Raw genomic sequence first — 57671 nt, 5'->3', positions numbered from 1 at the left:
TTAAGAATGAGCACTCTAACAAAATAAAAACTCAACAAAAGAAACCTAGTCCATTCCGAACTAGGTTTCTTTTAAAGTAAAAACATAATTGTTTTTTCATCTATGTATTTTAAACATTAACAGAGTTTTGAAATCTTGCACCTTTTTTTAATAATAAAGGAGTGATTATAAAACCAATAATCATACCTGCCAAGTGACCAGTTAAACTTGTCGACGGGATAATTAATGAAGATAGTAAACCAATCCCTAAAAATGTTATGACAAACTTCCGATCATCTGAAAAAAGCATCTTTTTTCTAAATAAGGTAATAAATAAATACATTCCTAAAAAAGCATAGCCTACACCGGATGCCCCTGTCTCGACTGTATTAGGCGTATAGTTAAAATTAATAATAAGTCCTGTAAGGATAACCGATACTAAATAAAATAATAAAAATTTAACTGAACCTAATGCTCTTTCTAATGGTCTACCTAAAATAATCATAAAGGTCATATTCATAAAAAAATGAGCGTAGCTTCCATGCATAAATGCATAAGTAAAAAGTCTCCATATTTCACCTTGTTTTACTAATTCGTGCTCATAACCACCTAAAATGATGATATTTTCAATCGTATACCCACCTAAAAATGTCGTAATGATCGCTAATATAGTACATAAACCAACCATAATTGTTGTGATTGGATATTTCCTAATAAACGTTTTGAAGTCTTCTGTCACCAAAAACATCAATCTTCATCCCTTCTTGGAGCTATTATCAAGTTGTTATTTATATTTACTTATTACTTAATTCGACATTTTTCAAGTAAATTCCTATTCTCAAATAAAAAAATCATACAAAATTTAGAAGCAAATAGAAATTACTGTTTAAAGGGTATTTTAAAAGGATTAAATGAAAAAGTAGCCGTCATTTTGGATAATGAATTCTTAGACTAAGTATCCACCTTTCCTCTCTTTTTTGGCTCTATTCATTTGTTAATATAAAAGGATAATATTTTTGAATGATTTTTAATGGGGTAAAAGTATTGATATATTTTGCACTTGTAAAAATAGCTACGAATTGATTTTTTGGTGAAATAATGATGAATTGACCTCCATAACCCATGGCAAAATAAATCGATGAATCAAGATCCTTTAATAGATTATTTTCAAGCACCCACCAATGATAGGCATATGAGCCAACATGTGGATATGTATGATACTTCGCTTTTGTTGATTTTTCAATCCACTCACTTGAAATAATTTGTTTATGATTCCATTTTCCTTTTTGCATCATTAAAATCCCAAGCTTTAGTAGATCCTCTGTTGTTAAACTTAAACCAAATCCACCGATATTAATTCCTTTTGAATCTTCATGCCAAATAAACTCATTTATGCCTAACGGATCAAATAACATTCGTTTTGCAAAAGTAGATAGTTTTTCATTCGTTACCATCTGAATAATTGCACTTAATACTTGAGATGCTCCCGAATCATAAATCATTTTTTCACCTGGCTTATTAACCATTTCTTTTTCTAGTACATATTCGATCCAGTCTTTACTATTAATCATCGGGAATGGCCGCCCACCCCATTCTCCCCACTCTTGCCAATCATATCCAGGTGTCATTGTGAGCAAATTTTCGATCGTAATGTCTCGTTTTTTCGTTTCAATATTTGGAAAAAATTTAGAAATTGGTACATTAACACTTTCTATAAATCCTTTATCAATTACAATCCCTATTAACATCGATAAAACACTTTTCGTAACTGAATTAATTTTGAATAGTTTTGTTTCGCTTTTTAAATTTTTATAAAAATTATATTTAATTTCTCCATTTTGATAAATTAGACACGTAGAAATGCGTTCTTTTTTTAATTCATTTTCGAATGTGACATAGTTCATTAAATTTGTTTTCAAATCATTTCTCCTTTCAATGCCCCTTTAAAACAAAATCGAGCTGCGATAGCAACTCTAAAATGTTTTATTTAACATTATATCTATTTTTAAAATGAACTTTAATCAAAACAAACTTCTTTATTAGGATTTTGATAATATTCAAACATTAATTCCAATTGAGAAGTAGTATTTCGATTAAGAGAAAGTTCTGGTAAATGTTCTTTATCAAAGAAATCAATATCACTTGTTTCTGTTCCAATTGATGGATTACCACCAACAATTTCACATTGTATAAATAATTTGTAGTAGTGATATGAATGAGGTGGATGGTCGTGCTTTGTCATGTCTAAAACTGCAAGTAGTTTCTTCACTTCAACTTTGTAGCCTGATTCTTCAAAAACTTCTTTTATTACATTTTCTGAAGCTGACAATCCAACGTCACAAAAACCACCCGGTAAAGACCATTTATTTTCTAGCTTTTCTTTTACTAATAATATCTTTCCATTTTTAAAAACAACACCTCTAACATCAAGCTTTGGTGTGGGATACCCCCGTTCATTACGAAACAATCCCTCGATTTCTTCAATTTGTAATTCTGAATAATGATTTAAAATATCAGCACTTATGTGTCTTAGTTCTTCATATCTTTCTTTATCAAAAACATCTTTCGTAAAGGTCAATCCTGCTTGAGAAATTGCTTGGATCCTCTGTGCCCATTCTAACCATTTCATACTCATAGGAATCCACATCCTTTTCTACTTTTAGGTAGGTTTACAAAACAATTATATAATTTGTCCTAACTTTAGTTTACGCACAATTACTTCAAGTTGACTTACTAAATGCCTATATAAAAAAAGAAAGCTCTAAAACCTTAGAGCTTTCGGACTGCCCGCCAAACGCTTGCAATCAGTCTGAAATTCAAATCTTTGTGTCTATTTTTAAATAATCGAGTCTTCTAATGTTAAAACAACGGGACAATGATCACTTCCCATTATGTGAGAGTGTATTTCTGAATTTATTAGTTCGTTTTGAAGTCTATTTGAAATAATAAAATAATCAATACGCCATCCAATATTTCGTTCACGGACTTTTGCCATATAAGACCACCAACTATATGAACCTTCTTTAGTTGGATTTAAAAATCGGAAGCTGTCAGTAAAGCCACTTTCTAATAATGCTGTCATTTTACCACGTTCTTCTTCCGTAAAGCCAGAATTCGTACGATTTGATTTTGGATTTGCTAAATCGATCTCATTATGTGCGACATTTAAGTCCCCACATAAGATGACTGGTTTATGTTCATCGAGCTTATTTAAATAGTTTTTAAAATCATCTTCCCATTTTAATCTTATTGGTAATCTAGCTAAATCTCGCTGAGAATTGGGCGTATAAACATTTACCATATAAAATTTCTCAAATTCTAATGTTAATACTCTTCCTTCTTGATCCTCTTCTTTACCGTTAAATCCAAAGCTTACATTTAATGGTTTATGTTTCGTAAAAATTGCAGTACCTGAATAGCCCTTTCTTACTGCAGAATGCCAATATTGATAATAACCGTCTAATTCCAACGTTATTTGATCTTCTTGGCACTTCGTTTCTTGTATACAAAATAGATCCGCTTTTTGTTCATGAAAATAATCTAAAAATCCTTTTTGCACACATGCTCTAATTCCGTTTACATTCCAAGAAATTAATTTCATATTTTTTTCTCCAATTTACGTTTAGGTTTCGGTTTTACTAACGATGAACGTAAAAAAAGCAACATCATATGAATGTAAATCATTTTCAAGTTTACTGCGTTCATCTTCAAGTTGTTCAATTTTCCTTGAGAAGCCTTCTTAACCTGTTCTGACTATTCTATAAGCTGTTGGAAGAATTCACATTCGTCTTTATCTCCGTTATACGAGTTCGTAAAGCCTTTTTATTTACATCTATACGATTTAACTTGTCCTCTAGTAGACTAATAGAGTAACCAATCATTTTAATTAAATCGTTTTTCCTATTGTTATGTATTTTATGTAACTCACTTTCACAAAACGGTTTAACAAAAGATTCTAATATCCTTAATTTTCCTTGAACCTTGTTCTTTGGTTACGTCTCCCTTACTAGACATTAGTAGAAAAGCGTTACCAGTATATTTAATTTGACACAACATATCTATAATACCATTAGCCACCAGCGTTTCCCACTTATATTAGGTATCAATTCATTATTTAATGTATTAGCTATCCATGATTTACGTATAAATCGAATACTCTCTTTACCACATTGATTCAGATTGAACTATAGTTATTTCCTTAGTTTCAGTAGAAAATGAATAACCGTATAATCTATTTGATAAGTGTAATTTACCCTCTGCTGCTTTGACACGCAGCCCAAATTTAATCTTATTACTTCTGTCTAAAGATTCATTTTCAAAAAAAGTTGAGTAACATCTGTAACATCATTCTATTGTACCTTAAGTATTAAGACCCACATTCTGATAGTAGATAAAAACCTCTTTATCCCTCAGTGAATCAATTACATCAATAACCCTGGTACTAAGGGTGAAATTGCATGATCATGTTAGTTCCACTCATCTCATCGACATACATTTCGACTAAGTTATAACCTACCAATTACATTCGTTGATTTATATAGACCCGTAGTCAAGGATTACCAATAAAGGAATATAAAGTTTTCACATTTTCTCTACAGTTATAGAATTAAAATTTCAATATAATTAGAGAGTATTTAAGAAATTTTACTACACGACTAGGATGAGATGTTGAGTTTTCATTAGTTAATCCGATGAATTCAGACCTTAAATTATTGATTGTTAAAAACGGTAACGTATTCTATAACTTAGCTAAAAGAGGAGGAATGTTGATGAAAAATAAGGTATTAGACTACTTAGATACAATGCATGTTGTTGAAATGTCGGGTTGGATTTGTATGGCACTAATGGTTTTAGTAGGTATTATAGCTTGGTTAAAGAGCGAACATTAGATTTAAAGGAGAGATAAAACATCTTCACTTAATATCAATATTAATAAATAGCGGTTGGCTTTACTGTGGTCTTGGTAGTGTATCACCTGTAGGGTATTGAGTAGCAAAGATCAATCTATAGCCTACTGCACGACCTAAGCAATGAGCGCCTTTCGTATTAAACGTGGTTACTTCATCACTTCAGCTGGTTTACAAAAGATGTCCTCGCATACACAAATATTACTTTAATTGATGGAAATAAATTGATTAGACAACAAATGCACTCATTAAGAGCTCACTTCAGTGGGCTATTTTTATTTTAGAAGTAATAAATTTTTAAATTAAATAGTTAAAATTCTACTTCAACTCGTAGATGAATAATTTTAATAGACAATCTATTTATTCAAATGAAGAGGTGGGATTCTTTGGTACAAGCAAAAATCTCGATGGATCAGATGGTAAGTATAATACAAAATGGATTAACTAAAACGAATTCTCCAAAACGAGTATTAATTATTGGTGGAGGAATATCAGGGCTATTAAGTGGCTCACTATTAAAAGAAGCTGGACACCAAGTTACAATTATTGAGGCAAATAGAAGAATTGGTGGACGAATTTACACAAGAAGAGAACCTTTTCTTGATTACGATTATGTTGACTTAGGTGCTATGCGTATCCCTTCAATTCATCAGTTGACATTTGCACTAATAAATAAATTTCATTTACAAGTAAATGAATTTATTAATAGTACTCCCAATGATCTAATTTATCTTAATAATGTACTAACAAATCAAAAAACGTATGAATCAAATCCAGATATCTTGAACTATTCTGTTCTCCCACATGAAAAAGGAAAAACGGCAGTAGAGCTACTGTTATCTGCAATAGGCCCAGTGATTGATTTTATAAATCAAGATCCAGATAAAAACTGGGATATCATTATTGACAAATATGATCAATATTCAATGGAAAATTTTTTGAAATACAATCCCGTAGGAAATTCTTTATCAACCGGTGCAATCGATATGATTAAAGCAATTGTTGGTTTGGAAGGTTTTCCAGAACTTGGATTTACAGCTATATTACGAGAAGTTATAATACTTTTAACTCCGAATCTAAAGCTTTATGAAATTACAGGAGGAACTGATCACCTCGTAAGAGCTTTTTTACCACAATTGAGGGACAACATTATATTGAATGAAAGGGTAACCAAAATTATACAAGGAGATTTCAATGTAACAATCCACACAGAAAATGAAATACTGACTAGACAGAATCAGTATGAATGTGACTATGTTATCTCTACAATCCCTTATTCTTTATTAAACTTTGTTGATATTTTCCCATACGAGTCTATATCTGATATAAAATGGAAAATTATAAGAGAATTGCATTATGCAGATTCAACTAAAATTGCTATTCAGTTCAGAACAAAATTTTGGGAAAGGTTTGGCTTGTATGGTGGAAAACTAACAACCGATTTACCTATCAAATTTTCCTATTTTCCTAGCCATGATATGGGTTATAAAACGGGAATTATGTTAGCAAGCTACACCTGGGAAGATGATGCTGCAATTTGGGATCATATGAAAAATAATAAGCGTATTGATAAAGCATTAGCTAATCTGTCAATGATTTTTGGTGATGTAGTTTATAAAGAATTTTTGGCAGGTTATTCTCAAAGTTGGACGCAATTTTCATTTGCAGGTGGAGCATTTGTGATGTATAAACCAAACCAACAAAGAGAACTTGGCCCTTTTATTAGCACACCCGAAGGTAGAATACATTTTGGAGGATCTCATGCCTCCTCTACTCCTGGATGGATACAAGGGGCAATCGAATCAGCAATCCGAACCGCTAATGAAATTAATAATTTATAATTTAAATTCATAACGTACTTTTGAATGGCTTAGACATAGTTAAACATTAAACACTAACTACTTAAGTAGTCAGTGTTTATTTTTTAACTTGTTTTGTTTCGGTATGTCTAAAAAGTCAATAAGTAGTTAATTGGTCAAATGTATTTTAGAAGATAGAAGAAGGTATTTTCTAAGGCAATTAAAAAAATTTCTATTTTACTTTTAATATTTTGTGAATAATTAAATTTATTAATTTTGTATGTGGTTATTCAGAAATAAATCACAAGCAGAACTTCATAACCATTGCTATTTTTAAAGCAAAATAAAAACTAGACTTATAATTAACATAAAAAAAGTTCCTTTTTATGAAAAGGAACTTTTTATTATTATCCAATTATCGTATTTCAAAACTATATTGAGATTGTTTCTAAGAATGTAAAAGTGACTTTAGGTAATCTACATGTTCACGGTCCTTATTAAGAATGTTATGAACCAGTTTTAGACTTTCTTCATCTAATTTATCACGTACCAGGTCCTCGGTCATTTTTATCCCGTATTGATTTTCACCTTTAATCGCATGTTTAATAATGTCCTCATCTGTATTGTAATTATTAATTAAATTTCCGATCACACCTTCAACTTTTCCAACCAATCCCTCACTCGTTACAGGTGTTCCACCTAGATTCTGAATTCTCTCTGAAATAATGTTTGCATGATTTTTTTGATCTTTCTGAATTGAAATAACCGAGTCTTTTAATGGGGATTGTTGCAACTTTTTTATAAAGTGTTCATATGCATGAATGCCCATATATTGACCCTGCAAGAATTTGTTGAGTGTCTTAATTGTTTGTTGTTTTTCCAATTGTACCACCTCTTAAGTATAATCTTATTATGCCACTTATAATAAAAATTATTGGTATTTCAACTAGTCGAGTAGAAAGGAGTCTTTTTACTTTACGGGTAAATTGAACTCCATCCCAAAACGTGCTTGCGCTATTAACGCACACGGCTCCTCCAAATTATCTTTCACAGAACTCAGCTGATCTCAATTAGAAATTGCACTAAAAAAGACAGAAAAGGAATTAATCCTAATCTGCCTTTACCCTAGTCCTTTTATTGCTTTTCTTCGGTTTTACTAAAGATGAACGATAATCAAACTGATGAATTTGCCCATGGTAAATTGAAGTTTTCTCATATAACTCTTCAAATGATGAGATTTCATATTCCTTCGTTAAATGCAGAAATATTTTCGCGCAAGCCTCCGCATCCGCTAATGCATGGTGATGATGATCTAATAAAATACTAAATTGCCTTGATAAAGTATCTAATGAATAACGAGATTGTTTTGGTAATACCTTCTTAGCAAGTTGCAATGAACATAGCAAATTATTTGAAACTGAAGGTACACCATATCTTGATAAATTATCTTTTAGTGCATATCCATCAAATGGTAGATTATGTGCAACTAATGTTTTCCCCTCAATTTTATCTTTAATCGTTTCATAAAATTCTGGGAACAGAGGTGCATCTTGTACATCTCTTGGCCTAATTCCGTGCACAGAAATATTCATCGAATAAAATTCTTCTTCAGGATTAATTAGTGAGTAAACTTGGTCAACAATTACTCCTTCTTCAACAAATACAAAACCGGCAGCACAAATGCTATGTCGACTGTAATTTGCCGTTTCAAAATCGAACGCTACAAATGATTTCATATTCTATTACTTCCTCTATTTATATGATAAATCTATTATAATCTTTTTTATAAAAAGATGCATTTTTATAATCTCTAAAAAAGTTCACATTTTCGCCATATTTTATTGTACAATAATAAGATTAATAGTTTATTAGTTAGTAAGAATCAAAGGATGTTGAAAATGAATTTTGTAAAATTAATTGTTCAAATAAGCTTTCTTTACTTATTATTTTTTATTGGAAATATCATTCAGCAGCAATTTCATCTAATTATACCGGGAAGTATTATTGGTATGTTGTTATTATTTTGTTTACTATTTATACCATTCTTTAACGAAAAATGGATTCGATATGGTAGTAATTTTTTAAGTAAGCACTTAACGCTTTTGTTTATTCCAGCTACTGTTGGAATAATGAATTATTCTTCAATTTTAAATTTTCACGGTTTAATTTCGATTATAATAGTATTAGTTAGTACAGCAGTTGTATTTACTATTACTGCAGGCATTAGTTCGTATCTTACTTCAAGAGCCCATAAAAAACAAACAAATGATTTATTAATTGGGAGTGATACGAATGAAGGACTTTAAAAGTTTACTATTTATCCTCTTAACCATTTTGTGTTATATTCTTGCTAAAAAAATGTACGCTAAATTCACATACTCGCTATTGATTCCGATTGTTACCTCTACTTCAGTTATTATCATAATTCTTGTAAATCTTCACATTACGTATGACTCGTATATGCTTGGAGGAAAATGGATTAATTTACTTTTAGGTCCTGCAGTTGTTTCTTTTGCCTATCCATTATACGAGCATCGAGCAACATTAAAGAAACATTGCATTTCGATAATAGTTAGTGTAATGGCTGGTACAATTGTCGGTCTACTTTCAGGTGTATACTTGTCACTATGGCTCGGATTAAAAAAAATCATCCTACTTTCTTTAGCAGCAAAATCAGTTACAACCCCTTTAGCTATGGGCATCACTTCAATGATTGGTGGTATTCCATCTTTAACAGTTGTATATGTAATGATTGCTGGTATTTCAGGATCAATGTTTGGTCCTGCTATTCTATCAAAACTTAAAATCGACCACCCTGTTGCGATTGGCGCTTCGTATGGTATCTCATCACATGGAGTAGGTACAGCAAAAGCAGCAGAATATGGAAAAATTGAACAAGCAATTAGTTCAATTGCAATGACGCTTAGTGCGATATTGGCCTCTATTCTTATTCCATTTTTCATAAAATTAATCTTGAAATAAAACTTCCCACAAGGTATATATTTTCCTTGTGGGATATTTTTTGAATTAAGATGATTTTCACTGATCAGTATTTTTCCAAACATAAAAAGGTGTCTCAAAAGTACAATGACCTATGAGACACCATATTCAATATTTTTTTAATTTACCAAGGTCTTCCCCAACCCCATGGACGGCCCCAGCCCCATGGACGATAAAATCCCCAAGGTCTTCCCCAGCCCCATGGACGGCCCCAACCCCATGGTCTTCCCCAGCCCCATGGACCAAATGCCGCTGCACCAAATAAAAACGGAAAGAAGAATGGGAAAAATCTTTCGTCCTCTTGTTGCGGTATTCCTGAATATGGATAATATGGTTGCTCAATTTGTTGACGATAATCATACATTATAAATCACCTCCATACTATCTAATGTACGGAGAATTGCTCATTTAGGAGCAAGGCCATGCATATAGGCAAAAGTACAAATTCTTATGCTAAGAATACTGTCACCCTTACCTTCTTATCTTAAATCATTTTGTACATTTCGTATTGAGCTATTTTTTCTTTCTTAAATTCTAGTTTCTGAAGGAAACCTTCAAGGCTATTGTTATTTGGGATTGAGATTGAGAAAGATTTTAAATTTAGTTCACTTGCCGCAAATTGTAATAAGGTAGTTGCTATTTTTCGATTACGGTAAACTTTATCAATTATTAGGACGCTAATTCTACCATTTTCATTAACTGCTAAAGCACCAACATTTTCATCATTAACTCTAGCAAGAAAGTAACTAAAATTAGTTAGTTTTTCTAAATAATCAATGTCATTTTGCCAGTTTATATGATAGTCCCATTTTGAAATTGTTTCTTTGAATGGTTTAAATTCAACTTTATTTATTTCTGTACTAGAATCCAATTGTATTTGTTTTAAAATTGTTAAATCTGATTTAGAAAAATAAGAAAGGTCATAAATCTTTTCATATCCGAGTTTCTTATAAAAATTAATTGCACGATCATTCCCGACAATTACTTCTAGGAATAATTGTTTACATCCGTTTTTCTCTGCTTCTTCTTTGTGCAGTTCAAATAATTTTTGGCTAACACCTAACCCCCTATAATCTGGACTAATAGCTAAAGTTCCACATCGCATTGTTTTAATCGTTTCATACATTTTTATACCGCCTAAAATCACACCTACCGCTTCATTTTCATAAATTGCTACGAAAGAATGCTCAGGTTTGTTACCTTCTGGACCGAAAAACAAATTGACAAACTGTTCCTTAGTATGATTGAATTTAACGATATAATCTGAAAAACCTATTGAAAATGCTTGATATGCTAATTCAACGTCTACTTCACTACATCTAACATAATTTATTTTTTCTAGATCGATATTCTTCTTCAAATTTGTTTCCATCTAAACACGTCCTTTTTTATTTAGAAATGATGAGTTCATTTTCATTTTGTTGAATTTGCTCATAGTTAAAAACAATTTTTTTCTTAAATAGTAAGTAACTAGTTACGCATAAAATCATAATAATTAGACTACCATGAAACAACCAAACTAGATGTTGCATTGATAAAAATGATAATAATGGTGATGCAGCTACAAAACCGATCGTAAAACCAACTCTATTTAACAAATTTGCGACTCCGAAGATTCTACCTCTTATGGAATTATCGGTTTTTTGAATCATCGTTGAAAAATAAGTACCTGCTGCATTATCAAAAAAGCCTGTAAAAAATGCGAAGAAAAATACAACCCATAAAATTTGATTCGATAAAAATAAAATGAATCCGATTGATGTTAAAACTGAAGTTCCGTAATACATAAATAGATAATGTTTTTTTAACCAAGAGACCTTTGGAATTAACCAAGTCGAAAGGATTCCTCCAATACCCCAAGTTCCCCAAATAAGTCCTTGGTAAAAGGTTGCATGTTCTGTGCTAATTTTTTCTGCTAATATTGGTACTCCGACATTATGAGAGCTGGCTGAGAATGTTTGAAATAGAAATACAATGAATACAAATACTAATAGTGGTTTGATTAGCACATATGTTTTTACTTCTTTCAAATCAATAAATAGTTGTTTCCAATGATTGTTTACACCTTTTTTAACCGTATTTTCCCATTTATAAAAGATTAGAACAAATGCGGATAAGAAATAGGAAAGAGCATCTATTCCAATGATTACACGATAATCTACAACCGTTGATAAGAATGCTGATCCTAAAAATCCAATAACCATACTAATTGCACCAAGGCGTGAAATAAAAGCATTTATTTTTAAAATATTTTCTTCACCAAATATTTGAGGTAAATCTGCACTAAAACTAACTGAAAAAAAGCTTCCTAATGCACCAATGATAAATGCTACAATTGCAAACATGAAAGGTGAAGGGAAAATACATAAGATAAGAATACCTATTCCTCTAGTAATATCGCTAAATATCATTAGCTTTCTTCGATTATATCGATCCGCAATTACACCAGAAAATAAACTTGTTAATATCCCACCACAAACACGAAGAGCTAAAACCGCAGCCAGCCATGATGTGCTTTTCGTCATCGAGAAGATCACTGCATTCATTATGACCAATTCCATCATACTGCCTATATCCGAGAACGCTTTTGTATATAAAAAATAGACTTTCTTTCCCATTATAATCCCTTCATTCTACCAAAATTAAAAAATCACACCTTTATTAATAAATAGATATACAAATAATTCTAATTTGGACTGAATTCATTGTAATTCCTCCCCCCCTAATTAAAACTGACTATTAAGTTTATTTTATTCTATGAACAGTGTATGTTGTTTGCTTTATTTTTAACATAAAAAATTTTCTGAATTTAAATTTTAGGTAGGAAAGTATTCTCCTTCTCTACCCAAAATTTCATTTTTAAATGACGATATGAGACATAATCATTTCTTCCGCAGCTTTAAATTGTGCTTTGTAAATTTCATCTTCTTCTACAACTGAATAATGTAAGCAAATGCCATCGATATTAGCCCAAAACAAACTAGAAATAATATCAGGATCGATTGTTTTCTTAAATTCACCAGATGCTATTCCTTGTTTAATAATATCACTTAAAAATAAACGATATTGATCTTTGTACCTTTCAATCATAATGGCTTGTAGATTTTCATGCCTAGCTGAATTAATCCAAAACTCCATGTGAACTCTAATCATATTTCGCCATTTTTCTGTTAAAGAAATTTCACTATACATTTGAAATAACTCTATTAACTTATCTTTTGATGAACTAATATTTTGAAATCGTTGATTAATTTTTTCAAATGTTTGGACTGTTCTTTCTTGCATTAAAGTTAAATATAACTCTTCCTTGCTTTTAAAATAATTATAAATTAGACCTTTACTCGTTTTGGAATATGCAACAATATCATCCATTGTTGTCGTATGATATCCTTTTTCTCCAAAACATTTTAAAGCACTTTCAAGAAGACTCTCTCTTTTGCGTTCTTTGTAATCATCTGAGACTTTTGGCATTGAACACTTTCCTTTACTCATTAAATATATTTAAACTGACTGATTAGTTTAGTTTATCAACTAAATTTTGGAATTTCAAGAGAATATTCTAAATAATCACGCGATTATTATCAAATCACAAAAAAAAGTGACGATAAGTCGTTAAACCTATCAAGTCACTTTATCAAGTTAAAATTAGTTTTGTTCAAGTTTTGCTTGAACAGAAGCTAACTTACCTTCCATTGTGCTCTTCTTATCGCGACGATCATCAATTCGAATAGTCGTTGCTACTCTTGAAATTCCATTTTCAAATGGTACCTCATGCATTTCTTGTACAACTTTTAATAATAACGGTAAGTCGCCTTCAATAATTGTATTCATCGGTGTAAGCTGGAATTTTACTTCGCCATTATACTTTTCTAAAACTTTATGTATATTTGCTACATACGCACTTACACTAGGTGTTTCTGTGCCAATTGGTACGATTGAAACGTCAATAATTGCCATTTTTTGTATTCTCCTTTTTTATCAACTTGTTACTTGTCTATCCTAACATGTTTACGATAATAATGAAAACTCGACGATTGGCGAGCTTTAAGGCGAGGAAAAAGACGTAGTTGCACTTATACTAAATTCCTTAAATTTGGAACTCCGTCGAGTCCCCTTCTTAGCTGCAAATTTATAAGGTCTTGATGTGAAATGAAAAATTTAACTCTTACTCTCCTGACAAATACTTAGGGAAATAATACCAATTCTACATCATAAAATTAATATCCCTTTTCGATTTTCACTACATTTCTTAGTTTCTCGTTATTTTCTAATGTTGAAAGTGTATTAACAAAACACTTAACACCATCATTTGGTAAAGTAACTGCCGAAATATGTGGAGTTATTTTTACATTAGGCATTTGCCATAATTCAGAATCTGCTGGAAGTGGTTCAACAGCAAAAACATCTAAAATAGCTTTTCTAATATTTCCATTATTCAAAGCTTCCTTTAAAGAGTCCTCGCATACAGTTGCTCCTCTACCAACATTGATAAACCCTACATTATTTAACAGTTTAAATGTATTCTTATCTAATATATTTTTAGTTTCATTCGTAGACGGAAGAACACTAATAATCCAATCTGTATGATCTAAAATCGTAGATGCTTCTTGGAATGGAACTATTTTTTCAAAATATTGTTTTTTATTACCGCTCATAGAGACTCCATATACTTTCATTCCTAAGCTTGATAAAACCTTACCAATATGTCCACCAATTTCTCCTGTGCCATAAATGACAACTTTTTGGTCTTCTAAAGATTTTGGGATATGAAATTCCCACTTATTTTCATTTTGTAAATTTGAGAATTGTTCATGTAATTGTGTATCTTGGAGAATGTAACTTAAACAATATTGACTCATTTTTGGACCAAAAACATCAATCGTTCGCGTTAAAAGTACATCATTCTTCCAGTTAATTTTCATGAAACTATCTACGCCCGCTGCTAATGAATGGACCCACTTTATGTTTCCAAATTCAAAATTTGGTGTTGGACGAAAACCAACAAATGTATCAGCCCACTCATAATCTTCTTTTGTTACTTCATCTTCTGGTAAAAAACGAAACTGTTTTGATAGATTATGAGATTCAATTAGATCTTTAAGCTTATGATGAATTCGGCTAGTCACTAAAATTCTTTGAATTTCCACTGTCCTACACTCCTTTTTTTGTACCTAAATAAATTTTAGCATAATATTCCGAAAAGAATGAAAAGAAAACACTTCGAGTAATAAAATAGGATTCGAGACCTTTTCAACCCAATCTATTGGGAGGTATCTCTACAAAACTTTTCATTTTAGACGATCTATTGGACCTTTCAATTCATAATGAACAGTTTTTTATCAACATATTAGGCGGAATTAGGGTATATTTGCTAGATTTCTATATAAAATAATCTACTTTTGTTCAGTAACAAGCGCATAATACCCTAACTGGTATGGGTAAATTTCAATCTTATTTGCGATTCTTAAGGATTTAATTGCTGTTTTGCTGATTTTAATTGCTGTTTTGACATTTTTAATTGTTGTTCTGCCATTTTTATTTGCGATTCTCAAAATTTAATTGCATTTAGTTCTTATTTTGCAACTTTTCATCTTTTACTAGCACAGTTGTACTCCTTATTTGCGATTTCCGAAGAATGACTGAATACCAAATCTACTTTTACATAAAAAAAAGAGGTTCCCTTAAAAAGTCAGGAAAACCTCATCTGTTTAATATCTATCTTATAAAACTTTACTTAAGAAACTTTTCGTGCGCTCATGTTTTGGGAAATCAAATATTTGTACTGGACTGTTTTCTTCTACTATGAAGCCTTGATCCATAAAAATTACGCGATCACCAACTTCACGAGCAAAGCCCATTTCGTGTGTAACAATGACCATTGTCATTCCTTCTTTAGCAAGTTGCTTCATAACCTCTAAAACTTCTCCGACCATTTCGGGATCTAGAGCGGATGTAGGTTCGTCGAATAACATAATTTTTGGTTCCATTGCAAGTGCTCTTGCGATTGCAACACGTTGTTTTTGTCCTCCAGATAGTGAGTCAGGATATACATTTGCTTTATCTGAAAGCCCAACTTTTTTTAATAGTTCAAGTGCTTTCGTTTTAGCAGAATCATTCGCTCGGTTTCTTACTTTTTTAGGCGCTAGAGTAATATTTTCTAAAACTGTTAAATGTGGAAATAGATTAAAATGTTGGAATACCATGCCTACTTCTGTACGAATTTTATTTATATTTGTTTTTTTATCTGTCAGATCGACGTCTTCGATAAAAACTTTACCCGCTGTTATTGTTTCTAACATATTTAAACAACGAAGGAAGGTTGATTTACCAGAACCAGAAGGACCGATTACAACGCATACTTCACGTGGTTGAATTGTAATATTGATATCTTTTAATACTTCTAGCGAACCAAATGATTTTTTTAATTTTTCTACTTTAATCATCCTGTAGTCAACCTTCTTTCAATGCGATTTAAAACAAAGCTTAACGTTAATGTTAGGACTAAATAGATTACTGCTGCAGATATGTACGGCTCCCATACTTTATAATATTGCCCCTGCATTGCTCTACTCCAATACATAAGTTCAGGTGCAGCAATAATAGCTGCAATTGAAGATTCCTTAATTAAGACAATAAATTCATTTCCAAGTGGAGGGATCATACGTTTTATAGCTTGAGGTAAAATAACATGTTTCATAGCTTGTACATGCGTCATTCCTAATGAACGAGAAGCCTCCATTTGCCCTTTATCAATTGATTGAATCCCAGCACGAAAGATTTCAGCAATATATGCTGCTGCATTTAATGATAGTGCAATGATTGCGGCCGCTATTGCGTTTGTCTCTCCTATAAAATACGGTACTACCCCAAAGTGTATTAATAAGATTTGTACAAATAACGGTGTTCCTCTAAAGAAATTTATATACCAAACAAAAGGTAGTGCTAACCATTTATTTGATTGCATTTTACCTAATCCAATAAATAATCCGATGATCGTACCTAAGAATATTCCTGCAAAAGATAAGCCAATTGTTAATCCAGTTCCTTTAAGGAAAAACGGTATGTATTCTTTTATAATGCCAAAATCAAATCCCATTTCTTTTCCCCCATTTAGATAAAATTGCGTAACACAAATACCTGTTACGCAATTTTTAATTTCCTATTTATTTTCTTCTGCTTTTAATGTTTCAAGATCTGGCTCTGATCCAAAATGCTCTTTATAAATTTTTTCATAAGTACCATTGTTTACTACTTCTTTAATTGCTTTATCAAGTTTTCCTTTTAATTTACTTCCATCTTGAAGTAATAGGCCATAGTATTCAGGTTCAAAGCTATTTTTATCATCAATAACAACTAACTTTTTATCTGGATTATTTTTTGCATACGCTTCGAGAACTCCATTATCCGCAACTACTGCATCAGCTCCTCCACTAAGAAGCTCTAAAATTGCTAAATTGTTATTTTCGAATTTTTTTAGATTTTTATTGTTTTTACCAAACATTTTTTCAACAGCTTCTTGACCTGTTGTACCATTTTGCACTGCTACAACTTTCCCCTTCAAATCTGCGGCTGATTTAATACTACTACCTTCTGGAACTAGAATTTTATTAATCGACAGAAAATAAGGTGTAGTAAAATCATATGTTTTCTCACGATCTGCATTGATCGAAATAGAAGACATACCAATATCAGCAGTTTTGCCACCAATTTCAGCAAATAATGGGTCCCATCCAGTATTCACAATTTTAATCTTTACCCCAGCTTCTTTCGCAACTGCATTTGTAAAATCAACATCAAATCCTACTATTTTACCATTATCAAGATACTCAAATGGTGCATAAGCAGCATCAGTAACAACTCGTAATGGTTTGTCTGCTGTTCCGCTTGTTTTCGCATCTTTACCACAACCCGATAAAATTAGAGCTGTCGTCACAGCAAATGCAAACGATAGTTTTTTAACCTTTTTCATTTTAATACCCCCAATTATTTTTGATTTATGTAAGTAAATATCTGAGTAGAATAAATATATTGAATATTTTATATATTTAGATTTTTAATTATTATATCTATTCTTGTTTAAATATGCAATACTATGTCATTTTTTGCCAATTCCCTCCATTAAACAGATTAATTGAAAGGATTATTAAAATAAGGTTTTATATTATTAATGTATTTATAGATAAATATATTTCATTCAAAAAATTCTAGTCGAAATCTTTTTAGTAAAAATAAAAAACCGGAAACATTCGCTTAGTTTCCGGCTCTCTTATCTCTTTATTTAATTAAAATTGATAACTCTGAATATCCTTTGTTCGTTTTATGAACTTCAATTACTGCAGGCATTGCATCCTTTACATCTTGCACATGAGAAATAACCCCTATTAAACGGCCAGATTTTTGAAGTTGAATAAGTGTATCAATTGCTTTTGATAATAATTCATCATCTAGCGATCCAAATCCCTCATCTATGAACAACGTATCAATTGATACGCCACCCTTATGTGCTTGAATAATATCTGCCATACCTAATGCTAAACAAAGTGATGCATTAAACTGCTCTCCACCAGATAAAGTTTTTACATCCCTAGCCAGACCTGTATAGGAATCATATACTTCCAATCCTAAGCCACTTTGTTTCCTTCCTTTTTCAACTGCATCTTTTCGTTGCAATTGAAATTGGCCATTTGATAAATGATCAAGTCGGATATTTGCCGATTCAATAATTTGTTCAAAGTAATCCAATAAGACATATCGCTCAAACGATATCATTTTATCATTATCGCCTTTTGTAACTTTATATAAATCAGTTAAACCTGCTAATTTTTGTTCAGTTTTTACAAAATCCTCTTGATAGATTTGCAGGTCAATTTTCAATTGACTTAAACGCTTATTTAATTCTTGAATACGAATCATCTCATTTACGATAGCGTCTAAATGCTGAGTAATTTCTTGTACCTTCATTTTAAGTTCACTTACATCAATTTTTTCCATCGATTGGACTTGTTTTTCAAGCAGCTCTTTTTCAGTACTTAATCTTTGACGATTCTCTTCGAACATAGATAAATCATTTCGATATTGCTCTATCATTTGTATATAATCAATTGCACTTATAAACTCAGATTCTCCATTAAACTCGTACTCAGCTATTTTTTCATGATAAAGAATTGTTGTTGTTCGAATTTCTTCATTTAAATTTAAAACTTCTTTCTCAAGATGAGTGCGCGTAGTCTCTTTTACCGTCTTCTGTTCAGTTAGGTTCCTATATTCTTCTTCAATCTTTGAAATTTTAGCTTTTAATATTGCTATATTTTTTTCAATTTCATTTTTTTCCAATTGCCATTTCTCAAGAGTTCTTAAAGATTCAGGTAATTTTGATTCAATTTGTACGATCAGAATTTTTAATTCATTTAATTCAATCGTAAACTTATTCATTGCCTCAGTCTTCTCAGTAACTTTTACGGTTAAATCCTTAACTAATTGTTCTTTTGTTTTTATTACATGATTAATCTTTTCGAAAACAGCTTTTTTCTCAGTCAGATTTTTTAAGTTTGATTCATTTTCATTAAACTCATTAGCAAGAGCTTTAAGACCTTCATTTGTAAAATCAAATTGACCATGCTCTTCAAAAAATGATTGTTCATCAATTTTTAATGAGTTTTCTTTACTTTTAATTTCCCCCTGAATTGTTGCTAGTTCAGTCTGGAATTGATTTACTTGCATTTTCAATTTTTCTGCTTCTTCTTCATTAACAGTCCCATTAAATTTAGCAAGTGATGGGTGATGAGTGCTTCCACAAACTGGACATTGCTGTTGATCTTTTAAATCTTTCGCTAAAAAAGCGGCTTTTTGCTGATGCATTTCATTTTCGATTCTGTCCAATTCTTCTTTTAGCTTAAAATGATCTAAATTTTTTGTTTGATATTCATTTCGTTTTTGCTCTAATTCTTTTTTGGCAAAAAAGATTCGTTTAGCAAACCCACCTTTTAATGAGATTTCCTTGTTTAATAAGGAGAGTTTCGCCCATTGATCATGAACACCATCTAAATCATTTAGTTGCTGTTTTAATTGATTTAATTCTTCGTTCTCTCTCTTTAAACCATCTTGTAATGTTTTTTCTTCATTTTCGATTAATAGAATCTGTTTAGACTTAGTATGAAACGCTACTTTATGATTTTGAAATTGTTCTACATCTTCTTTTAACGCAAATAAATTACTCAATTGGTTTTCTAAGCTACCTAATTTTTTTTGCTCTTCAGGTAATGTAGCGACTTCTGCAGATATTTTTTCAATTTTAATGAGTGTTTCTTTTAAACTTTCTATTTCGATTAATATTTTATCGTTCGTTACTTGCAGTGAATTTTTTAATTTCTCAAGTTCAGTTTTTATAGGCAATACTTTTTCAGCATTTGTAGCCAATTTTATTTTTACTTTTTTATCTTCTATTTCTAACTCTTGACCTTTTAACATTGTTAATAATTCAATTACTTCATGTAATCGATCAATATTTTTATTATGAGCTTCAGCTGAAAAAAGCTTTTGCTGACTAACTTCTAATTGTGATTTTTGTATTTTCTCATTTTCTTCAAGTCTTTTTAAATCCTCAATTATACTTACGATATGTTCAGTCAAAATCTCATTAACAATATGAAGATTAATTTGAGAATCGTCGGCAATTTCAATTCCTTTTTCACTTAGCAATTTTTCAATTACTTCTAATTTAATAACGATTTTCTGCTTTAAATTAGTAAATTTACTTTCGATGTTTTTTCGAGCTAAATTGAGAGTTTCAGTTACTTTTTCAAATAGTTCAGTTCTGAAAATTTTTCGTAAAATTTCTTCCTTTTCTTTAGTATCTGAAACTAATAATTTTCTAAATTCACCTTGAGGAAGTAATACGATTTGTTTGAATTGATCTGCATTAATCCCTAATAATTCTTCTACTTTCTTATTAACGATTGAAGTTTTATTAAATTCCTGACAATAAGGTACTTTTTCCTCATCCTCAATTTTATAAAACTCGATTTTATCGCCAGTAATTCCTTTATTTTGTTTCTTTTGATGGCCTTTTTGTCTAAAAATATTATAATGATTTCCTTTTAATTCAAATGTCAATTCAACACTAGTATATAGATCATCATCAGCAAAATGACTTCGAAGCAATGTTTGGTCATTCCTATTTTCACCGCTCGCTTCTCCAAAAAGAGCAAAACAAATTCCATCAAATATTGTTGTTTTACCTGCACCGGTTGGACCAGTTATTGCAAATAGTCCTTTTTCGTTTAGTCGACTAAAGTCAACATGCACCTTATCCTTGTAAGGTCCAAATGCATGAAGTACTACTTTTAATGGCTTCAAATCTATTCCTCCCTTACAAAGATTTCTTGAATAATCTCTTTTATAAATTGTTCATCTTCAATTTTCAAATCTTCATTTTTCATTTCTTTATAAAAAGATTGGAACAACTCAAGTTGATTTTTTGATTGTTTTTCCACTAAACTCAGTTGATTTGTTTTATCTGTTTGTAATGTCGTTCGCTTTCGACTAACATGCATTGCATTTGGATAAACTGTTCTAATTTGCTCCATCGGATGTACAACCATATGCTCATCAGTTAATTTTACAAATACATAATCATGATTTACAGAATGCTGTCTAATTTCCTCAATCGTTCCTTCGATCGATCTTAAATCTCGTTTTGGATGAAAATCTTTCTTAACGACTGATAGCTCACCGTTAGCTTTTAAATCAACAATTAAGCAGCCTTTTTTATGGTTTTCTTCAGAAAGTGAGTACTTTAAAGGTGACCCTGAATATCGAATTGATTGATTTCCTACAAAATGTGCCCGATGTAAATGTCCTAGGGCCGTATAATTAAAATGTTTAAAATTATGATGTGAAACGTATTCAGCTCCTCCAATAGAGAGTGTCCGTTCACCCTCTGTCTCTTCATCTGAAGGCTCCCCATTATTTGTTACGAATGCATGTCCAACAAATACATTTCGTACTGATGAGTCTAATTCTTCATCTCTTATTTTATTTATGATTGCTTTCATCGCGTCATCATGTGAATGAATATCTTCGTTTTGTAAAATATAACGTACAATACTTGGTTCTGCATACGGAATTAAATAAAAATGAACTTCACCTTCATCATCATTTAAAATAACTCTCTTAAATGGGGTTTGAAATTTCCCTACTAAATATAAGCCTTCTTTTTCCATAAAACGGCTACCAAATTCAATTCGTTCAGCGCTATCATGATTTCCAGAAATCGCAAGAATGGGGGTATTACATTCAATGACAATTTTATGGAATACTTCATTTAATAGTTCAATCGCCTCAGTTGGAGATATACTTTTATCATATAAATCGCCTGCTATAACAACAGCATCTGGCTTTTCTTCTTTAATTATTGAAATGAATTCATCTAATATAAATCGTTGGTCTTCAGTCATATGTACACCATGTACAATTTTACCAAGGTGCCAATCTGCTGTATGAATAAACTTCATTAAATACACCTCATCATTTTATTTACTTTCATTGTTACTAAATTTATAGAACAACTTTTCTATCTTATATTTTACATCAACATACGAACGTTTGTATGCTTTTTAATCACATTAATTTTAAAAATGAATTATTAAGTTAAAATAATTGAAATACTAATTAATATGATTCAAAATAAACCTATCATAGCTTTAGGAGGCAATTATGGAAAAAATAGAAGATGTAAAAAAATACGAGGAAATAATTAGAAGTGAAAAGCCAATCGTGGTGAAGTTTTATGCAACTTGGTGTCCTGATTGTACACGTTTAGATGCTTTTATCGGAGACGTAATTGAAGAGCACCCATCATTTACTTGGTACACAATGGATCGCGACGAATTTCCAGAAATCGCTAGTGAACAACAAGTAATGGGAATTCCAAGTTTGCTTGTATTTAAAGAAGGCGAAAAAATTGGACATTTACATAGCGCAAATGCAAAAACGCCAGAATCAGTTGAAGAATTTTTATCAACTTTTGAATAACATCAAGTAAGTTAATCAGACTGGGATTATCCCTAATATCTAAATAAAATAAATTAAACCACAAGGTGATTGAACCTTGTGGTTTTTCGTATGCATTATTACCCTTTTATGCTGTTCTTTTTTCCTGGCCATTTATTGGCAATTTGGACTTGATTTATAATTTCATTGAAGATGTTGTTCAATTTTCTTAAGTCACAAATCAGAAACAAAAAGAAACACCTATATCATTTCAATTATAGGTGTAATTTTTTCATATTCAATTAAAGCTGTTTTCTTTCATGTAAATTAATAAATACATTTTTACAAATACTATACCATGCATATCCTACTAACCAGCCAGCAATAATATCAGAGAAATGATGCACATGTAGGTAAATTCTGCTCATTGATATTAAAAATATCATTAAAAGGACAATAAATTGAATCATTTTTTTGTGTTTCATCATTTCAGGTTGAATGACAATTAAAATAAATCCTAATGTTAAAAAGAAGGATGTTGCCATAACTGCATGACCACTTGGGAAACTAAATCCACTTTCCACATAGTACATTGAACTTGGTCGTGGTCTTTCATATAGGTCTTTTAAAAATGAAACAACCACTCTAGCTGTCAATAATGTAATAATTAACGATAAACCAGTCCAAATGCGCTTACGTATAATTGAATAAACTAAAACAATAACTGCAAATGTTAAATACATTTTTGAAGAACCAAAATCTCTTAAAAAATAACAAAATGAATCTAGTGCGTCTGTTCGAATAAATTCAAAGAATTTAAACGCTGAATTGTCCAAACTCCGAATCATTTTTGAATCATAGATTAGTCCTAAAATAACAAATAGAAAAATAGAAGTAAAAATTAGTATCCAATTATTTTTTTTCATAAATTCCTCCAAAATAAAATCCAGTTATTGCATCTTAATTGCTTGTACTTTGGATACACAAAAGAAAAACGACGAGAGCTCCCGTCGCCACTTTCATGACTATTCTTCTTCTTCATCAATTTCATCAATCATACATTTTTCCAGTAAGTATTCAAAAGTAATATCCGCTAGTTCCTCAATTTCTTCTTCCTCAGGAACATAACCCCGCTGAATGAGCTGTTGATAGAAAAATTCTGCTATTTCTTCCGTATCAATAACTACCTCAATTTCTTTCACTAGCATCACCCCTTACTAGTTAATATGTGAAAAATGAGAAAATATGAAAAAAACCTTACCAAGCACAAAAAAATATTAATATGTAACCTTTAGCATAATACAACATTGACAAGCATATATTCAATTAAAACATGTTAAAGGAGCGAGATTCCAATGATAAAAATGGACAAGCTAGCTAATTTAAAAGAAATTATGGTTAATGATGAACTGTTTGAAGAAGCTGTTGAAAAACTGACGACAATTGCATTTTTTATTTTAATAGGGATAGGCATACCTTTTATGATTCATATAATTCTACAATTATTGTAGAATATCCTCTCTCTCAATTTGTTTTCTTCTCTGAGAATTTATTTAAATTTTTAAGCACTAGATCCATCACAATTTTATATTCTTCGTCTTGGAAGATTGAATATAAAACTGCGTAATCATTATATATATCTAATAATCCATCAATTATTTCTTGTTTTGTTGTTTTATTTCTGTTTTTATTAAAATCATTCATTGAGCGAAGTTTTTCTAAGTCTAATTTTGTAATGCCATTTTTATCATTTCTTAGTTTTTTTAGAATTGCATTTGCAGTTTGTGCTGATGCAATTAAGGTTAAATCTGTTTCATCGGCTTCTAACCATTCTCCATCAGTAATACGCGCTAATTCGTAAATTGTATCTTCCCATGCGTCATTTTTATATCGCCAAACCTCTGTACGGTACCCCACAATTCGAAATATTTCTTTTTCATAGCCATTGACTTGAACTAGATCTCCGAAAGAAAATGAATAATTTACTTCTATCCATTCTTTTTCAAGTTTTTTCCCATCATATTCGTTGAGAAGCTGAAGAGTATTCTCAACATAAAGTCCGTCATGATTATTGACTTCATAAACAAAAACGCCGTCCATCAGTTTAATATTTATTAACTTTCTATTTTTATTGGCTATTGAGACAAAAAAAGACCACTCAAGTTTAAGTGAGTGGCTTATTAGGTGTTTTTATTTTTATATCCTCGTTTTTTATTTTTAAAGTTAATTTTAGTAATGCTTCTGCAGCAAGTTTTGCATTTAACGTTCCAATTTCTTCATATTTAAACTGACCCATGAAGAAACACCCCTCTATAGACTATTCAAAGGTCTAGTCTATAGTTCACTAAAGTAGGTATTGTAGTCGGATATAAGAAAAATAGATAAGGCATAAAAAAAACAACCCTCCTAAATTAAATGAGTTGTTTCAGCGTGAAAACAAAAGGCAAAAAACTTGATTTTCAGCCTTTTTATGATTAGCTAATTTCAGTTTTACTTATTTATTAACAGATGTAAACATATTAAAGCTATCCTCAATACGATGGTTAAAGTTTGTATGTACTGCTCTTAAAGATTGCAAGTAATGTTCATTTAATGATGACCATACTAGATCTCTTTCCTTTAAACTCTCTATGTAGTATTTTCCAGTTTGTTCATATTGCTCTTCTACCCTTTCAATTAACTCAACTGAAGCTTTGAACGGAGTAGATAAAAACTCACCAAATTTATTTACCGTTTCTTCAAATAGATTAACACTTGATTGAACTGATTCATCAGTTTTTGCAAATTTAATTCTTGATGTATTTTCTTTTATATGATTATTAAAGTACTTTATTTCATCAAATAAACCATTAACTGCATTACGATATTCCTCATTAAATTTCCTTGTTTCTTTTAACACTTTTATAAACGAATCTAACCTTTGTACTCTACTGTCTCTTATGTATGTCAAACTACTTTCGTATTGATCCCAGAGCGTATTAAAAAAAGGATCCATAAAATATTTTTCTACTTTCTCGTCTTTAATTTTTTGACCTTCTGCCTTTGGTTTTGAAGCTTTCTGTGTCGTCAAACTTCTTCCTCCTCTTTTGGATTCGAATTTTTCTCTATTTTATCCTCTCTTTGAAATGGAGGAATGTAGAGCTCAAGAAAACTAGTATACATTTTGAAAAATTGATCAAGCATTGATTGATAAAGTTCAAGTTGTCTTGCATTACTTGTTAAGTATGCCTTCCCAGCTTCTGTAATTGAATAACAGCGCTTAGCAGGTCCGCTTCCTTTCGTATCCCATTCCGATTGTACAAGATTTTCTTTTTCTAGTTGTCTTAATAATCGATATAAATTTCCTTGGTCAAGTGTTTGAAAACCGAATGCTTGGAGCTTTTGAATTAAATCATAGCCATGAAGTGTCATCCGACTAAGAAGTAGAAGAATAAAAGGCATAATAAAATTTTTCGAAGGAGTAATATTTTTATCTTTCTCATTGTTCATTGGTAACACCTCTATAAAAAATCTAATAGGTGTATTTTACACATATATGAATATAGCGTCAATACAGTAAATATAATTTATTATAAATTTTCAAAAAACTTCAAACATAGCGTTTATTCGTTAAATATTTTAGTAAAAAAATACAAAGGAGTGATAAAGTTGTACGTTATAAAAACCGAAAGTATCAAACTGTATTATGATCGGTTAGGTACTGGAGAACCTCTCGTATTAATTCATGGTCTTGGAGAAGTAAAAGAAAGTTGGTTTAAACAATATGAACTAGCGAATGAGTTCGATTTAATTATTCCTGATTTGCGTGGCCATGGAGAAAATGATTTAACTGAAGGCATCTCAATTAAGAATTTCGCAAAAGATGTACTTGATTTAATGGATGAGTTAGGAATTGAAAGTGCGCATATTTTAGGCCTATCTATGGGTGGGACTGTTGCACAAGAGATGTACCGTCAAGCACCTAAACGATGTCGCTCTTTAATCCTAGTTAGTACATTTCATTTTGCTCCAAGACTACTAGGTTTATGGTTTATTCATTATAAGGAGCTTCGTTCAAAAATTTTCACACCCCAGCAGATAATAGAAATGACAGCAAGAACATGCCTTTTTTCATGGGAAAAAGAGTCATTACAACAATTTAAACAATATTATCGCCCAAACCCAGAAGGATTTGACAGGTCAATGAGAGCATGTTTTAAGGTTGATAATAGAGAATTGTTACCAAATATAAAGGTACCAACGCTTATTATTGGTGGTCAGTATGATCCGATTACGCCAGTATGGCTCCAATTAGTAATGCATAAAAGTATCCCGAATTCAAAATTAGTTATTTTCAAAAATACCGGCCATGTAACCAAAATGGAAGCCGCAGAAAAATTTAATCACACGATCAGCTCTTTTTTAAATAAACATGAACCCGTTAAGATTTAAAATTAATTTCTAACAAACATTAGCAACCTATTCCCAGCTTGATGAGAGAGTTAGCTTATCAACGTATTACAATCTAAGTGTACTATTCTAAAAAAAGCCTCCATATAGTTTAACAAAAACGGGAGGGTACGAAAATGTACGAGAATTGGCTAGATACATTATCATCTAATGATTTATTTCTGACCTTTCTATCAATATTAATTGGTGCAATCGGTGGTTATGCCAATATACTATTAGCTAATGAGGGCTACATTAGAAGTTATCGGTTTAAAGATTCTGATGGTAGAGAAAGATATTCACTTGGTTCTAAGCGTGAAATAATTCTTGGAGCAATGGCAGGGTGTATATCATACCTTATTGCTGTACTAACGACAAATGATCAAACTCCTGTATCGATTATCATTTATGCTTTTATTTGTGGAGTTAGTGGCGGTGCTTATTTAGAAAGATTGGTTGATAAAAACGTTAATAACAAAATCATTGATTTTAGTTCAACGCTTGAAGAAATGGAGAAAGAGAAAAATGAGAACAAAAAGACAAGTGCCCCTTCGAATAACACGGGAAATGTGCATCAAACAGATACTGGTGTTGTTGATGCAATAGATCTAAATAATGAAAATGACAATACTAATGAAGAAGTAGATTTTCATTACAATATTTTAATGAAAAGGCTAAAATGTGCAAGAAGTACTAAGGAAGCTGAAAAATATTTTAATGAATTAGTTCGATTGATCAATAACAGATAAATGTTTAAAATTGCATACAAAAAAGTTCAGTTCTATCTTTCGGAGATGAAACTGAACTTTTTTTTAACTTTAAAATTCTCAAAACAGAAAATAGGTGTGCAATGTGAGTTTTCTCGTTTCATGGAATGATCATCGCTGCATTAGAACCATTCTATTTTAATAGTGGCAATTTCCTTACTTCGAGTCGTATCATGACTTGAATCCATATTGCTACTAAAATATATTTTATTAATAAAAGTCTTTAAAAATTGATTACATATTTCAGGATCGATTACTTCTAAATTGTCTAGCGTTTCAATGATTTTCTCTATTTTTTGACTCTCATCTTTTTCATTTCTTACATTCTCTATTTGGATCTGATAGAGTTCAATTTGCTCATTCATTTGATTCATTTGACCAATTAGTTCATTTTTTAGTTCTTCATATTCCTTTTTAGTAATTTCTCCATCCATTCTCATTTCTCTAACGTTATTTTGTCTTTTTTCAATTTTATCCTTTTGTTTGATTAATGAGACGAGTTCAGTTGTTAATCTTTGTTCTAGTTCGATTGTTTTCTGAGAATATAGTATTTTTAACGCGTTCTCTAGCTCTATTTTTTTTTCTTTTATACTTTTTAAAACAAATTCTTCAACCAATTGATATTTATAGCCGCGATCTTTACACTGATTGTTTGATATTTTATTTGAACATGATTTTATAAAATCAATTTTTGAATTATCTTTTTGAATATATCGCTTCCGCCCACAGCAATTGCAGTATATTAAATTTTGTAACCTACGTACCTCTTTTCGGTTTTGAAAATAAACATTTTTATTATTTTCTAATATTGTTTGGACGGCAAAGAATTGCTCTTTTGTTATGATTGCCTCATGTGCATCTTCAATAAAAACTTCATCTATAATTTTATTATGAATACGTCTTCTAGCCTGTATGGCTCCATAATATACAGGATTCGTACGTAATTGGCTAATATGTGATGTAGTAAGGATTTTACCTTGTCTACTCCTCCAATTTAACCTATTTAATTGCCGTGCTATTTCATTGACTGAAACCCGTTCAAATGATTTATCGAATATTAGTCGAATGATCTTTGCTTCCTCTTCAATGATTTCTAATTTTTTTTCCGAATTTTTTCGATATCCAAGTGGGGTTTTATTACTCATTACCCATTTTCCTTGCTCCGCTGCTGCTAATCGCCCTCTTGATAACCGCTTTTTTATCTGCTTATATTCAAAATTAGCCAATACTGCCTGAAATGAAAATAACATTTCATTCGTTTCCTGGGATAAATCTATTTTACCTTGTGGGGTTAATATTTTAATATCATTTAAGATTAATACTTGCTTGATTTGTTCAGCATGTGCATTATCACGTGAAAGACGATCTATATCCATAATGATCAAATAATCAAATTCATGTATTTTCTTAAGCAATAAATTTAATTGCTCACGATCCGTATTTACACCACTCGAAATTTCCTGATAAATGATATAGTTTAAATTATGTTGATTAGCAAGCTTAATCAAAGCGTTTTTATGATTAAGTAAAACTTCATCTACATCTTTTTGCTCTTCATTTCTTGACAGTCTGAGATAGATAGCTGCTAACATGTAATCACCTTAGCATTAAGCATTTTACGTAAGTGATGAATTCCCAATAAAAATAGAAAGTTTATATTTGTTATCTTACCGACAGTACCATATAACGTAATCACGACAATATCATCTACGTTATATTTTGGTTGTTTTTTCTTTGTCATACTTCTTACCTCCTTCTCCATACGTCGTGACTAATTCGTTTTTACTGTATACTATGCAACCGATAGATAATTGTCTGTCATTTTCATAGTAAATAAAAAAAGGGATTAGCCTATTTTGTAGGTAAGAATATAATAGCTAGTTTCAAAAATGGTAGAATCAATAAATTAATGGGATATCTTGTAAAAGTGTTCAATAAAAAAAAGATGCAACTTAGTTAAACTAAGCCACATCTTATTGATCTTCTAAATATAAGTTCCATGCTTCATCAAAAACGCTCATCGATTGATGGAAAGTTCCATCAAACTCTAAATACGAGCTAATTTCGTCATAGCTTGAAGAATGTTTTGGAAATGAGTGATCATTAAAAAGATGATCTGCCAATATTCCAATTTCATTAGGAATTTTATAGTTTCTATGCTTCATCATATAATGGTAAAATGACTTTCTCATGATTCTCCCTCAGTTTAATTATTTATTTTGTCTGTTTTTCTTAAAATATTACTACTTTTTGAATATGCTTAATACTATAACAGATTTATTTTATATTTTAAAAATACTCGTTCTATGACGAGAAGTCAAAATAATTTCTTTTTAATAATCTCGGTTGCTTCATTAATTCATCAAATGTAACTGAAACCGGAAGTAAATTTGTTGAAATAAGAAATAACTGATCCTCTATTGATTTGACCATCTCTTCTTTTTGATAGGTAAATTTACACTGATCACAATGAAATGATGGTACTCCTGTAATAGTGATTGCTCGGGAACCATCCGGTAATTCCCAATGTACAACTGCTTTTGTTTCCTTTATATTCTCCTCACCGCACCAATCACATTTTAAAGTATTATTCATCTTTCTTTACACTTCCATCCATTTTTTGAATTTGTGATTGAAACTTTTTCTCTTTTAGTTCATCCCTTTTTTCTCGTTTATTTTTTAATGAACTATGTGTTGGATCTGTTTGATATTGTTCTCTCTTTTTCATTCTTTCTAAATCTGAAGGAATAAGACTTTGCACCTGATCATTCATGATACTAGCAATACCAACCTTAGCTGCCTTCTTTAAATAATCAGGGTAAACTAGTGAAAAATACTCTTCAGCCGTATCCTCTTTATAGTTTTCAGGCTCTGGATAAGATGTGATGACACCCTCAAAATTCCTTAGTACGGTTTTTTTACTGCTTTGAGAGACGATATAGTTTGGTTGAAGTGAGATTTTACCTCCTCCGCCTGGTGCATCTACTACAAATGTAGGTACTGCATAACCAGATGTATGCCCACGTAATCCCTCAATAATCTCCAAGCCTTTAGCAACTGGTGCTCTAAAATGACCAATTCCTTCTGATAAATCACACTGATAAATATAATATGGTCGGACTCTTATTTTTACTAAGTCATGCATTAACTTTTTCATAATCGGTACGCTGTCATTAATCCCTGTTAAAATAACTGATTGGTTCCCAACTGGAACGCCAGCATTTGCAAGCATTTCACATGCTTTTTTTGCTTCTTCGGTTACTTCAATGCTCGTATTGAAATGAGTGTTTAACCAGACAGGATGGTATTTTTTTAATATTTCACATAGGTTTTCAGTAATTCTTTGTGGGAATACTACTGGTGCTCTAGTACCAATTCTAATAATTTCGACATGATCGATTGCTCTTAAATTTTTTAAAATATATTCCAAAATATTGTCATTAATTAATAATCCGTCTCCACCTGAAATAAGTACATCTCTTACTTCTTCATTTTCACGTATATAGGCGATTGCTTCATCTAATTGTTTTTTCGGTACTCCCATTCCAATTTGACCTGAAAATCGACGTCTTGTACAGTAGCGACAATACATTGAGCATTGATTTGTCACTAAAAAAAGCACTCGATCTGGATATCGATGAGTTAATCCAGGAACTGGACTATCATCATCCTCTCCTAGTGGATCTTCCGAATCATATTTTGTTTTATTTAATTCTTTACTAATTGGTACAGACTGCATTCTAATGGGACAACGTGGGTCAGTTGGATTCATTAAAGAAGCATAGTAAGGAGTAATATTTAATGGAATGGTTTTAGTTGATATTCTAACCCCTTCTTCTTCATCCGGAGTTAAATCGATTACTTGTTTCAAATCATCCAATGTTCTGACTGTATTCGTTAATTGCCATAGCCAATCGTTCCATTGTTCATCCGTAACATCTTTCCATAGAGGAATATCTTTCCAATGTCTTTGAGGTTTATAAAGTTGATTTTTCATTTATGGTCCTCCTTGTTTAATAGGACAATTTAAATTTACTAAATTAAGTAAAAATTTCTAGTTATATACCTACTTCTTTATATGCACTAAATAAAAAGTTGGTGAAAAAAGTAAAACTCAAAAAACAGTATGAATACCGTGTAAAAATGAAATAAACCGACTAACTAAATGTTAGTCGGTTTCTGTGGCTGACGCTCAATAGTTTTTAGCAAGTTACAAAAGACGCACCGATGATAATTAATAAAATAAATAACACAACGATTAACGCAAATCCTCCGCCGCATCCAAAGCCACCGCCGCAGCCGCCGTAGTAAGGTGAATATCCCTTCATAGTAGATTGCCTCCTTCACTTAACTTTTAGAAATCACAATAAAGTATATGTCAGGTTCACAATCCTTGTTACATAGGCATTTGACTATATTTCGTGCAAAATTAAATAGATTTTTGGATATAAACATGATCTTATAAATCTAAACTGATTGATATATGAATGAGTAATCAATTTGCGAAAAATCAACTTTAAGAAATAAAAAAGTCTTGAGAAAACTTCTCTCAAGACTCTAATACTTAATATATAAATGATAAGATATATGTCCAAATACAAACAAATGCTAGTAATCCAAAACTATATTTTAAAGTCATCTTTGTTAATGTTGATTCATTACCTGTTTCACCTACTGCAGCTGTTGCGATTGCGATCGACTGAGGTGAAACTAGTTTTGCTATTACCCCACCTGCAGTATTTGCTGATACCAATAACGAAGGATTTGTACCTAAAATATTACCTGCTGAAACTTGAATTGGAGCGAATAAAGTATTGTTGTTTACGACCGAACCAGTCATAAATACCCCAATCCATCCTAATATTGGAGATAAGAATGGAAATGCATCTCCAGTGTGTGCGACTGCTTGACTTAAAGCACTTGTTAATCCTCCATATGTCATCAATTTTGCGATACTAATAATGGCACAAATCATTATGATTGGTATCCAAAATTCTGAGATTGTTTTTTTAAGAAGTGCTAAACCCTTCTTTACATTTATTGATTTAGAAGAGAAAATTGTAACTAATCCTGCTAATAATATTGCTGTACCTGTTGCTCCTATTAAATCAATGCTGACATTTATCGTAGAACCTGGAACAACGAATTTTATTACGGTAGCATCTAGTGCTCCTCCATCAGCGAATAAACCTTTAAATGATTTTAAGCTCCAAATTAATACAAAGATTGTTAGTAAATAAAATGGTGACCATGCTTTAATCACATCAGCCATTGAATAAGATTCAGTTTTAAACTCTTTTCCATTTAGTAAGAATATATTTTTAGGTTGCCATTTTTTAAGAAATAATGCTAAAACACCCATTGTTAATAATGAAGGAATGATATCTGCTAACTCTGGACCTAAAAAGATTGTCATAATTGCTTGAGAAACTGTATAAGTAATAGACGTTACTAAAATTGCAGGTAAAACTTCTTTAATTCCTTTAATTCCATCGATTAACCAAATTAACAGAAATGGAATCGTAAAATTAATAATCGGTAATGTTAGGGCAGTCATGATTGAAACTTTCATTGACGTTACACCATGTAATCCAAATGTATCAATAATTCCTACAGGTATTCCAATTGCCCCAAAAGCACCAGATGCACCATTTGCAATTAAACATAGCATAGCTGCTTGTAATGGTTTAAAACCGACTGAAACTAATAAAACCGCACAAATAGCAATCGGTACGCCAAAACCCGCTGCTCCTTCAAGAAATGCGTTAAAACAAAATCCAATCAATAAAAACTGGATCCGTTGATCACTCGAAATACCAACTATACTGCTACGTAAAATATCAAACTTCCCAGATTCTACTGTTATTTTGTATAACCACACAGCCATTACAATGATATAACCAATCGGCCATAATCCTTGAATGGTTCCTTGAGCAACACTTCCGATCGATTCCCCTAAAGGTAGTTTAAAGATAGTTAGTACGATTATAAACGTAATTCCAAGGTTTAATAATGCTGCATAAATACCTTTCATTTTTAACACTGTTAAGCATAAAAGAAATAAAAGAATCGGTACAGCCGCAACTAGTGCTGAAATTGCGAGATTATCAAATGGATTAAAACTATCTACTAACATTTGGTTTACTCCCTTGTTTTAGGCTTTTTAGATTTAACCTACAAAATCTATCATCCAACCTAATTATTTTGTTAAATTACTTCACAAACATTATTATTTTTAATATTGCCTTATAAAATAATTAATATTATTTCAAAATCGCCATACAAATTGTGAATAATTTCACAAGTTGTTATAAAAAAACAAATCATTTTGCTAAATTTCTCGGTTTTATTTGTGAATTATTTAACAATAATAATTGTATACTATGAATTATTTCATAACAATCAACTATTATTTCCATTTATGGAAAAATAGGGTAATTTTTGTTTTCTTTTTTGTTACGTATTTTCAAAATATTACAGGGGAAATATAAACTAAAATACATAATTAGATCAAATAACAAATAGAAGGAGTAATAGATTCATGTCAAAGTTCTTGCGAATATGCCTTCTTTCTTTTCTTGTTTTCTTACTGACCAGTTGTCAAATTAAACCATCAGATCGTGGCCAAAGCCAATCAACTCCACTAAGTGAGCAAAAAATGAGCTTTAAAAATAAACTTTTAAAAAACTCATTATTTTTCCTTGTTATAGGAGTTGATTCTCGGGGCGAAAAAAATTCACGTTCAGATAGTATTGCAGTAGTTCAATATAATGTTGATGACCGAACTTTAAAAGTTGCCTCAATTTTAAGGGATTCATATGTTAAAATTAAAGGATATAAGTATGGTTACGGAAAAATAAATCAGGCCTATTATTTAGGTGGAGAAAAATTACTAAAAGAAACAATTTATAATAATCTCGGTATTCCAATTGACCATACAGTTATAATCGACTTTAAAGGTTTTGTTGGGATTGTAGATACACTTGTTCCAGAAGGTATAACAGTTAATGTAAGTCAATCAATCATTAATGATATGAACTTAAAAATGAAACCTGGAAATAATAGACTACACGGTGAACAACTCTTAAAATACGTACGTTTTAGACATGATCATGATAATGATTTTGGAAGAGTTCAACGCCAGCAAGAAGTGTTGTTAAAAGTCGTAAGTGCAGTCAAAGAAAAGTTAAATACTTTTGGTGGGATCGCTAGAGTACCTCTTTTATTAGACGAAACAACAAAATATGTTTCAACTGACTTAAAACTAGATGAAATACTTTCGCTTGCTTCTATTGCATTTTCTCAACCTATTGAAAAAATTGATCGCTTAAGTATTCCTGTAAATGCTGGTTTTACAAACGAAACGGTTGAACATTCAGGAGCAGTACTAAAATTAGACTTTTCTAAGAACAGACAAACAATTAAACAATTTTTTAAAGCGCCTGCACCAGTAATAAATAGTAAAGATAGTAATAAAAAGTTAAAAAACAAATGATAAGTTGAACTTCACAAAAAAGAGAAGGTTGTAATCCTTCTCTTTTTCAGTGTGTTAAAATTTAAAACTGTATGTGGAACATTATCTAAGTTAAAATTCATTTTTTTATATTTATTAACGATTAACAATTTTATTTGTTAAAGTCTTTCAACAATTTATATATTGTAATTGTTTTTTCGAAAATTAAAAATGTTAAGATTAAATTTTATATTTCTCGTTTTAAATGATTAGTTTATAAGTTGATGTTCAAACTCAATTATAAACTGATTAATTTTCCGTTAATGTTACACTAAGAAAAGGCTTTTTGATTACGTTTTTATTGTATACTTTTTTTGATGAAAAAGTTGATTGGAACGGAGGGGTGCTCGACTCCTATGGGATTAGCGGGAAGGCTGAGACCCCGCAGGCTTGCCGAGGAGGCTCAGGTCTCGCCCCATGGAAAGCGAGTATCCTGTAGTGGAAATCAACCTCACTCTACTCCTTTTACGAAAATTTGATAATTTATTGACAGGGTGTTTTTCAACTGCATGAAAAAAGAGAAGGTTGTAATCCTTCTCTTTTTGTTATCTCGTTTATCTTTTGCTTTTATCTTTTTACAAGCTCTAAAATTGTTTTATTTCTTGATATCATTGATTAAAAGAAATCACTTTATAAGTATCAGATGAGTACTCCAAGATTGTGATACTAGCGTTTTTTATTTCTAATTCAATATTAAATTCCTCTGAAAACTTTTTTACTATATTACGAATCGTATTTCCATGAGTGACAATTAATACATTCTCATCGTTTTTATTATTTTCGATAATTAATTCATTTAGCCCCTTTTCAATTCGATCCCATAGTTCGGAGTAACTCTCGGCATGATGGTATGGATCAGATTCTTTTATAAAATTTGTAATATCTTCTAGGGACCGATTTCTTAATAATTCTCTAAAGGAAGTATAACCGTGATCATTTGCAACTTTACCTAGGGCAACTGCTGAAAATTCACCTTCAAAACTACCAAAAAAGGACTCTCGGAAGGCTTTTGTTTTTCTAATAACAGGAATTTCGTAACTGTTTTGTTGTAAAATTAGTTCAGCCGTTTCAACAGTTCTACCAGAATCGCTAGTAAATACACGGTCAAATTGGATATCTGACAATCTATTGCCACATTCAATCGCTACTAGTTTTCCTTCTTCTGTTAACGGACTGTCGGCCCATCCTTGCATTCTTTTATAACGATTTAAATAAGTTTCACCATGTCTAATTAAATATAAATGAATTCTATTCTTCATCTAATCACCCGCAATGTGAATTTTAAAATTCCTTATTTGCATTTGCCAAAACCTTACCTAAATAGATCCCACTAGCCGCTGCTTGGGATAATGAGTGGGTTACTCCAGAGCAATCTCCAATTACAAATAATCCTTCTAAACTCGTTTGAAAGTTTGAATTGGTTTCTATAATCGGTGAATAAAACTTCCCATCCATTCCGTAAAGTAGTGTATCCTCATCAATTGTCTCTCCAATAAATTCTTCCAATTGTTTCAAAAATCCTTGTAAAATTGTTAAATATAAATTAGGAACTTCATTTTTAAGGTCACCACAATCGGCATCTAATGTTGGCTTTATTCTGTTTTTTTCCATTTTCACATTAGTTGTAGACTCACCTTTAAGTAAATCACCTAATCGTTGTACGACGATACGATCTATACCATTATTTATTTTACCTATAATTTTATTTGCGTAAAAATTTGCTTCTTTCAGTGTTGGAAAATATTTAGGTGTGAATAAAGTAAAATTTAAATTCGTTGTTCCTGATTCCTTTTCCTTAAAATTTTGTCCGTCAGGCATAACTAATCCTTCTTGAAACTTTCGAACGATTCTACCTTTTGGATTCATACAATATGTAGTTGAAATCAATTCATCATATTCAAAAGCAAGTTTCGTTTCGAATGTGTCTTGTAAAATTGAGCGAAGCTGTTGTTCTTTCATTTCGACTCTAATTCCTAAATCTAAACGAGTTCTACCTTGTTTAACTCCTAGTGAAGCACACTGTTCATTTAACCATTCTGTTCCGGATCTGCCAGTTGCAAATACTACATTTTTAGATTCGAATTTTCCTAAGTTAGTATCTAAATAGAATAAATTATTCTCCTTTTTAATATCTAGAATATCAACTTCAAAGCAAATATCAATCCTACTAGATAATTCGTTATATAATCGTTCGAATATTTCTGTTGATAGACCCGAACCGAGATGTCTAACTTCAGTAGTTAACATATGTAACTTGCAATCCTCGGCTTTTTTAGCCAAATTTTCATTTACAGTCGAATATTTTTCTACAGAACTGCCCCCAAAAAGGCATAGTAGATCGTCAACCTCTCTCATCAATTGTTCAAGATTTTCTCTGCCTACCTTTTGAGCTAATTCACCCCCAAAATCACATGAATAATTAAATTTCCCTTCAGATTTACCAAGCCCTGCAAAGCCATAAAATTTACCACAAACGTCGCAATCGCATATGCCACCTTTGTCTATAGCACAGTTCCTATCTTCTAAAGTCTTTCCTTTTTCAAGTATTAATACTTTTTGATTTGATTGTAATAATGTATATGCTAAAAAAATGCTACTTACACCTGAACCGATAATTGTAATATCATACATCTTTTTTCACCTTCTAGATTTTTTTCACTTATTCTAATTGTACAATAGTTATTATACTTAAGTGAAATCCCCAAATATTGTTGGACAGAATTTATCCAAAAAAAACACGCCTTATTTAGCGTGTTCAAGAATTTTTATTCTTATCCTTATCTTTAAACTCTAAAATGGCGATCACAAACATACCAAAGCTAATCATTAGTGATAAAACTTCGAAAGTAATAATATAAACCGCCTCCTTACTTTTAAGCCTTCCCGGAACCAAGTTTGTCCTATACATTCAATTATTGTTTATTTTTTAAATTTTGAAATCTCTATTAAAAAAAGGAGCATCTAGCAAGATTACTCATTGAGCTATTAATCCAATTTCTTCCACTATCCTTTTAAGGTCTATTTTTTGTAAAAAATTGGAACAATATCACTATAGGAGGAATGTAAATGGAGCATTTCGAAGCATTTTTGAATAGTAAGAATTGGATTGATAATGATTTAGATGCAAGGTATATAAATATAAACCATCCTTATGCGATTTTAATTTCTGGAGAAGAAGGCCAAATTACTCTTAGGGGAAACACCGGTATAGATAATGGTCAAAACGGAGAAGAAATTTACTCCTTTACATCATTAAGAGAGCTTCAAGAGTGGTTTGAAGAAAATATTGGGGAATGAATTAGTGCAAAATGAGATAAGTTATCCTACTCATGCCATAATTTTAGATTATTGGCTGAGTTTTTTTATTGCATTGCAATAAGCTTAAAAAAATTCTATTAATCTAATAGAATGTAAAAATTAACTTTATTGGAATTAAAAAAGCAATATACATAAAGGAAATTGAAGCATTTGCAACGAATAATTTTCTTTGGAGGTGTTAGATATGAGCAGTAAAAATAATGAATTGAATTGTAATAAGGAAGATTTGTATCTAGAGGTAATCAACGAAATGAAGGGAATACAAATTCATTTGTTAGAAGAGATCACTCGTTTAAGCAGCGAGGTTAATTTTCTTATTTCAGTTGTTTTACCAAATATAGATCGAGATAATTTAAATAATCATCAATTGGCCATGTTCGGTGAAATCGTATTGAATAAAAGAAGTTAAAGACAATTACGAAAAATTGATAAGTCTATGAGGCAATCAAACCAATTATGTTACGCAAATTACTTCTCTTTTACCTCTTATAACCACTTAAAATCGATTGTTGGATTGATGAACATGAATCCATGGAAGTAAAAATAGTTAAAGTAAAAATAGAAAATATCTTTTTTCTTTATTTAGTTTTACTCTTCAATCTTTTTTAGAGAAAACTTTACCATTATTTAATTGACACCAGTCCAATTCTGTTGTATCACTATATTTTGCGTTAAATTCATCGATCGAAAGGAAAACTTCAATATTACCTTTTTCCAGCTCTAAAAGAAGCGTATATGGAGTTAATCCGTAAACATTCGAAACAGCAATTAATTCACCTATATGTATTTTTTCTGAAAAATCAATTTTATCTTCCATTTCACTCTCACCTTACCATTTAGAATTTAAAGTCTACTATATACTTTTATATACTGCCCTTAATTCAAGTATATCTTCAATAATTCTTCAATCTAAAATTTTGTAGATTTTGATTAATTAACTAAAAGTACGAGAACAATCTTCATTACAAATTGAAAAAAGGTAAAAATGACTCAAGTATTTTTCTTGAGTCATTTTATTGTCATTTACTTACCGAAACATTTGTTTAGAAGTATTTTTTTATGGTTAATTAATTATTAATCTGATTAATAAAAATTTCAAAAGATGAAATACTATCAAAACTAAATAAACTGTATCAAGAAAAAAAATTATCAAACGAAGTAGTAGTTGATTTTAAAGAAGCTTCTAGTAGTGATTTAATCGAACATATAGTGAACAATCATCATCGTTTTTTAAATGAGGAATTACCTCTATTAAGTCCATATGTAACTAAAGTAATGCGAGTTCACGGAGAAACTCAACCTCATTTAGTAAGATTACACAAGTTGTTCTTTGATTTAAAAACAGAATTAGAGGAACATACATGGAAGGAAGAAACAACAGATTTTAAATTGATTTTAGAATATGAACAAAACCCAACTAATGAAAATTACCTGAAATTAAAAAATATCGTTAGCGAACTAGAAAATGAGCACAGTTCTGCAGGGGATATTTTAAAAGAATTACGTGAAATTACAAATGACTATACCCCACCAAAAGAGGCTTGTAGTACTTATCGCCTTTTATCAAAGACTTGAAGCTCTAGAGGCTGATACATTCCAACATATCCATTTAGAAAATAATATATTGTTTAAACGAGCAATTATTAGGAATTAACTATTAGGCCTAGTATATATAAAATGGTCAATAAGGAAAACGGACATTAAATGAACATTTATTTAAAATGAAATTATCATTTTTTGGAAGATCTCTTAATGGTTTTAAATGCTAATCTGTTTGTGCAATGTTATGATTCCAATAACACTACTAATGATTTTTTTCAGAAGTTAAAAATATATGAGCTAATTTTTAGAAAAACAAAATCAATTGTTTAATGAAAGTTCGATATTAATTGACCTACAAGTTGTTTAATATACAAGTAGGTTAATCTAAGTAAAGGCTATTTGATTAGGATTTATTGCAGACTTTTTTTGATGGATAAGTTGGAATGGAGGGATGCTCGACTCCTATGGGATAAGCGGGAAGGCTGAGACCCCGCAGGCTTGCCGAGGAGGCTCAGGTCTCGCCCCATGGAAAGCGAGCATCCTGTAATGGAAATCAACATCACTCTACTCCTTTTACGAAAATTTGGTAATTTAATTGACAAGGTTGTTTTTCAACAGCGTGAAGGAGCATGACAATCTCATGCTCCTTCTTTAGTTAACTTCCGCTTGCAATTCTTCTATTTTTACGACTAAAAAGCCTTCTGAATCAATCGTAATTAATTCTTTTTTTCTTAATTGATTTATTGTACGATTTACTGTCTCTCTTGATGAACCAATCATATTAGCAAGTTCGCGATTTGTAAAATGTGTTGTTATTTTATATTGATTTTTATCTAAAGATACCCCATTTGTTTTACAAAGTCGTAATAATAACATGATTACTTGATCATATGTATTATGAAGTGTTTGTTCAACTAATCTAGCTTGTAGATCGATAATTTTTTCTCCAAGAAACTTTAATAACTTTATACATAGTTCAGGATATTTAATCAGAATTTGCTCAAAGTCAGCGACTGGTGTGATAATTAACTCTGCTGTTTTAAGCACTTCAGCATGTGCTGGGAAGGTTCCTTTTCGAAATAAACCAACATGTGGAAACATTTCACCAGTTCGTGGTACCGAAACAATTTGTTCTCTACCCGATAGATCAGTTATATGTATTTTTATCTTTCCGGAGTGTATAAAAAACACGCGATCAAGTTTGTCACCTTGCAAAAAGACAAATGATTTTGCTTTATATAATCTCATATGTGAAATATCCACTATCGATTGAAGCTCTTCATTCGAGAGATCTTTAAAAAGTGGTACTCTTTTAAAATGATTAAAAATCACATCTGACATTCAAAATACTCCTCTATGAAAAATTCCTTCTACTCTTAAATACAAGTATTTACCTTTCTCCCTTATATCATTAAATAGAAAAAGACTCCTTAGCTAGGAGTCTTCATTTTCTGATATTTATTCTCCAGGAAAAACTGGAATAAATTTAAATTCATTTACATTAAATAAACCTTTAGTCGTTAGTTTTATACTCGGAATAACTGGCAGTGCTAGAAATGATAATGTTAAAAAAGCGTTAAATGTATTGTTTGGTCTAATTTGAAGTAATGATTTTTCAATTTGATATAAACCTGCTTCGACTTCTTCGGCAGATTGATTACTCATTAAACCACCAATCGGTAATGATAATTTGGCAATAACTTTTCCAGATGCTACCACTACTATTCCACCGTTCATTTCTTCAATTGTTTTAATTGCAAGATACATATCATTATCATTCATACCAGCAACGATTAATTGGTGTGAATCATGAGCAATGGTTGTAGCGATTGCTCCCTCAATTAAATTTAAACCTTTTACAATCCCAAGACCAATCTCTTTTTCAGAATGATAGCGATCTATTACTGCAACTTTACATAAGTTTTCGGCGACATTTGGAACAAAATGAGTATATTCATTTGATAATTTTTCAATTAAATGATTTGTTACGATACTATTCGGATTAATTTCAATTATATTTGCAAGCGTGTTAAAGTTTGTTTTTAATTCAAGATCTTCAATCTTTAGATCACCTATGCTTACTTTTGAATCAATCAAATTTGACTCTTCATTTTTTATTTGTTTACAATTTTGTTTGTTTTTAACGATAAACTCATTTTCACACCAAACGTCCGTCACTTCTACTAATTCTAAGTCGTTTAAAAATACAAAGCTTGCTTCATATCCAGGAGCAATTGCACCTTTTTGTTTTAAACCATAGCATGTTGCCGGATTTAATGTTGCCATTGAATAAGCAGTCACTGGGTCAATTCCATATTTGATTGCTGTTCGAATACAAAAATCAATCGAACCTTCTTTTATAATATCGTCTAAATGTTTATCATCTGTACAATACATAATTCGCTGTGCATTTCGATCATTTACTGCAGGTAATAAATCCTTTAGATTTCTTGCAGCCGAACCTTCTCTAAATGCTACAAATAACCCTGCTCGCAGTCTTTCCATTACTTCTTGAACATTTGTACATTCATGATCAGTTGAAATACCTGCATAAGAATAGGTGTTTATTTCATTTTTAGTTAGTCCAGCTAAATGACCATCGATCGGTTTTTGATAAGCATGTGCTAACTTTAATTTATCAATCATTTGTTTTTCCATCGACATTACCGCAGGATAATCCATTACTTCAGCTAATCCAAGTACTCTCGGATGTGTCATAAAGGGTTCTAAATGTTCTGCATAAAGTACGGCTCCTCCACGCTCTAATGAGGTAGCAGGTACACAGGACGGTAGCATAATTCTAACGTCTAACGGGATATTTTCTGATGCGTCTAACATCATTTTAATTCCATCTACCCCAGAAACATTTGCAATTTCATGTGGATCGCAAATAACAGTTGTTACTCCATGTGGTAGAACAGTTCTTGCATATTCACTTGGTAAAACCATTGATGATTCAATATGGACGTGGGAATCAATAAAGCCAGGTGATATATATTTCCCTTCAGCATCAATTACTACATTAGCTTCATAATCACCTATTCCAACTATTATTCCATTTGTAATTGCAATCGAATCTTCTATTATTTCTTTCGTAAAAACATTTACTATTTTCCCATTTATAATTAAAAAATCAGCCTTTTCAGCTTTTGTTGACGTTTTCATTTCATGTAAGTTCATGTTTGTTTCCTCCTAAATATTTAGGAGAGAATATGCTATGTCATATCTCTCGTAGTCAAACTATATCGGCAGCTTGGTAGATACTTTTGGACCGGTTATTTCCAAAATTATACGAGCGTATTAAGAATCTTTTCAATTTATAGTGATCCAGACTTAAAAAACAAGTTTTAGGACTTTGTCTTCATACTGAATCATTTAATTTAAAATGAATAAACTTAATTAGCTAATATTTAATTGTAAAAAACTATATTGATAGTATTCTATAAAATCTTGAGCCTAAAAAGCAATAACTATTTTAAGAGTTTTAAATATAAAATAATTCATAATTTTCTCGTTAATGAATACTATTTTAAATGGGATCGTAGGATGGTACTCATAGGAGGTATGTAGTTTGAAGAAAGTGGTAGAAAAAAAACGAATAAACCCGAATATTTTTAATCATTTTTCATCCTATTCAAAAAAAGAGGACAATTTGTTCCCCGTTAATTATAATCGATTTGATTCGTTCCAAAAGCTAATAAAAAATAATTCACCAATAATTTATAAACAGGATAATATAGTAAAGCAAAATTTAGCTTTTATAAGACTCGTTAATGTTTTGCCTAAAAAAATAAGCTTAGACATATATGTTAATCGTACGAAATTTATTTCGAATTTAACTTTTAAAGAATCAACTCACTATTTAACTTTACCTTCAGGGGTACACTTTGTTGAGATTTTTAAAACGAATGATCTATCAAAACCAATTCATTCTGAACAAATAAATTTACTTGCTGAGCAAAATTATACGATTGCTATTGGTCATAACTTAGACCAAATATCGCTGTTTTCATATATGGATAATCATTCCTTGCCACAAGGAGAAGCTAAAATTCGCTTTATTAATTTATCCCCTAATTCACCAAATCTAGATTTTGCAGTAAAAGCTGGTGAAGGAGATGTTGTTTTCCCTAATGTCCCATACCTAAAAGCCTCAGAATATCTACCTATATCGCCTATGACAGTTAATTTGGAAATACGATTAACAGGTACGAAAAAAATCATATTTCCGCTCTATAAATCAAAGTTTAAAGAAAATATAGTATATGATTTAATTTCAGTAGGGTGTGTTGAAGAGGACCCAAAGTTTGAAGTTATTACATTATTTTAGTCTGTTCACTAAATTCCCAATACAAATAAAAAACTCGGACTGATTATCCGAGTTTTTTTATGCCCCTTTTGGCAATTTTATGTAAAATGCTGTCCATTCATCATCAGAAAAACATTCGATTTTGCCATCATGTTTTTCAATAATTTGTTTACATACAAATAAGCCAATTCCAGTACCATGATTTTTTGTCGTAACAAATGGTTCAAAAATTGTCCGTATGCTTTCTTCACTGATTTTAGGGCCATTATTTCTTATTTGAATTTCAATCATATCCTCTAGATCTGAAACTTGGTAATGAATCGTTTTTTGACCATCGTTTTCCGCCAAGGCATCGATTGAATTCATTAATATGTTAAGTAAAACTTGACGAAGTTCATTTCTGAAACCCGGTATGTATATTTTTTGTGAAATTCCTTCTTGTAAAATGACATTCGAATTTACAATACTTGGATATAAGAATTCTGTGATTTCTTTAAATAAATCATTAATTAAAAAGGATTCCACCCTTTGGTCATGATCCTTTTTCGAAACATGAAGAAATTGATCAATTCTAAAATTTAATTGATGCAATTCATGATCTATGATATCTAAATACTTTAATTGAGGATGATCCCCTTTAAGTAATTTTACAAATCCAATAATAGAAGTTAGTGGATTTCTAAATTCATGAACGAAACTAGCTGACATTTGTCCTAGGATTGTAAGTCTCTCTTTATGAGTCTCGTCAATGAACTGCTTTTTTTCTTCTATATCTTGTGTAATGAGATAAGAATACTCTTTTACTGTAAAATAAATAAACTGGTCAAAAACGTAGTTAATTTTATTTATGAGCGGCTGAAGTAGGCTAATACTTTCTTCAAATTCAGACAAATGTTTAAAAAGTTCACTTCTAGCTATATTTGAATTATACACAAAATCTCCGATGTTAGCACTTGCTTTAGCTCGTTCAAGGGCTATTTTATGTGCCAAATCTTTGACTTGATCCTCATTTATTTTGCCCTCAATAAATAATAATGTAAAGTCAATCAATTTAGTTCCATTAATGATAATCTCGGTTTTAAATGGATCATTATCGCTTATTACCGCTTGAGCGACCCAATTCTTTGTTAATGTAGGCATACTTTCCTTTATGAAAGTGCTATACCTACTCTCTATTGACATATCAATAAGGAACACCTCCAATAAAAAATCTATTAATTAAATAGTAACAAATTTTTAAATATTCGTTAAGTAAAAAAATAAAAATTTGTCGAATTTATTACGACAAAGTAATATTTTTTACATTATTCTGTTAAATTGTAAATTAAATTCATGAATATTTCTTACATTTCATTAAGAACCTGACTTTTACGAAGATCACTAGTTCTAGTAATAATAAAACTAAAAGTATGCAAAAATGTCAATAATATGGTGTGTAGAATAGAATAAAGTTAGATACAATTAACTTAATAAACTGAAGGTAGGTATTTCGATGGCTGGAAATAAAGTGGAAGATTATTTAATTAAAGGTATCTATGGCGAAAAGCAAATAAAAATTGAAGAACGAAATATTTTTTTAGGAACAATTCGCGAAAGAATTGAAATTGCTTTAACTACAAGTCAAGTCATGGCAAATTCGATTTATCCAATCGTTGAAAAATCAATCAATATGAAAAATGTTACTTTATTATTAAATGGTACACTGCCTTATAATACAATTTCTAAATATCTTTTACTGGCAAAGAATAAAAATATTCCCTTTTCACTTGTCAATAATTTACCCGTCCCTACTCCAATCGGGCTTGTCGTTACACATAATGACGCAATTGATAAAAATGAAATATTTATTAAAGATGAGCTTTACAAATCTACTAATTTTTAATTAATTCGGTATGTGAAATTTTTTATGATGAGGATAAAAGCGCAGCTCAATTGTAATTACAATTTAAGTTGCGCTTTCTTCTTCAAGCTCAGGTTTTTTAATTGGTTCCCGTGTTAATTCAATTGATTTTATATAATGTCCATCTAACTTAAGAACTTTAAATGAACAGTTATGAAATTTAATCGAATCCCCTTCTTGCACATCAAAATTTTCAGTTAAAATCCATCCACCAATTGTATCAACATCTGTATCATCAATATCTAAGCTAAAAACATCATTAATTTCACTAATTAAAACTTTACCTGCAATGATGAATTTATTTTCGCTTACTTTACTTATATCCTCTTTCTCATCAACATCAAACTCATCTCGTATTTCCCCAACAATTTCTTCTAAAATATCTTCAACTGTTACTAAGCCAGATGTACCTCCGTATTCATCAACTAAGATCGACATATGTATATGTTCTCTTTGCATTTTAACTAATAAATCATGAACTGATATTGATTCAATAACTTGAATGATTGGTCTAATATATTGTTCAAGTGTTTTTACCTCTGCTTCCCCTTTATGAAGAACAAAATCAGTAAAAACATCTTTAAAATTTATTAAACCAACGACATGGTCCTTATCTCCATCTACAACAGGAAAACGTGTATATTTTTCTGTACTCATAAAGTGAATATTCTCATGAAAAGCTTCACGTAAGTCAATTGCAACCATTTCCGTTCGAGGAACCATTATTTCTTTTGCTACTCGCATATTGAAATCAAATATATTGTTCACATACTTAAATTCAGATTGATTTATTTCGCCACTTTTATAGCTTTCAGAAAGTAGAATTCTTAATTCCTCTTCTGAATGAGCAACTTCATGTTCTGAAGCAGGAGGAAGTCCAAATATTTTCAAGACCATCCTTGCTGAATTATTAAACAACCAAATGAACGGATAGGTAATTTTGTAAAAAAGAATTAAAGCTGGAGAAAACGTTAATGTAATCTGTTCAGCCTTTTGAATAGCGATTGTTTTAGGAGCTAATTCACCAACGACAACATGAATAAATGTAATAATTCCAAACGCTAATAAAAAAGAGATCGTGCCACTTACAGCAGTAGGTAAATGCAAATCGTCAAGTAATGGATGCAATAATTCATCTACAGCTGGTTCACCTAACCAACCTAATCCTAAACTCGTAACAGTTATACCAAGTTGACAAGCTGAAAGATATTCATCGAGATGTGTTATTACGCGTTTTACAGCTCTTGCTTTCTTATTTCCCTCACCAATTAATTGATCAATTCTAGAACTTCTAATTTTTACGATTGCAAATTCTGATGCAACAAAAAAGGCAGTAAAAGCAATTAATACAACAACTAACAATAACTTAGTACCAATTCCAAACAATTGAGTCATCCCTCCAATTGGAAGTGAAGGCCATCTTCATAATTAATATTTTTAAATAGGCTTATCTTAGTATATTCAGTTAAATAATTTGTTATCAAAATTTTTTTATTTAGGCATTCTTAAACTTGGATCGAAAATGATTTTTGAAAAGGATTTGCATTTTCTAGTTTTCACACTCAATATGACTGCTCTCTTAATACCATTCTTTACCTTTTCTCAATTTTCCTTCTCCGATCAGTGTCTTGCATTATATGCTATTTATCTACTTTATATTCTAAAATTAGTAGAATATTTTACTAAAAACACCTTAATAAACCGAGTTTCGATAAAAATCAATACAAAAGTAATTAAGTTTACATTTTCAGCTATTTTGAATGTTAAGAACTTATTTATTCGGAGTATTTTAAGAACTTTTGCCGAGTCAACACTAGTTTTGTCAACCTCAAAGGAATGTGCAGTTTTATAAAGAATTTTTAATATATAAATTATTTGGAGGAGGAATAGCGTATGTATACAACTTCTCAAGTGGCAGAACAACTGCAATTAACAAATAAAAAAGTATTATTTTTTTTAAAAAAAGGTAATTTAAAAGTAGAGAAAACTCATAACGGATATTTATTTACAGAGGAACAAATCGAACAAATTAAAGAAATTTATGAAGCTTCAATGCAAACGATCGAACCAAAACAAAATGACACGGATCATATTGACATTATAAAAGAATTAACTCAAAAATTAATAAAACTTGAAGAAAAAATTGAAACAAAAGCAAATGAAGTTGTTTCGGTACAAATTTTGGAACATCGATGTGAAATTGAAGATTTAAAGAAAGTAGTTGTTAAACTTGAAAATCAAGTAGAACAATTAAATGAGCAGGTGACCTTATTAAAAGCAGATTTAGAGGATCAGAAAAAGATTATTACATTTAAACCGAAAAAACGATTTGCAATTTTATCGATATTCGGAGTTTAAAAAATCTAAAGACATGTTTATGGTTTAATGAATTGAACTAAAGAACGAAGCTAAGCGAAATAATGAAGGATGCAATCGTTTGGCGTGCATTTAAAAACGTAGAAGAAAATTCTTCTACGTTTTTTTACATACTAAAATGAATGTTGGTCAAAAATAATTTTGTATGAAAGGAGGAATTAACATGCAAAAAAATGCTCGACAATATACTCAGGATGCAACTACTGAACTTAAACACGCAATTGAATGTCTTCAATCTGCTTTAGGAACGGTTGAAAAACCCCAAAACCACGAAAGAATCGAACAAGCGCTTCAAGCTTGTCAAACAGCTTATAATCAAACGAATCAGGCTGTAGGTATTCTTGAACAAGAATAAAATGCAAATAAAAAAACTCAGGTTAATCCCTGAGTTTTTTACAATTATTTATCATAATACATTAATATTTCTTTAAATTCATTTGAATATTTTAATAACTTAATAGCATGCTTTATATCCAATAAAAATGGTACAGCAATAATATCATCACTTATTTCAAAATACTCATCAATCGGTAAAATTTTAAATCCTGCACTTCTAGCAAACATATATAGTCTTTTATTTATTGTACCAATATACCAATCAGCGTTAGTCTGATTGGCATGATCATAACACGCTAGTAAAATTTGTTTAAAAAATCCTTTACCTCTATTTTCCCTTGTAATTAATAATTTACCAATTTCATAGATTTCTTCATTTTGAATATATTTAATATATTTGTTTTCGGAAAAATTATAATAATATTTATTTTTATCCTCATTTTCAATATTATATTTACTAAACTCGAGGGTACCAATTAACTTTTTATCCGAATTACAAATTCCATAACGAGTAACTTCATTACTTCTTACTAAGAAAGGTATTTCGTTTTCTTCACAAAAATCTCCCCAAAGCTCGTTAAATAAATTATTCTCTTCTTTTGTATGAATAACACGAAACACTCTCACTCACCCCTAAAATTCCTATATAAATATTCTTATCTTACGTCTATAAAACAAAGTTTATACCAAATTTTAGTATTGTCTCTTTAATACTATTTAGTTATTTTGTTAAAAAAATATTTTATTGGTCTGTTTATATATGGCTCTATTGTATGGTAAAATTTAGCTTTTGGCAACGCTTACATAACTAATTATGTATAATTTGTGAAATCAAAATAATCTCATAATTAGTTTTCTAGTATAGATTAATACGATATTGCAAGTTTTCAACCGAAATATTTTTTCGTAATTTATAATATAAACAATGTATCAAAATGACAAAACATCTTCGAATTAAAAAATTATGCCCTATGCCATCGATTGGTAAAGGGCACATAAAAATTTGTTTGTTTGACTTTCTCAAAATTCAGTTTCAATTACAATCAAATCGCAAAGGGTTCATCTTGGGATTATTTAAGTTCTTCAAGTGTTTTGTTTATTATTTCTACTAACTCTCTTTCACCTACTAGTTCATAAAAATCCTCGCCCTTTTTCTTCGGATAAAACTGAATATAAGTGCCACAGCCCGCTTCTAGAACTTTACGATGAACATTACTACCCGGATATAAGCAAATCACTTCGTTGATCGGTTTTCGCACATATGTCATTTTTCCATTAACACGTTCAACATACTTAAGTCCCCAGTATTTATACATTTGTTCCATTGCCTTTGTATTCCCTACTGGTTGATAAATATTAAACATTGGACTATATTTAATTTCAAAAATGATCGAAGCAACGTATTCTTTATTTTTTTTTCGATAAAAATCTAATCTTATATCCGGTTTTTTTGATTCTTCACCACTAAAAAAATTTGTTCCTTTTAACAGTGATACTTGTGGACTTCCCTCGATGATTTCGTTATAAACTAAATTAATGATCCAATTTTTATTTTCAAGAGACACAAATGCTCCGTCCATTAACTCATCGTCTTTTATATGCATTAAAATCTGTTCAGCTAATGGTTCAGAATCATTTTTAAATTTTAACTTTAAGAAAATATCGCATAATGAGAAAAAGACAAAGTATTCATATAGTAAAAAAGTTGGCTTATATACTGGTAAAAGCATTTGTTTTTTTCCGTATTCTTTTACCTTTTTATCAAACAGGCTTAAGGAATGAATAAAATTTAAAAATACTTTCGATGGACTAGTTGGATATTTTGAAGTATCAGTATCCGTTGCTAAACGAAAAACCCCAATTGTATATTCTCTAAAATAGACTTCATAAAGTTTTTCTAAAGAATTCGTAATTCGTTCTTTTTCTGAAACACTTTTAGTTAATTTTTCTAATTCTAGCTCTTTTAACATTTTTGACTGTCTATATTTAGCTTTTTCTCGATCGGTAATTGAGCCATTCCCAACTACATTTTGCATCATTTTTTCTATATCCTTCACTTGAAAATCGATTTGATCCATTTTATTTTTGTCTTTTACTAATTCATATTTTACAAAAGTTAATAAGGTTTCAATTGTAAGTAGAAATTTACGAACTTTATGTTTAGCATACTTTATCTCATCAATATAATTTTCTTCTTGAACAACTGGTTGCATTGTTAAATTAGTTGCATTTGAAATGGCTGGATGCAATAATGTCCATCTAATTGTATTAAAATCTAATTTTTTTACCTGCCTTTTTAATTCATATTCCTTTTTTTGCTTCCGCTTCAATTTACTTATAAACTGCTGTATTGCAACTAGTAGTCTCTCTTCATTTGACTCGATAAATCGAATAATTGGCCAAAAATACATTGTTCCATTTTGAGTAAATGAAGCAGAAGATTTTTTAAAGTATTGCGAGTCATTCATTATTCCATTTATTTGTTGATTTAATGTTGTATGCATCCACTCTAATTGATCATAATCTAAATTTTTCGGTACTATTTTTATCATTCCATAAAACTGTTGTTCTTGATAAATAATACAAAATTCATAATACCCGCATCTCCAAGGATAGGCATTCTCGGTTTTACCATGTTCATATATTAATATTTTTCTTTTTTCAGATGTAAAAATAAACTGCTGATCATCCAGGTTTTCTTGTTGAAAATGATAAAGATTATTCCAAACGAACGTAATTTTACCGTCAAACTCACCATCGACTTGAAATAAAAATCTTTTTAATTCCTGTATTTCATAGGCAAATAAGTAAGCTTCTTTTGGGTTCATTGTAAGTGCATCAAGAGATATTTTTTCCTCTTTCCCCCTAGTTCCGACAAGAATTGCAATCGTAAATGGGAGATAAAGTGGCTCAAAAATTTCTGGACTATTATTAGTTGACATATCCATCAATCTCCAGCTGCTTTCTTTTCTTTTTCAATTCTTTAATAGAATACTCAAAGTCAGAAATTGATCTACCTAAATTAGATTTCATGACCATGTTTAGTAGCCCTTCCTGCTCGTTCCCTTCACCTGTACCAATTAATTCTTCTAAATTAGCAAATAATCCCCTAACTTTAGTTAATACGCGTTGCTTAACAAAGAGATCGATCGCTTCTTTTCGTTCGAATTGAATATGGGATGGAAGAGTAGGTATATTCGCTAAATAATTTGATAAATCTTTAATCATACGCGGAGAGATTATTCGCTCACTTAGTGAATGTTCAACTATTTTATTAAACTCATCAAAAAACTTTAATTCATCACTTGTAAGCTCAGATGCACTTAAAGTTTTCTTTGTCCAATTACTATAGTTTTCTGCATTAATATATATTTGTGGTACAGTTTCATAAATATTTTCATTATTCATCTTTTCTGCATAATTTATGAATGAAGTTGATCTAAGTGAGATTATATTTACACGATCTAACAGTCTTAAAGAAAACTCACTTGAAGTTTCATCAAAGTTAACTGTTCCAACAAAAATAATATTATTACCTATTCTTACTTTAGGCTTATAATATTGATTAATGACTACGTTATGATCATGGAATAGCGTAATCACTCTCTTATCCTGAGGCATTTCTAAAATTGATAAAAATTTACTAAACCAATGTTCAATTTGAGAAAGATTCATTTCATCAAAGATCACCATATACATCCTGTGTGGAAACTGTTCGGCCTCTATAAGTAATTTCGTTAATCCGGTCTCAGAGTCTATATAAATCCCAGTAGTCGGATTTAAATAACCCAATAAATCATAATGTTCACGATAAGATGGTGAAATTGGAACAAATAGTAACTCCTTACCAAATTCAAGTCCTAAGGTTTCGCCATAAATACGTGCTAATTGAGATTTCCCAGTACCGCTTACACCACCTAAAATTGTTAGAGCCTGAAATTTACAACATATATGAAAATTAATAATATCTTTTTTTTCGTATAACAATCCTTGCTGCAAACAATTTTGGTAAAAACGTTCAATAAAAGCATTTTCAGTATCATTACTCCATTCAACGGGAAAAGCTTGTTTCTCAGTAAAATCTTGCGTATAAATAAGTTCTTTGCATTCTTTTTTAAAGTTTTTACATAACTCTTCCCACTGTTTTTCGGGAATAAAATAAATTAAATGATTTAAATGAATAAAGGACTTTTTAAGTTCATCTTCATCATAATCTTGAAATGTAACTTCATTTTGTTTTTCTAAATAACTAATATCATTCATCATCGATTTTAAAAACAAATTGCCATATAGTCGATTTTCATAAAAGACAAATTCAGGTTGATCAAAATCATTAAAATACTTTGGCAGATGAATTGGCAAAGAACCTTTAATAAGTCGGTTTTCGACCTCTTCACGCTTTCCCTCTCCCCTAAGTTCGATGACAGGTAGAAGATGGTAGGAAGTGTCCCGTTTCCCATCAAAAAACTCAACTAGATCTGCTGTGACAACTTCATTGGCATATTCAAGACGAAACATCACTAATTTAGAATCAAAAATCTTTTTTAATCCATCAATTATGTCATCTTTCTTCTTACTTTTAATTAGTGGTTTTATTTTACTTTCATTATTTTTATTTGCAGTTGTCCCTACAAACAAAACATCTTGAGTTGAAAAACTAGCTTTTAACTTTGATGGAATTGGAGATAAACACTCTACATAAAAACGAATATGATCTTCATCTTCATAGAAAAGTAAGCTCTGCTTCTCTTGGTCCACTACTCTTTCTGTAACAATTTTTCCAAGGAATAAAAAGTTATGAATTTTTTTTGCTAATTTCTGGGTCAATGCGCGTTTTAATTTCAAAGTCATTTCCCCCACTTTCCGACATTTCTCCTACATTTTACGTTCATAGTATAGAAATTATGAATAATACGGCCTTTTTACAAATAAAACACCCAGGTTCTGTAATGTCCAATGGATAAAATGATGATATAAAATTGATTTCTTATTAAGTTCTTGAATTTGGCTTAGAGCATTAATTGATAATAAACGATATCTAGCCATTGATTAAATTTCTGACCCACTTTATAAAAATGGCCTACCTTTTTAAATCCTAATTTCTCATGTAATCTTTCGCTCACTTCGTTTCCGCTAGTAATACAAGAAATAATTGTAAAGTGACCTAGTTTTTTAGCAGTTTCAATCATGTCAATCATTAATGCCTTCGCTAGCCCTTTTCGACGATGATCAGGATGAATATAGACTGATAGTTCTACTGTATGTTTATATGCATCTTTTTCCTTAAACTGTGTAAGTGAACAATAACCTGTTACTTGACCATTTTCTTTAGAAACAATTACTGGGTAGAACTCATTATGGTTGGCAAACCATTTTTGCATTTCTTCTTCTGTTTTTATTTTCATATCAAATGTTGCTGTAGTGTTTAGAATTGCATCATTATAAATTGTTACAATTTCTAGTACATCTTCTTTTGTTGCAAACAGTATTTCCATTCAATTTCCTCTTCTCACGTTTTTTCTTTCCATCTATTGTACATGACAAAAATTGATTTTCAACAATTCGAATAATAAAATCTTTACATCTAAACATGCACAGTGTTTAGGCTCCTTACATATACTGCGTTAGTCGGAATGATAGGAGGTATGAATATGAGTGAAAAAGAAAAAAACAACGCTCAAGATGAAAAACAAAGTCTTTCATCTATTGATCTTCAACATTATTTAAAAAAGGTGGATGATCTAATAGATCAGTCGCCTATTAGAGGTCTTTTTGATGAGATTGATAAATTCTTTCATAAACATGGAGTTTTTTCGTCAATCGGTGTAGAGATTATTGAAAACGGCGAGGAATTAATCATTCAGGCAAGTATGCCAGGTGTAAGTAAAGAACAAATTTATATGGACCTTGAAGGTACAATCTTAACAATTGGCTTAAAAACTGATACGACTACTGAAGTACAAAACGATCAATCAAATTACTCCTATAAAAAATATTCTTATAGCCAATCCCAAAGAGTAGTAAAATTACCTTACCCAATTAATGCAACAACAGCAACTGCAACATACGAAAATGGTATGCTTGTCATAAAAGGTACAAAATTACCTGAATACCAAAAACAAATCTTTTTAGACTAAAAAGTAACACTGCATTTTACCAATATCTTAAAGCTAATCCGATGAATGTCGATGTTTTAATACACAGCACAATTAACTAAATTCAAATAAAAAAACTGAGTATCTTTTAGAAACTCAGTTTTTTATTAAATAAATAGAAACTCTTTTAACCAAAACGCAGCTTTATTTCCCTGTCAAAGTTTCAATATCAGATAAAATCTCATCAAATGGCACATTACTTACACCACTATAATCTTTAACGATTTTTCCATTTTGATCAATTAAATAAAATTTAGTACCATGGATAACTTGTGAATTGTTTTCAGGTTTTTTAACAATCGTTTTAAAATTTTCAGATGCAAATTTTTCAATGTGTTTTTGAGAATAGCCCGTTAAGAAATTCCAATTATTAAAATCTGCATTAAATTTATTTGCGAATGTAGTTAATAATTGTGGCGTATCAACTTCAGGATCAATACTAAATGAGATGAAGTCTACATTCAACTTCTTCTCTGCAGCCTTTTGTTGAAGTTTTGCCATATTTGCTGTCATTGGCGGACAAACTGTTTCACAACTTGTAAATATAAAATCTGTTAGCCAGACCTTTCCTTTTAAATCTTTCGTCCCAAAAGTCTTACCGTCCTGGTTAGTGTATGTAAATTTTTCTAAATCCCAATTTAAAGGATTTTCAATTTTATTACCACAGCCACTTAATAATGCAAGACATAAAATCATTATTAATGTCACAAATACCGTATTTCTCTTCATACTTATCCCCCTATGTTGCATTGTACTTGTCCATTGTATCAAAAACTGATCGTTTCTTTCTAATAATTTAAACTAATTGACATATATATTTAAACTTTTTCAAATGATACTTTTACAAAGTAAAGTTAAACTAAACATATTGATAAAAAATCTTGAAAGGATGACTGATAATGGCAAATAAAAAATATGAAAATTTAGACACGAGTTATCGTAAAACTTTTAAAGATTTAATCAAATGCGGAATCGAAAGAAGTAAGACAAAAAAGGATTATAGCAGTGTCATTCAACAATGTAGTCATAAAAAAATCTCCTATTTAAAGGAAAATCGAGATAAAACAACAATTACTTGGATTGGACACTCTACTTTTTTAATTCAAATAAAAGGAGTCAATATATTAACTGACCCTGTTTATGCCAATCAAATGGCTTTAAAAAAACGATTGTCAAAACCAGGCATACTTATATCAGAATTACCTCCAATTGACATAATTTGTATTTCTCATGGTCACTATGATCATCTAGATTTTAATACATTGCGACATTTCCCTAAAAAAACACGATTTATTTTACCAATCGGCTTGAAACAAAAATTTGTTAGTAAAGGCTATACCAATGTCCATGAAATGAAATGGTGGGAGTCAAAAGACTTTTTAGGGATCAATATTTCATTTGTACCTTCGCAGCACTGGACGAAGAGAACTTTATTTGATAGGAATAAGTCGCATTGGGGTGGGTTTGTATTCAAAACGTCGAATGACTGTATATATCACGTTGGAGATAGTGCTTATTTTTCAGGATTCAAAGAAATCGGTAAAAGATTTCAAATTGATACAGCAATTATTCCAATCGGAGCATATGAACCTGAATGGTTTATGAAACACAACCATATGTCACCTGAAGAAGCTGTTCAAGCGTTTATAGATTTAAACGCAAAGTTATTTATCCCTATGCATTACGGAACATTTAAACTTGCAGATGATACTCCTTTTGAGGCTCTAGAGCGATTATGTTCTGAATGGAAAAGGAAAAAAATAAAACCCGAAAAGCTTAAAATTTCTTTACTTGGTGAAACAATTCACCCCTCAATTGTTGGAAATAAAAAAGAAGAAGCCATTATTTATTAAGCTTCTTCTTTCTTATTGTTAGAAAATAATATGTTGAATAGAAAATCTATTCTGCGTAAAAAACGAACCCAATAGCACCTTTTCCTGTATGAGTACTAATAACTGGAGTTGTATAATCAGTTTCATCTAATTCTAGATTCGTTAGCTGTTGTATTGATTTCCTAAGATTCTCTGCAAGCTCAGGAGCATCTGCATGTGCAATTCCTACACCTTTTATCGTTTTTCCAAGTGTGTCTTGTTCAAAATATTTAGTTAAAGTTTTTACTACTTGCTGATGGCTACGCACTTTACCAACTGGAGAATAAACTCCCCCTTCAAGTGATGCAATCGGTTTAATATTTAGCAATGACCCAATGAAGGCTTTACCCTTTCCAATTCTTCCACCTTTAACTAAGTTTTCAAGTGTATCTACCATGATATATAAATACGTATTATTTTTAATTTCAGTAAGTCGGTTAACAATGTCTTCAACTGTGGAACCCTCTTCAGCCATTTGTGC

Annotated in this window: 60 protein-coding genes, 1 pseudogene and 1 riboswitch (1 of these 62 cut by a window edge); of the genes and pseudogenes, 17 read left to right on the top strand and 44 right to left on the bottom strand. The window is 30.7% G+C overall.

The genetic code is table 11. The annotated features are described in order from the left end of the window. Nucleotides 1-109 precede the first annotated feature (109 nt). The 4 genes from BED47_RS01515 to BED47_RS01500 form a co-directional block, all read right to left on the bottom strand. Nucleotides 110-727, bottom strand: a complete 618-nt coding sequence (locus BED47_RS01515) for a rhomboid family intramembrane serine protease (protein ID WP_069032056.1) — start codon at nt 725-727, stop codon at nt 110-112. A 235-nt stretch (nt 728-962) separates the two neighbouring features. Continuing rightward, entirely contained in the window at nt 963-1898 is a 936-nt protein-coding gene (locus BED47_RS01510; protein WP_084006706.1) for a serine hydrolase domain-containing protein, read from the bottom strand. A 98-nt stretch (nt 1899-1996) separates the two neighbouring features. Next, entirely contained in the window at nt 1997-2614 is a 618-nt protein-coding gene (locus tag BED47_RS01505; protein ID WP_069032055.1) for an NUDIX hydrolase, read from the bottom strand. A 201-nt stretch (nt 2615-2815) separates the two neighbouring features. Continuing rightward, nucleotides 2816-3580, bottom strand: coding sequence for an exodeoxyribonuclease III (locus tag BED47_RS01500; RefSeq protein WP_069032054.1), 765 nt, complete (start codon nt 3578-3580; stop codon nt 2816-2818). A gap of 1713 nt (nt 3581-5293) precedes the next feature. On the opposite strand from BED47_RS01500, the gene BED47_RS01495 reads away from it, so the two are divergent. Next, complete coding sequence (locus BED47_RS01495) at nt 5294-6727, top strand: flavin monoamine oxidase family protein (RefSeq protein WP_084006731.1); 1434 nt, start codon at nt 5294-5296, stop codon at nt 6725-6727. Nucleotides 6728-7133: 406 nt separating this feature from the next. On the opposite strand, the gene BED47_RS01490 is transcribed toward BED47_RS01495, so the two are convergent. Further along, nucleotides 7134-7568: a ferritin-like domain-containing protein gene (locus tag BED47_RS01490; RefSeq protein WP_069032052.1), complete on the bottom strand. Its 435-nt coding sequence runs from the start codon at nt 7566-7568 to the stop codon at nt 7134-7136. Between the two features lie 226 nt (nt 7569-7794). Continuing rightward, nucleotides 7795-8421 carry a 3'-5' exonuclease gene (locus BED47_RS01485; RefSeq protein WP_069032051.1) on the bottom strand — a complete coding sequence of 209 codons (627 nt, stop codon included), beginning with the start codon at nt 8419-8421 and terminating at the stop codon, nt 7795-7797. Nucleotides 8422-8583: 162 nt separating this feature from the next. Here BED47_RS01485 and BED47_RS01480 point away from each other — a divergent pair, with 162 nt between their 5' ends. Both BED47_RS01480 and BED47_RS01475 read left to right on the top strand, forming a co-directional pair. Next, on the top strand, nt 8584-8991 hold the full coding sequence (locus tag BED47_RS01480) for a CidA/LrgA family protein (protein ID WP_069032050.1): 408 nt from the start codon (nt 8584-8586) through the stop codon (nt 8989-8991). Then, on the top strand, nt 8978-9667 hold the full coding sequence (locus BED47_RS01475; RefSeq protein WP_069032049.1) for an LrgB family protein: 690 nt from the start codon (nt 8978-8980) through the stop codon (nt 9665-9667). Before BED47_RS01480 ends, BED47_RS01475 begins: the two co-directional genes overlap by 14 nt. A 142-nt stretch (nt 9668-9809) precedes the next feature. On the opposite strand, the gene BED47_RS01470 is transcribed toward BED47_RS01475, so the two are convergent. The 11 genes from BED47_RS01470 to BED47_RS01420 all read right to left on the bottom strand — a co-directional run bounded on the left by BED47_RS01470 (nt 9810) and on the right by BED47_RS01420 (nt 22197). Then, the gene (locus tag BED47_RS01470) at nt 9810-10049 is read right to left on the bottom strand and encodes a hypothetical protein (RefSeq protein ID WP_069032048.1); all 240 of its coding nucleotides are present in this window, start codon (nt 10047-10049) and stop codon (nt 9810-9812) included. A 120-nt stretch (nt 10050-10169) separates the two neighbouring features. Next, complete coding sequence (locus tag BED47_RS01465) at nt 10170-11057, bottom strand: GNAT family N-acetyltransferase (RefSeq protein WP_069032047.1); 888 nt, start codon at nt 11055-11057, stop codon at nt 10170-10172. A gap of 16 nt (nt 11058-11073) precedes the next feature. Further along, complete coding sequence (locus BED47_RS01460) at nt 11074-12303, bottom strand: MFS transporter (RefSeq protein WP_069032046.1); 1230 nt, start codon at nt 12301-12303, stop codon at nt 11074-11076. 241 nt (nt 12304-12544) lie between these two features. Continuing rightward, nucleotides 12545-13156 (bottom strand): TetR/AcrR family transcriptional regulator, encoded by a 612-nt coding sequence (locus BED47_RS01455; protein ID WP_069032045.1) that lies wholly within the window; start codon nt 13154-13156, stop codon nt 12545-12547. Nucleotides 13157-13330: 174 nt separating this feature from the next. Then, nucleotides 13331-13642 carry an MTH1187 family thiamine-binding protein gene (locus tag BED47_RS01450; RefSeq protein ID WP_069032044.1) on the bottom strand — a complete coding sequence of 104 codons (312 nt, stop codon included), beginning with the start codon at nt 13640-13642 and terminating at the stop codon, nt 13331-13333. Nucleotides 13643-13902: 260 nt separating this feature from the next. Continuing rightward, entirely contained in the window at nt 13903-14832 is a 930-nt protein-coding gene (locus BED47_RS01445) for a D-2-hydroxyacid dehydrogenase (protein ID WP_069032043.1), read from the bottom strand. Nucleotides 14833-15405: 573 nt separating this feature from the next. Beyond that, nucleotides 15406-16128 carry an amino acid ABC transporter ATP-binding protein gene (locus BED47_RS01440; RefSeq protein ID WP_069032042.1) on the bottom strand — a complete coding sequence of 241 codons (723 nt, stop codon included), beginning with the start codon at nt 16126-16128 and terminating at the stop codon, nt 15406-15408. Then, nucleotides 16125-16781 (bottom strand): amino acid ABC transporter permease, encoded by a 657-nt coding sequence (locus tag BED47_RS01435; protein ID WP_069032041.1) that lies wholly within the window; start codon nt 16779-16781, stop codon nt 16125-16127. Before BED47_RS01435 ends, BED47_RS01440 begins: the two co-directional genes overlap by 4 nt. Nucleotides 16782-16844: 63 nt before the next feature. Next, nucleotides 16845-17654: a basic amino acid ABC transporter substrate-binding protein gene (locus tag BED47_RS01430; protein ID WP_069032040.1), complete on the bottom strand. Its 810-nt coding sequence runs from the start codon at nt 17652-17654 to the stop codon at nt 16845-16847. Nucleotides 17655-17959: 305 nt separating this feature from the next. Next, nucleotides 17960-21040, bottom strand: coding sequence for an AAA family ATPase (locus BED47_RS01425; RefSeq protein WP_069032039.1), 3081 nt, complete (start codon nt 21038-21040; stop codon nt 17960-17962). A gap of 2 nt (nt 21041-21042) precedes the next feature. Further along, nucleotides 21043-22197: an exonuclease SbcCD subunit D gene (locus BED47_RS01420; RefSeq protein ID WP_069032038.1), complete on the bottom strand. Its 1155-nt coding sequence runs from the start codon at nt 22195-22197 to the stop codon at nt 21043-21045. Between the two features lie 202 nt (nt 22198-22399). Here BED47_RS01420 and BED47_RS01415 point away from each other — a divergent pair, with 202 nt between their 5' ends. Continuing rightward, nucleotides 22400-22717 carry a thioredoxin family protein gene (locus BED47_RS01415; protein ID WP_069032037.1) on the top strand — a complete coding sequence of 106 codons (318 nt, stop codon included), beginning with the start codon at nt 22400-22402 and terminating at the stop codon, nt 22715-22717. Between the two features lie 260 nt (nt 22718-22977). On the opposite strand, the gene BED47_RS01410 is transcribed toward BED47_RS01415, so the two are convergent. Further along, nucleotides 22978-23601 (bottom strand): phosphatase PAP2 family protein, encoded by a 624-nt coding sequence (locus tag BED47_RS01410; protein WP_069032036.1) that lies wholly within the window; start codon nt 23599-23601, stop codon nt 22978-22980. A 99-nt stretch (nt 23602-23700) separates the two neighbouring features. Further along, nucleotides 23701-23877, bottom strand: coding sequence for a YozD family protein (locus BED47_RS01405; protein ID WP_069032035.1), 177 nt, complete (start codon nt 23875-23877; stop codon nt 23701-23703). Nucleotides 23878-24030: 153 nt separating this feature from the next. Between BED47_RS01405 and BED47_RS23540 the strand changes: the two genes are divergently transcribed. Beyond that, the gene (locus BED47_RS23540) at nt 24031-24186 is read left to right on the top strand and encodes a hypothetical protein (RefSeq protein ID WP_175403429.1); all 156 of its coding nucleotides are present in this window, start codon (nt 24031-24033) and stop codon (nt 24184-24186) included. A gap of 13 nt (nt 24187-24199) precedes the next feature. Here the strand turns inward: BED47_RS23540 and BED47_RS01400 are convergent, their stop codons facing one another. The 4 genes from BED47_RS01400 to phaQ form a co-directional block, all read right to left on the bottom strand. After that, nucleotides 24200-24775 carry a hypothetical protein gene (locus tag BED47_RS01400; protein WP_069032034.1) on the bottom strand — a complete coding sequence of 192 codons (576 nt, stop codon included), beginning with the start codon at nt 24773-24775 and terminating at the stop codon, nt 24200-24202. 64 nt (nt 24776-24839) lie between these two features. Beyond that, on the bottom strand, nt 24840-24971 hold the full coding sequence (locus BED47_RS24280) for a hypothetical protein (protein ID WP_286162620.1): 132 nt from the start codon (nt 24969-24971) through the stop codon (nt 24840-24842). A gap of 198 nt (nt 24972-25169) precedes the next feature. Then, nucleotides 25170-25745, bottom strand: a complete 576-nt coding sequence (locus BED47_RS01395) for a hypothetical protein (protein ID WP_069032033.1) — start codon at nt 25743-25745, stop codon at nt 25170-25172. Then, on the bottom strand, nt 25742-26164 hold the full coding sequence (gene phaQ / locus BED47_RS01390) for a poly-beta-hydroxybutyrate-responsive repressor (protein WP_069032032.1): 423 nt from the start codon (nt 26162-26164) through the stop codon (nt 25742-25744). Before phaQ ends, BED47_RS01395 begins: the two co-directional genes overlap by 4 nt. A 159-nt stretch (nt 26165-26323) precedes the next feature. Here phaQ and BED47_RS01385 point away from each other — a divergent pair, with 159 nt between their 5' ends. After that, entirely contained in the window at nt 26324-27106 is a 783-nt protein-coding gene (locus BED47_RS01385) for an alpha/beta fold hydrolase (RefSeq protein WP_069032031.1), read from the top strand. Between the two features lie 134 nt (nt 27107-27240). After that, nucleotides 27241-27852: a hypothetical protein gene (locus tag BED47_RS01380; RefSeq protein WP_069032030.1), complete on the top strand. Its 612-nt coding sequence runs from the start codon at nt 27241-27243 to the stop codon at nt 27850-27852. Nucleotides 27853-27992: 140 nt separating this feature from the next. Here BED47_RS01380 and BED47_RS01375 read toward each other — a convergent pair whose 3' ends face one another. From BED47_RS01375 to BED47_RS01350, 7 genes are all read right to left on the bottom strand, one after another. Then, on the bottom strand, nt 27993-29462 hold the full coding sequence (locus tag BED47_RS01375; RefSeq protein ID WP_069032029.1) for a recombinase family protein: 1470 nt from the start codon (nt 29460-29462) through the stop codon (nt 27993-27995). Further along, nucleotides 29456-29611 carry a hypothetical protein gene (locus BED47_RS23535; RefSeq protein WP_175403428.1) on the bottom strand — a complete coding sequence of 52 codons (156 nt, stop codon included), beginning with the start codon at nt 29609-29611 and terminating at the stop codon, nt 29456-29458. The genes BED47_RS01375 and BED47_RS23535 overlap by 7 nt, the downstream gene beginning before the upstream one ends. A 232-nt stretch (nt 29612-29843) precedes the next feature. Then, the gene (locus BED47_RS01370) at nt 29844-30062 is read right to left on the bottom strand and encodes a YozE family protein (protein WP_025671848.1); all 219 of its coding nucleotides are present in this window, start codon (nt 30060-30062) and stop codon (nt 29844-29846) included. 112 nt (nt 30063-30174) lie between these two features. Beyond that, nucleotides 30175-30465 (bottom strand): YokU family protein, encoded by a 291-nt coding sequence (locus tag BED47_RS01365; protein ID WP_069032028.1) that lies wholly within the window; start codon nt 30463-30465, stop codon nt 30175-30177. Beyond that, a complete protein-coding gene (gene ablA, locus BED47_RS01360) occupies nt 30458-31867 on the bottom strand; it encodes a lysine 2,3-aminomutase (RefSeq protein WP_069032027.1) in 1410 nt (469 codons plus the stop codon). The genes BED47_RS01365 and ablA overlap by 8 nt, the downstream gene beginning before the upstream one ends. A 205-nt stretch (nt 31868-32072) precedes the next feature. Then, nucleotides 32073-32198: a YjcZ family sporulation protein gene (locus BED47_RS01355; RefSeq protein WP_069032026.1), complete on the bottom strand. Its 126-nt coding sequence runs from the start codon at nt 32196-32198 to the stop codon at nt 32073-32075. A gap of 236 nt (nt 32199-32434) precedes the next feature. Beyond that, nucleotides 32435-34006, bottom strand: a complete 1572-nt coding sequence (locus tag BED47_RS01350; protein ID WP_069032025.1) for an L-lactate permease — start codon at nt 34004-34006, stop codon at nt 32435-32437. A gap of 405 nt (nt 34007-34411) precedes the next feature. On the opposite strand from BED47_RS01350, the gene BED47_RS01345 reads away from it, so the two are divergent. Next, nucleotides 34412-35365: an LCP family protein gene (locus tag BED47_RS01345; RefSeq protein WP_069032024.1), complete on the top strand. Its 954-nt coding sequence runs from the start codon at nt 34412-34414 to the stop codon at nt 35363-35365. A 626-nt stretch (nt 35366-35991) separates the two neighbouring features. On the opposite strand, the gene BED47_RS01340 is transcribed toward BED47_RS01345, so the two are convergent. From BED47_RS01340 to BED47_RS24480, 3 genes are all read right to left on the bottom strand, one after another. Continuing rightward, nucleotides 35992-36642, bottom strand: coding sequence for a histidine phosphatase family protein (locus BED47_RS01340; protein ID WP_069032023.1), 651 nt, complete (start codon nt 36640-36642; stop codon nt 35992-35994). A gap of 22 nt (nt 36643-36664) precedes the next feature. Beyond that, entirely contained in the window at nt 36665-38014 is a 1350-nt protein-coding gene (locus BED47_RS01335) for an NAD(P)/FAD-dependent oxidoreductase (RefSeq protein WP_069032022.1), read from the bottom strand. Between the two features lie 124 nt (nt 38015-38138). Then, nucleotides 38139-38291 (bottom strand): putative holin-like toxin, encoded by a 153-nt coding sequence (locus tag BED47_RS24480; protein WP_353615535.1) that lies wholly within the window; start codon nt 38289-38291, stop codon nt 38139-38141. Between the two features lie 158 nt (nt 38292-38449). Between BED47_RS24480 and BED47_RS01330 the strand changes: the two genes are divergently transcribed. Together BED47_RS01330 and BED47_RS01325 are read left to right on the top strand one after the other, a co-directional pair. After that, nucleotides 38450-38680: a hypothetical protein gene (locus tag BED47_RS01330; RefSeq protein ID WP_069032021.1), complete on the top strand. Its 231-nt coding sequence runs from the start codon at nt 38450-38452 to the stop codon at nt 38678-38680. A gap of 205 nt (nt 38681-38885) precedes the next feature. Next, on the top strand, nt 38886-39110 hold the full coding sequence (locus BED47_RS01325; RefSeq protein ID WP_069032020.1) for a hypothetical protein: 225 nt from the start codon (nt 38886-38888) through the stop codon (nt 39108-39110). 186 nt (nt 39111-39296) lie between these two features. On the opposite strand, the gene BED47_RS01320 is transcribed toward BED47_RS01325, so the two are convergent. Beyond that, entirely contained in the window at nt 39297-39518 is a 222-nt protein-coding gene (locus tag BED47_RS01320; RefSeq protein WP_069032019.1) for a hypothetical protein, read from the bottom strand. A gap of 275 nt (nt 39519-39793) precedes the next feature. Between BED47_RS01320 and BED47_RS01315 the strand changes: the two are divergent. Next, a pseudogene (locus BED47_RS01315) lies at nt 39794-40355 on the top strand (hemerythrin domain-containing protein); the annotation flags it as partial. Between the two features lie 539 nt (nt 40356-40894). On the opposite strand, the gene BED47_RS01310 reads toward BED47_RS01315, so the two are convergent. Both BED47_RS01310 and ade read right to left on the bottom strand, forming a co-directional pair. Next, nucleotides 40895-41584 (bottom strand): Crp/Fnr family transcriptional regulator, encoded by a 690-nt coding sequence (locus BED47_RS01310; protein ID WP_069032017.1) that lies wholly within the window; start codon nt 41582-41584, stop codon nt 40895-40897. A gap of 117 nt (nt 41585-41701) precedes the next feature. Continuing rightward, nucleotides 41702-43423, bottom strand: coding sequence for an adenine deaminase (gene ade / locus BED47_RS01305; protein WP_069032016.1), 1722 nt, complete (start codon nt 43421-43423; stop codon nt 41702-41704). Between the two features lie 32 nt (nt 43424-43455). Then, nucleotides 43456-43558: riboswitch (purine riboswitch) on the bottom strand. Between the two features lie 265 nt (nt 43559-43823). Between ade and BED47_RS01300 the strand changes: the two genes are divergently transcribed. Beyond that, nucleotides 43824-44573, top strand: coding sequence for a DUF4397 domain-containing protein (locus tag BED47_RS01300; protein WP_254664529.1), 750 nt, complete (start codon nt 43824-43826; stop codon nt 44571-44573). 57 nt (nt 44574-44630) lie between these two features. On the opposite strand, the gene BED47_RS01295 is transcribed toward BED47_RS01300, so the two are convergent. Beyond that, a complete protein-coding gene (locus BED47_RS01295; RefSeq protein WP_069032014.1) occupies nt 44631-45734 on the bottom strand; it encodes a sensor histidine kinase in 1104 nt (367 codons plus the stop codon). Between the two features lie 310 nt (nt 45735-46044). Between BED47_RS01295 and BED47_RS01290 the strand changes: the two genes are divergently transcribed. Beyond that, the gene (locus tag BED47_RS01290; RefSeq protein ID WP_069032013.1) at nt 46045-46434 is read left to right on the top strand and encodes a YueI family protein; all 390 of its coding nucleotides are present in this window, start codon (nt 46045-46047) and stop codon (nt 46432-46434) included. Between the two features lie 63 nt (nt 46435-46497). On the opposite strand, the gene BED47_RS01285 is transcribed toward BED47_RS01290, so the two are convergent. Beyond that, nucleotides 46498-47847 carry a hemolysin family protein gene (locus BED47_RS01285; RefSeq protein ID WP_069032012.1) on the bottom strand — a complete coding sequence of 450 codons (1350 nt, stop codon included), beginning with the start codon at nt 47845-47847 and terminating at the stop codon, nt 46498-46500. Nucleotides 47848-48345: 498 nt separating this feature from the next. Between BED47_RS01285 and BED47_RS01280 the strand changes: the two genes are divergently transcribed. Together BED47_RS01280 and BED47_RS01275 are read left to right on the top strand one after the other, a co-directional pair. Then, nucleotides 48346-48810: a MerR family transcriptional regulator gene (locus BED47_RS01280; protein WP_069032011.1), complete on the top strand. Its 465-nt coding sequence runs from the start codon at nt 48346-48348 to the stop codon at nt 48808-48810. 181 nt (nt 48811-48991) lie between these two features. Beyond that, nucleotides 48992-49183: a hypothetical protein gene (locus tag BED47_RS01275; protein ID WP_069032010.1), complete on the top strand. Its 192-nt coding sequence runs from the start codon at nt 48992-48994 to the stop codon at nt 49181-49183. Nucleotides 49184-49227: 44 nt separating this feature from the next. Here BED47_RS01275 and BED47_RS01270 read toward each other — a convergent pair whose 3' ends face one another. The 4 genes from BED47_RS01270 to BED47_RS01255 all read right to left on the bottom strand — a co-directional run bounded on the left by BED47_RS01270 (nt 49228) and on the right by BED47_RS01255 (nt 54659). Next, complete coding sequence (locus BED47_RS01270) at nt 49228-49785, bottom strand: hypothetical protein (RefSeq protein WP_069032009.1); 558 nt, start codon at nt 49783-49785, stop codon at nt 49228-49230. A 449-nt stretch (nt 49786-50234) separates the two neighbouring features. Next, nucleotides 50235-52106, bottom strand: a complete 1872-nt coding sequence (locus BED47_RS01265; protein WP_069032008.1) for a hypothetical protein — start codon at nt 52104-52106, stop codon at nt 50235-50237. Then, entirely contained in the window at nt 52096-54009 is a 1914-nt protein-coding gene (locus tag BED47_RS01260) for a hypothetical protein (RefSeq protein ID WP_139116321.1), read from the bottom strand. Before BED47_RS01260 ends, BED47_RS01265 begins: the two co-directional genes overlap by 11 nt. A gap of 164 nt (nt 54010-54173) precedes the next feature. Continuing rightward, nucleotides 54174-54659, bottom strand: coding sequence for a GNAT family N-acetyltransferase (locus BED47_RS01255; protein ID WP_069032006.1), 486 nt, complete (start codon nt 54657-54659; stop codon nt 54174-54176). Nucleotides 54660-54815: 156 nt separating this feature from the next. On the opposite strand from BED47_RS01255, the gene BED47_RS01250 reads away from it, so the two are divergent. Then, a complete protein-coding gene (locus tag BED47_RS01250) occupies nt 54816-55301 on the top strand; it encodes an Hsp20/alpha crystallin family protein (protein WP_069032005.1) in 486 nt (161 codons plus the stop codon). Nucleotides 55302-55463: 162 nt separating this feature from the next. Here BED47_RS01250 and BED47_RS01245 read toward each other — a convergent pair whose 3' ends face one another. Then, nucleotides 55464-56048, bottom strand: coding sequence for an SCO family protein (locus BED47_RS01245; protein WP_069032004.1), 585 nt, complete (start codon nt 56046-56048; stop codon nt 55464-55466). A 170-nt stretch (nt 56049-56218) separates the two neighbouring features. On the opposite strand from BED47_RS01245, the gene BED47_RS01240 reads away from it, so the two are divergent. Continuing rightward, complete coding sequence (locus BED47_RS01240) at nt 56219-57172, top strand: MBL fold metallo-hydrolase (RefSeq protein ID WP_069032003.1); 954 nt, start codon at nt 56219-56221, stop codon at nt 57170-57172. A gap of 46 nt (nt 57173-57218) precedes the next feature. Here BED47_RS01240 and BED47_RS01235 read toward each other — a convergent pair whose 3' ends face one another. Next, nucleotides 57219-57671, bottom strand: partial view of a DegV family protein gene (locus BED47_RS01235; RefSeq protein WP_069032002.1) — the 3' portion only. Its footprint extends 390 nt past the window's final position; 453 of the gene's 843 nt are visible here — the last part of the coding sequence; its start codon lies beyond the right edge, outside the window; its stop codon occupies nt 57219-57221.

Source organism: Gottfriedia luciferensis, from assembly GCF_001712755.1.
Lineage (GTDB): Bacteria > Bacillota > Bacilli > Bacillales > Bacillaceae_G > Gottfriedia > Gottfriedia luciferensis_B.
Note: the sequence above shows the minus strand (reverse complement) of the source record. Positions and strands in the feature narration are given on the sequence as shown.

Coding starts and splice junctions, on each gene's coding strand:
- BED47_RS01515 (WP_069032056.1), bottom strand. CDS start 727: ATGTTTTTGGTGACAGAAGACTTCAAAACGTTTATTAGGAAATATCCA.
- BED47_RS01505 (WP_069032055.1), bottom strand. CDS start 2,614: ATGAGTATGAAATGGTTAGAATGGGCACAGAGGATCCAAGCAATTTCT.
- BED47_RS01500 (WP_069032054.1), bottom strand. CDS start 3,580: ATGAAATTAATTTCTTGGAATGTAAACGGAATTAGAGCATGTGTGCAA.
- BED47_RS01495 (WP_084006731.1), top strand. CDS start 5,294: ATGGATCAGATGGTAAGTATAATACAAAATGGATTAACTAAAACGAAT.
- BED47_RS01485 (WP_069032051.1), bottom strand. CDS start 8,421: ATGAAATCATTTGTAGCGTTCGATTTTGAAACGGCAAATTACAGTCGA.
- BED47_RS01480 (WP_069032050.1), top strand. CDS start 8,584: ATGAATTTTGTAAAATTAATTGTTCAAATAAGCTTTCTTTACTTATTA.
- BED47_RS01475 (WP_069032049.1), top strand. CDS start 8,978: ATGAAGGACTTTAAAAGTTTACTATTTATCCTCTTAACCATTTTGTGT.
- BED47_RS01470 (WP_069032048.1), bottom strand. CDS start 10,049: ATGTATGATTATCGTCAACAAATTGAGCAACCATATTATCCATATTCA.
- BED47_RS01465 (WP_069032047.1), bottom strand. CDS start 11,057: ATGGAAACAAATTTGAAGAAGAATATCGATCTAGAAAAAATAAATTAT.
- BED47_RS01460 (WP_069032046.1), bottom strand. CDS start 12,303: ATGGGAAAGAAAGTCTATTTTTTATATACAAAAGCGTTCTCGGATATA.
- BED47_RS01455 (WP_069032045.1), bottom strand. CDS start 13,156: ATGCCAAAAGTCTCAGATGATTACAAAGAACGCAAAAGAGAGAGTCTT.
- BED47_RS01450 (WP_069032044.1), bottom strand. CDS start 13,642: ATGGCAATTATTGACGTTTCAATCGTACCAATTGGCACAGAAACACCT.
- BED47_RS01440 (WP_069032042.1), bottom strand. CDS start 16,128: ATGATTAAAGTAGAAAAATTAAAAAAATCATTTGGTTCGCTAGAAGTA.
- BED47_RS01435 (WP_069032041.1), bottom strand. CDS start 16,781: ATGGGATTTGATTTTGGCATTATAAAAGAATACATACCGTTTTTCCTT.
- BED47_RS01430 (WP_069032040.1), bottom strand. CDS start 17,654: ATGAAAAAGGTTAAAAAACTATCGTTTGCATTTGCTGTGACGACAGCT.
- BED47_RS01420 (WP_069032038.1), bottom strand. CDS start 22,197: ATGAAGTTTATTCATACAGCAGATTGGCACCTTGGTAAAATTGTACAT.
- BED47_RS01415 (WP_069032037.1), top strand. CDS start 22,400: ATGGAAAAAATAGAAGATGTAAAAAAATACGAGGAAATAATTAGAAGT.
- BED47_RS01410 (WP_069032036.1), bottom strand. CDS start 23,601: ATGAAAAAAAATAATTGGATACTAATTTTTACTTCTATTTTTCTATTT.
- BED47_RS23540 (WP_175403429.1), top strand. CDS start 24,031: ATGATAAAAATGGACAAGCTAGCTAATTTAAAAGAAATTATGGTTAAT.
- BED47_RS01400 (WP_069032034.1), bottom strand. CDS start 24,775: ATGGACGGCGTTTTTGTTTATGAAGTCAATAATCATGACGGACTTTAT.
- BED47_RS24280 (WP_286162620.1), bottom strand. CDS start 24,971: ATGGGTCAGTTTAAATATGAAGAAATTGGAACGTTAAATGCAAAACTT.
- phaQ (WP_069032032.1), bottom strand. CDS start 26,164: ATGAACAATGAGAAAGATAAAAATATTACTCCTTCGAAAAATTTTATT.
- BED47_RS01380 (WP_069032030.1), top strand. CDS start 27,241: ATGTACGAGAATTGGCTAGATACATTATCATCTAATGATTTATTTCTG.
- BED47_RS01375 (WP_069032029.1), bottom strand. CDS start 29,462: ATGTTAGCAGCTATCTATCTCAGACTGTCAAGAAATGAAGAGCAAAAA.
- BED47_RS23535 (WP_175403428.1), bottom strand. CDS start 29,611: ATGACAAAGAAAAAACAACCAAAATATAACGTAGATGATATTGTCGTG.
- BED47_RS01370 (WP_025671848.1), bottom strand. CDS start 30,062: ATGAGAAAGTCATTTTACCATTATATGATGAAGCATAGAAACTATAAA.
- BED47_RS01365 (WP_069032028.1), bottom strand. CDS start 30,465: ATGAATAATACTTTAAAATGTGATTGGTGCGGTGAGGAGAATATAAAG.
- ablA (WP_069032027.1), bottom strand. CDS start 31,867: ATGAAAAATCAACTTTATAAACCTCAAAGACATTGGAAAGATATTCCT.
- BED47_RS01355 (WP_069032026.1), bottom strand. CDS start 32,198: ATGAAGGGATATTCACCTTACTACGGCGGCTGCGGCGGTGGCTTTGGA.
- BED47_RS01350 (WP_069032025.1), bottom strand. CDS start 34,006: ATGTTAGTAGATAGTTTTAATCCATTTGATAATCTCGCAATTTCAGCA.
- BED47_RS01345 (WP_069032024.1), top strand. CDS start 34,412: ATGTCAAAGTTCTTGCGAATATGCCTTCTTTCTTTTCTTGTTTTCTTA.
- BED47_RS01340 (WP_069032023.1), bottom strand. CDS start 36,642: ATGAAGAATAGAATTCATTTATATTTAATTAGACATGGTGAAACTTAT.
- BED47_RS01335 (WP_069032022.1), bottom strand. CDS start 38,014: ATGTATGATATTACAATTATCGGTTCAGGTGTAAGTAGCATTTTTTTA.
- BED47_RS24480 (WP_353615535.1), bottom strand. CDS start 38,291: ATGTATAGGACAAACTTGGTTCCGGGAAGGCTTAAAAGTAAGGAGGCG.
- BED47_RS01330 (WP_069032021.1), top strand. CDS start 38,450: ATGGAGCATTTCGAAGCATTTTTGAATAGTAAGAATTGGATTGATAAT.
- BED47_RS01325 (WP_069032020.1), top strand. CDS start 38,886: ATGAGCAGTAAAAATAATGAATTGAATTGTAATAAGGAAGATTTGTAT.
- BED47_RS01320 (WP_069032019.1), bottom strand. CDS start 39,518: ATGGAAGATAAAATTGATTTTTCAGAAAAAATACATATAGGTGAATTA.
- BED47_RS01310 (WP_069032017.1), bottom strand. CDS start 41,584: ATGTCAGATGTGATTTTTAATCATTTTAAAAGAGTACCACTTTTTAAA.
- ade (WP_069032016.1), bottom strand. CDS start 43,423: ATGAACTTACATGAAATGAAAACGTCAACAAAAGCTGAAAAGGCTGAT.
- BED47_RS01295 (WP_069032014.1), bottom strand. CDS start 45,734: ATGTCAATAGAGAGTAGGTATAGCACTTTCATAAAGGAAAGTATGCCT.
- BED47_RS01290 (WP_069032013.1), top strand. CDS start 46,045: ATGGCTGGAAATAAAGTGGAAGATTATTTAATTAAAGGTATCTATGGC.
- BED47_RS01285 (WP_069032012.1), bottom strand. CDS start 47,847: ATGACTCAATTGTTTGGAATTGGTACTAAGTTATTGTTAGTTGTTGTA.
- BED47_RS01280 (WP_069032011.1), top strand. CDS start 48,346: ATGTATACAACTTCTCAAGTGGCAGAACAACTGCAATTAACAAATAAA.
- BED47_RS01275 (WP_069032010.1), top strand. CDS start 48,992: ATGCAAAAAAATGCTCGACAATATACTCAGGATGCAACTACTGAACTT.
- BED47_RS01265 (WP_069032008.1), bottom strand. CDS start 52,106: ATGTCAACTAATAATAGTCCAGAAATTTTTGAGCCACTTTATCTCCCA.
- BED47_RS01255 (WP_069032006.1), bottom strand. CDS start 54,659: ATGGAAATACTGTTTGCAACAAAAGAAGATGTACTAGAAATTGTAACA.
- BED47_RS01250 (WP_069032005.1), top strand. CDS start 54,816: ATGAGTGAAAAAGAAAAAAACAACGCTCAAGATGAAAAACAAAGTCTT.
- BED47_RS01245 (WP_069032004.1), bottom strand. CDS start 56,048: ATGAAGAGAAATACGGTATTTGTGACATTAATAATGATTTTATGTCTT.
- BED47_RS01240 (WP_069032003.1), top strand. CDS start 56,219: ATGGCAAATAAAAAATATGAAAATTTAGACACGAGTTATCGTAAAACT.